The 55,471-nt window shown below is 60.5% G+C and carries 55 protein-coding genes and 1 tRNA gene (2 of these 56 running past the window's edge); 21 read left to right on the forward strand and 35 right to left on the reverse strand.

The window, feature by feature from the left end; genetic code table 11:
* The 3 genes in view from HCG46_RS22780 to mtnK are tightly spaced (each overlapping or abutting the next) and all read right to left on the reverse strand, a layout consistent with a single transcriptional unit that may run on beyond the window.
* Window positions 1–859, reverse strand: the 5' portion of a protein-coding gene (locus HCG46_RS22780) for a sugar-binding transcriptional regulator (RefSeq protein ID WP_062486654.1). Its footprint begins 161 nt before the window's first position; 859 of the gene's 1,020 nt are visible here — the first part of the coding sequence; it begins with the start codon at window positions 857–859; the stop codon falls past the left edge of the window.
* The gene (gene mtnA / locus HCG46_RS22785) at window positions 856–1,965 is read right to left on the reverse strand and encodes an S-methyl-5-thioribose-1-phosphate isomerase (RefSeq protein ID WP_152505334.1); all 1,110 of its coding nucleotides are present in this window, start codon (window positions 1,963–1,965) and stop codon (window positions 856–858) included. Before mtnA ends, HCG46_RS22780 begins: the two co-directional genes overlap by 4 nt.
* Complete coding sequence (gene mtnK, locus HCG46_RS22790; protein WP_168687448.1) at window positions 1,962–3,224, reverse strand: S-methyl-5-thioribose kinase; 1,263 nt, start codon at window positions 3,222–3,224, stop codon at window positions 1,962–1,964. Before mtnK ends, mtnA begins: the two co-directional genes overlap by 4 nt.
* Window positions 3,225–3,362: 138 nt before the next feature.
* Here mtnK and HCG46_RS22795 point away from each other — a divergent pair, with 138 nt between their 5' ends.
* From HCG46_RS22795 to HCG46_RS22805, 3 genes are read left to right on the forward strand one after another with little or no spacing between them, the layout of a single operon-like run.
* Window positions 3,363–4,901 carry a sugar ABC transporter ATP-binding protein gene (locus HCG46_RS22795; protein WP_031270191.1) on the forward strand — a complete coding sequence of 513 codons (1,539 nt, stop codon included), beginning with the start codon at window positions 3,363–3,365 and terminating at the stop codon, window positions 4,899–4,901.
* A complete protein-coding gene (locus HCG46_RS22800) occupies window positions 4,898–5,926 on the forward strand; it encodes an ABC transporter permease (RefSeq protein WP_023002859.1) in 1,029 nt (342 codons plus the stop codon). Before HCG46_RS22795 ends, HCG46_RS22800 begins: the two co-directional genes overlap by 4 nt.
* A 56-nt stretch (window positions 5,927–5,982) precedes the next feature.
* Complete coding sequence (locus tag HCG46_RS22805; protein WP_228872690.1) at window positions 5,983–7,005, forward strand: substrate-binding domain-containing protein; 1,023 nt, start codon at window positions 5,983–5,985, stop codon at window positions 7,003–7,005.
* Between the two features lie 101 nt (window positions 7,006–7,106).
* On the opposite strand, the gene HCG46_RS22810 is transcribed toward HCG46_RS22805, so the two are convergent.
* From HCG46_RS22810 to HCG46_RS22820, 3 genes are all read right to left on the reverse strand, one after another.
* Window positions 7,107–8,564, reverse strand: a complete 1,458-nt coding sequence (locus tag HCG46_RS22810; protein WP_168687566.1) for a PAS domain-containing methyl-accepting chemotaxis protein — start codon at window positions 8,562–8,564, stop codon at window positions 7,107–7,109.
* 206 nt (window positions 8,565–8,770) lie between these two features.
* The gene (locus HCG46_RS22815) at window positions 8,771–9,865 is read right to left on the reverse strand and encodes an HD domain-containing phosphohydrolase (protein ID WP_168687449.1); all 1,095 of its coding nucleotides are present in this window, start codon (window positions 9,863–9,865) and stop codon (window positions 8,771–8,773) included.
* A gap of 468 nt (window positions 9,866–10,333) precedes the next feature.
* Window positions 10,334–11,974: a Cache 3/Cache 2 fusion domain-containing protein gene (locus HCG46_RS22820; protein WP_023002863.1), complete on the reverse strand. Its 1,641-nt coding sequence runs from the start codon at window positions 11,972–11,974 to the stop codon at window positions 10,334–10,336.
* Window positions 11,975–12,316: 342 nt separating this feature from the next.
* Between HCG46_RS22820 and HCG46_RS22825 the strand changes: the two genes are divergently transcribed.
* The 7 genes from HCG46_RS22825 (at window position 12,317) to HCG46_RS22855 (ending at window position 16,735) form a co-directional block, all read left to right on the forward strand.
* Window positions 12,317–13,351, forward strand: coding sequence for an iron ABC transporter substrate-binding protein (locus tag HCG46_RS22825; protein WP_168687451.1), 1,035 nt, complete (start codon window positions 12,317–12,319; stop codon window positions 13,349–13,351).
* A 32-nt stretch (window positions 13,352–13,383) separates the two neighbouring features.
* A complete protein-coding gene (locus HCG46_RS22830) occupies window positions 13,384–14,370 on the forward strand; it encodes an iron ABC transporter permease (RefSeq protein ID WP_286185484.1) in 987 nt (328 codons plus the stop codon).
* Window positions 14,367–15,161 (forward strand): ABC transporter ATP-binding protein, encoded by a 795-nt coding sequence (locus HCG46_RS22835; RefSeq protein WP_168687567.1) that lies wholly within the window; start codon window positions 14,367–14,369, stop codon window positions 15,159–15,161. Before HCG46_RS22830 ends, HCG46_RS22835 begins: the two co-directional genes overlap by 4 nt.
* Before the next feature lie 60 nt (window positions 15,162–15,221).
* The gene (locus HCG46_RS22840) at window positions 15,222–15,554 is read left to right on the forward strand and encodes a metalloregulator ArsR/SmtB family transcription factor (RefSeq protein WP_023002867.1); all 333 of its coding nucleotides are present in this window, start codon (window positions 15,222–15,224) and stop codon (window positions 15,552–15,554) included.
* On the forward strand, window positions 15,551–15,979 hold the full coding sequence (locus tag HCG46_RS22845) for an SRPBCC domain-containing protein (protein WP_168687454.1): 429 nt from the start codon (window positions 15,551–15,553) through the stop codon (window positions 15,977–15,979). Before HCG46_RS22840 ends, HCG46_RS22845 begins: the two co-directional genes overlap by 4 nt.
* 20 nt (window positions 15,980–15,999) lie before the next feature.
* Window positions 16,000–16,413 carry a DUF1801 domain-containing protein gene (locus tag HCG46_RS22850; protein WP_168687456.1) on the forward strand — a complete coding sequence of 138 codons (414 nt, stop codon included), beginning with the start codon at window positions 16,000–16,002 and terminating at the stop codon, window positions 16,411–16,413.
* Window positions 16,414–16,522: 109 nt separating this feature from the next.
* Entirely contained in the window at window positions 16,523–16,735 is a 213-nt protein-coding gene (locus HCG46_RS22855) for a hypothetical protein (RefSeq protein WP_055659743.1), read from the forward strand.
* A 77-nt stretch (window positions 16,736–16,812) separates the two neighbouring features.
* Here HCG46_RS22855 and HCG46_RS22860 read toward each other — a convergent pair whose 3' ends face one another.
* The gene (locus HCG46_RS22860; RefSeq protein ID WP_168687458.1) at window positions 16,813–17,313 is read right to left on the reverse strand and encodes a c-type cytochrome; all 501 of its coding nucleotides are present in this window, start codon (window positions 17,311–17,313) and stop codon (window positions 16,813–16,815) included.
* Window positions 17,314–17,322: 9 nt separating this feature from the next.
* Entirely contained in the window at window positions 17,323–17,781 is a 459-nt protein-coding gene (locus HCG46_RS22865) for a cupin domain-containing protein (RefSeq protein WP_168687460.1), read from the reverse strand.
* A 111-nt stretch (window positions 17,782–17,892) separates the two neighbouring features.
* On the opposite strand from HCG46_RS22865, the gene HCG46_RS22870 reads away from it, so the two are divergent.
* On the forward strand, window positions 17,893–18,885 hold the full coding sequence (locus tag HCG46_RS22870; protein ID WP_168687461.1) for a LysR family transcriptional regulator: 993 nt from the start codon (window positions 17,893–17,895) through the stop codon (window positions 18,883–18,885).
* Between the two features lie 490 nt (window positions 18,886–19,375).
* On the opposite strand, the gene HCG46_RS22875 is transcribed toward HCG46_RS22870, so the two are convergent.
* The 8 genes from HCG46_RS22875 to HCG46_RS22910 form a co-directional block, all read right to left on the reverse strand.
* Window positions 19,376–20,269 carry a DMT family transporter gene (locus HCG46_RS22875; protein ID WP_023002874.1) on the reverse strand — a complete coding sequence of 298 codons (894 nt, stop codon included), beginning with the start codon at window positions 20,267–20,269 and terminating at the stop codon, window positions 19,376–19,378.
* 4 nt (window positions 20,270–20,273) lie between these two features.
* On the reverse strand, window positions 20,274–21,014 hold the full coding sequence (locus tag HCG46_RS22880; RefSeq protein WP_168687462.1) for a TenA family protein: 741 nt from the start codon (window positions 21,012–21,014) through the stop codon (window positions 20,274–20,276).
* 336 nt (window positions 21,015–21,350) lie between these two features.
* Window positions 21,351–22,385, reverse strand: coding sequence for an aspartate-semialdehyde dehydrogenase (locus HCG46_RS22885; RefSeq protein ID WP_023002877.1), 1,035 nt, complete (start codon window positions 22,383–22,385; stop codon window positions 21,351–21,353).
* A gap of 110 nt (window positions 22,386–22,495) precedes the next feature.
* Window positions 22,496–22,633 (reverse strand): hypothetical protein, encoded by a 138-nt coding sequence (locus HCG46_RS22890; protein WP_006937785.1) that lies wholly within the window; start codon window positions 22,631–22,633, stop codon window positions 22,496–22,498.
* Window positions 22,634–22,841: 208 nt separating this feature from the next.
* The gene (locus tag HCG46_RS22895; RefSeq protein ID WP_168687464.1) at window positions 22,842–23,585 is read right to left on the reverse strand and encodes an aspartate/glutamate racemase family protein; all 744 of its coding nucleotides are present in this window, start codon (window positions 23,583–23,585) and stop codon (window positions 22,842–22,844) included.
* 18 nt (window positions 23,586–23,603) lie between these two features.
* The gene (locus tag HCG46_RS22900) at window positions 23,604–24,746 is read right to left on the reverse strand and encodes a Xaa-Pro peptidase family protein (protein ID WP_168687466.1); all 1,143 of its coding nucleotides are present in this window, start codon (window positions 24,744–24,746) and stop codon (window positions 23,604–23,606) included.
* A complete protein-coding gene (locus HCG46_RS22905; protein ID WP_168687468.1) occupies window positions 24,739–25,821 on the reverse strand; it encodes a pyridoxal-phosphate dependent enzyme in 1,083 nt (360 codons plus the stop codon). Before HCG46_RS22905 ends, HCG46_RS22900 begins: the two co-directional genes overlap by 8 nt.
* A 186-nt stretch (window positions 25,822–26,007) precedes the next feature.
* Complete coding sequence (locus HCG46_RS22910) at window positions 26,008–27,207, reverse strand: multidrug effflux MFS transporter (RefSeq protein ID WP_055659725.1); 1,200 nt, start codon at window positions 27,205–27,207, stop codon at window positions 26,008–26,010.
* A 227-nt stretch (window positions 27,208–27,434) separates the two neighbouring features.
* Here HCG46_RS22910 and HCG46_RS22915 point away from each other — a divergent pair, with 227 nt between their 5' ends.
* Window positions 27,435–29,654: an esterase-like activity of phytase family protein gene (locus HCG46_RS22915; RefSeq protein WP_168687469.1), complete on the forward strand. Its 2,220-nt coding sequence runs from the start codon at window positions 27,435–27,437 to the stop codon at window positions 29,652–29,654.
* An 88-nt stretch (window positions 29,655–29,742) separates the two neighbouring features.
* Here the strand turns inward: HCG46_RS22915 and HCG46_RS22920 are convergent, their stop codons facing one another.
* Together HCG46_RS22920 and HCG46_RS22925 are read right to left on the reverse strand one after the other, a co-directional pair.
* Window positions 29,743–30,234 carry a cytochrome b/b6 domain-containing protein gene (locus tag HCG46_RS22920; protein ID WP_168687470.1) on the reverse strand — a complete coding sequence of 164 codons (492 nt, stop codon included), beginning with the start codon at window positions 30,232–30,234 and terminating at the stop codon, window positions 29,743–29,745.
* Window positions 30,234–30,632 (reverse strand): antibiotic biosynthesis monooxygenase family protein, encoded by a 399-nt coding sequence (locus tag HCG46_RS22925; protein WP_168687472.1) that lies wholly within the window; start codon window positions 30,630–30,632, stop codon window positions 30,234–30,236. Before HCG46_RS22925 ends, HCG46_RS22920 begins: the two co-directional genes overlap by 1 nt.
* A gap of 69 nt (window positions 30,633–30,701) precedes the next feature.
* Between HCG46_RS22925 and HCG46_RS22930 the strand changes: the two genes are divergently transcribed.
* A complete protein-coding gene (locus HCG46_RS22930; RefSeq protein WP_023002888.1) occupies window positions 30,702–31,151 on the forward strand; it encodes a MarR family transcriptional regulator in 450 nt (149 codons plus the stop codon).
* Window positions 31,148–31,579, forward strand: coding sequence for a YqaA family protein (locus HCG46_RS22935; RefSeq protein WP_055659715.1), 432 nt, complete (start codon window positions 31,148–31,150; stop codon window positions 31,577–31,579). Before HCG46_RS22930 ends, HCG46_RS22935 begins: the two co-directional genes overlap by 4 nt.
* A 48-nt stretch (window positions 31,580–31,627) precedes the next feature.
* Here the strand turns inward: HCG46_RS22935 and HCG46_RS22940 are convergent, their stop codons facing one another.
* From HCG46_RS22940 to tsaD, 13 genes are all read right to left on the reverse strand, one after another.
* Entirely contained in the window at window positions 31,628–32,023 is a 396-nt protein-coding gene (locus HCG46_RS22940) for a VOC family protein (protein WP_168687474.1), read from the reverse strand.
* 13 nt (window positions 32,024–32,036) lie between these two features.
* Window positions 32,037–32,456 (reverse strand): hypothetical protein, encoded by a 420-nt coding sequence (locus HCG46_RS22945; protein WP_023002891.1) that lies wholly within the window; start codon window positions 32,454–32,456, stop codon window positions 32,037–32,039.
* Between the two features lie 80 nt (window positions 32,457–32,536).
* Window positions 32,537–33,649: a 3-isopropylmalate dehydrogenase gene (gene leuB / locus HCG46_RS22950; RefSeq protein ID WP_168687476.1), complete on the reverse strand. Its 1,113-nt coding sequence runs from the start codon at window positions 33,647–33,649 to the stop codon at window positions 32,537–32,539.
* Between the two features lie 180 nt (window positions 33,650–33,829).
* A complete protein-coding gene (locus HCG46_RS22955) occupies window positions 33,830–34,600 on the reverse strand; it encodes a sulfite exporter TauE/SafE family protein (protein ID WP_168687477.1) in 771 nt (256 codons plus the stop codon).
* Between the two features lies 1 nt (window position 34,601).
* Window positions 34,602–35,396: an ATP-binding protein gene (locus HCG46_RS22960; protein ID WP_023002894.1), complete on the reverse strand. Its 795-nt coding sequence runs from the start codon at window positions 35,394–35,396 to the stop codon at window positions 34,602–34,604.
* A gap of 136 nt (window positions 35,397–35,532) precedes the next feature.
* Window positions 35,533–36,705: a M20 aminoacylase family protein gene (locus HCG46_RS22965; RefSeq protein WP_168687479.1), complete on the reverse strand. Its 1,173-nt coding sequence runs from the start codon at window positions 36,703–36,705 to the stop codon at window positions 35,533–35,535.
* Window positions 36,706–36,848: 143 nt separating this feature from the next.
* Window positions 36,849–37,520, reverse strand: a complete 672-nt coding sequence (locus tag HCG46_RS22970) for a methyltransferase (RefSeq protein WP_168687480.1) — start codon at window positions 37,518–37,520, stop codon at window positions 36,849–36,851.
* Window positions 37,521–37,547: 27 nt separating this feature from the next.
* Window positions 37,548–37,973, reverse strand: coding sequence for an EVE domain-containing protein (locus HCG46_RS22975; RefSeq protein ID WP_023002897.1), 426 nt, complete (start codon window positions 37,971–37,973; stop codon window positions 37,548–37,550).
* Window positions 37,974–38,264, reverse strand: a complete 291-nt coding sequence (locus tag HCG46_RS22980) for a YciI-like protein (protein WP_055659704.1) — start codon at window positions 38,262–38,264, stop codon at window positions 37,974–37,976. It abuts the gene before it with no gap.
* Window positions 38,265–38,735: 471 nt separating this feature from the next.
* A complete protein-coding gene (locus tag HCG46_RS22985; protein WP_023002899.1) occupies window positions 38,736–39,743 on the reverse strand; it encodes an NAD(P)H-dependent glycerol-3-phosphate dehydrogenase in 1,008 nt (335 codons plus the stop codon).
* Window positions 39,730–40,206, reverse strand: coding sequence for an NUDIX domain-containing protein (locus HCG46_RS22990; RefSeq protein ID WP_055659702.1), 477 nt, complete (start codon window positions 40,204–40,206; stop codon window positions 39,730–39,732). Before HCG46_RS22990 ends, HCG46_RS22985 begins: the two co-directional genes overlap by 14 nt.
* Window positions 40,207–40,232: 26 nt before the next feature.
* Complete coding sequence (locus tag HCG46_RS22995) at window positions 40,233–40,736, reverse strand: NUDIX domain-containing protein (RefSeq protein ID WP_168687481.1); 504 nt, start codon at window positions 40,734–40,736, stop codon at window positions 40,233–40,235.
* Between the two features lie 103 nt (window positions 40,737–40,839).
* Window positions 40,840–41,946 carry a tRNA (adenosine(37)-N6)-threonylcarbamoyltransferase complex transferase subunit TsaD gene (gene tsaD, locus HCG46_RS23000; protein WP_062486703.1) on the reverse strand — a complete coding sequence of 369 codons (1,107 nt, stop codon included), beginning with the start codon at window positions 41,944–41,946 and terminating at the stop codon, window positions 40,840–40,842.
* Between the two features lie 93 nt (window positions 41,947–42,039).
* Here tsaD and hemC point away from each other — a divergent pair, with 93 nt between their 5' ends.
* The 7 genes from hemC to HCG46_RS23035 all read left to right on the forward strand — a co-directional run bounded on the left by hemC (window position 42,040) and on the right by HCG46_RS23035 (window position 50,762).
* Window positions 42,040–42,966, forward strand: coding sequence for a hydroxymethylbilane synthase (hemC, locus tag HCG46_RS23005; protein ID WP_031270219.1), 927 nt, complete (start codon window positions 42,040–42,042; stop codon window positions 42,964–42,966).
* Window positions 42,967–42,973: 7 nt separating this feature from the next.
* Complete coding sequence (locus HCG46_RS23010) at window positions 42,974–43,690, forward strand: uroporphyrinogen-III synthase (protein ID WP_168687483.1); 717 nt, start codon at window positions 42,974–42,976, stop codon at window positions 43,688–43,690.
* A gap of 120 nt (window positions 43,691–43,810) precedes the next feature.
* Window positions 43,811–45,775, forward strand: coding sequence for a hypothetical protein (locus HCG46_RS23015; protein WP_209009588.1), 1,965 nt, complete (start codon window positions 43,811–43,813; stop codon window positions 45,773–45,775).
* A gap of 77 nt (window positions 45,776–45,852) precedes the next feature.
* Window positions 45,853–47,895, forward strand: coding sequence for a heme biosynthesis HemY N-terminal domain-containing protein (locus tag HCG46_RS23020; RefSeq protein WP_168687484.1), 2,043 nt, complete (start codon window positions 45,853–45,855; stop codon window positions 47,893–47,895).
* A 200-nt stretch (window positions 47,896–48,095) separates the two neighbouring features.
* Window positions 48,096–48,171 (forward strand) — tRNA-Thr (locus tag HCG46_RS23025).
* Window positions 48,172–48,914: 743 nt separating this feature from the next.
* Entirely contained in the window at window positions 48,915–49,736 is an 822-nt protein-coding gene (locus HCG46_RS23030) for a response regulator (RefSeq protein WP_208984613.1), read from the forward strand.
* A 288-nt stretch (window positions 49,737–50,024) separates the two neighbouring features.
* Window positions 50,025–50,762, forward strand: a complete 738-nt coding sequence (locus HCG46_RS23035) for a hypothetical protein (RefSeq protein WP_035907952.1) — start codon at window positions 50,025–50,027, stop codon at window positions 50,760–50,762.
* A gap of 231 nt (window positions 50,763–50,993) precedes the next feature.
* On the opposite strand, the gene HCG46_RS23040 is transcribed toward HCG46_RS23035, so the two are convergent.
* The 4 genes from HCG46_RS23040 to HCG46_RS23055 form a co-directional block, all read right to left on the reverse strand.
* Entirely contained in the window at window positions 50,994–51,782 is a 789-nt protein-coding gene (locus tag HCG46_RS23040) for a crotonase/enoyl-CoA hydratase family protein (protein WP_077291586.1), read from the reverse strand.
* Entirely contained in the window at window positions 51,779–52,639 is an 861-nt protein-coding gene (locus tag HCG46_RS23045) for a hydroxymethylglutaryl-CoA lyase (protein WP_168687485.1), read from the reverse strand. The genes HCG46_RS23040 and HCG46_RS23045 overlap by 4 nt, the downstream gene beginning before the upstream one ends.
* Window positions 52,640–52,755: 116 nt before the next feature.
* Window positions 52,756–54,387, reverse strand: coding sequence for an acyl-CoA synthetase (locus tag HCG46_RS23050; RefSeq protein ID WP_168687487.1), 1,632 nt, complete (start codon window positions 54,385–54,387; stop codon window positions 52,756–52,758).
* On the reverse strand, window positions 54,374–55,471 hold the 3' portion of the coding sequence (locus HCG46_RS23055) for an acetyl/propionyl/methylcrotonyl-CoA carboxylase subunit alpha (protein WP_168687488.1). The gene runs 897 nt beyond the window's last position; only the last 1,098 of its 1,995 coding nucleotides appear in the window; its start codon lies beyond the right edge, outside the window; it ends in the stop codon at window positions 54,374–54,376. Before HCG46_RS23055 ends, HCG46_RS23050 begins: the two co-directional genes overlap by 14 nt.

The following is a 55,471-nucleotide window of genomic DNA, read 5'->3' on the forward strand; positions in this document are numbered from 1 at the left end:
GCGTCACGGCAATCATCCGGTCCTCGATTTCCCGGTTGAGACCGTTGCCGTCGTGGTCGATCAGGCGGCCGCAGATCACGCCGATGGCACCGCGTTCCGCGCATGGGTCAACGTCGGCGGGGTCAAGCAGGCCGGTATGGACAACGTGGCTGTCTGCGGTGCAGGTGCCGCAGGCGAAGATGGTCTTGTTGCAGTCCGCCACCGCATCAAGCTGCATGCGGATCACCGGCTCCCGCTTCAGTTCTTCCACCAGCGCCCGGTTGGACAAGAGCAGCGGCACATGAAGGTTGACGCAGTGCGCGCCATAGCGGCGGGCGAGCGTTGCCGAGCAGGTTTCCGCGGCAAAGCCGAGAGCTGCCGGACGCGAGCCGACCAGCTGAACCACAGTAAGGTCCGGCACAGTTACCCGCGGCGCGGCCTCCGCCACCCGGTAGACCGTTTCGCCCCAGGCAACGCCAAGCCGGTCGCCCGGTTCCAGCAGGCCTGGCAGCCAGTCGGCGACCACCCGGGTGACCCGGTCAAGGGACTGATCGGCCCCGGCGGGCGATGTCGGAACGACGATGGCGTCCTGCAGACCGAACCGGTCGACGAGACGGCGCGCCAGATCGTGGTCGCGGAAGATGTCCGTGTCCAGCGTGATGCGGACATAGTCGCGCTTTCGCGCTTCGGACAGATAGTTGACGACCGTCGCCCGCGAAATGCCGAGGCGTTCGGCGATCTCGTTCTGGTTCATGCCTTCCTGGTAGTAGCACCAGGTGACCTCGATGATGGCATCGTCCTGGCTGCGCGCCCTGGTGGCCGCAGAGGGTGCCGCGGCCTTGGTGCCGGTTGGCCGGGAACTGGTCGGGCCAGGGCTCATGCGCTCTTGGCGATCCTGCTGAGATCCGGGAAGAGAGCGGCAAGGCCTTCGGCGCTGGCCTCGCAGATACCGCGTTCGGTAATCAGGCCGGTGACGAGGTGGTTCGGCGTGACATCGAAGGCAGGATTGCCGCCGGGCGTGCCGACCGGTGTCACCTGCACGACGCCGATCTTGCCGTCGTCCGTCAGGCCCTGGATGTGCGTGACTTCGCGTTCCTGGCGTTCCTCGATCGGTATTTCGGCAACGCCGTCATCTACCGTCCAGTCGATGGTCGGTGAAGGCAGGGCAACGTAGAACGGCACGTTGTTGGCCTTGGCGGCGAGTGCCTTCAGATAGGTGCCGATCTTGTTGCAGACGTCGCCGCGGCGTGTGGTGCGGTCGGTTCCGACGATGACCATGTCGACAAGGCCGTGCTGCATCAGGTGGCCGCCGGCATTGTCGGTGATGTAGGTGTGGGGAATGCCGTGGCTGCCCAGTTCCCAGGAGGTGAGGGCGCCCTGGTTGCGCGGGCGGGTTTCATCCACCCAGACATGGATCGGAATGCCGGCGTCATGGGCCTGGTACATCGGGCTCGTCGCCGTGCCCCAGTCCACGGTCGCAATCCAGCCGGCGTTGCAATGGGTCAGGATGCGGACAGGCTCTCCGTCCTTCTTGCCGGCTGCGATCTTGCGGATGATCTCAAGACCATTCTGGCCGATGCTGTGGTTGATGCCGACATCCTCGTCGGAAATCTCGTGCGCGAGCTTCAGCGCTGCGGCGGGACGGTCGGCTTCCGGCAGCGGGAGCAGGTGCGCACGGCAGCGGTTAAGCGCCCAACGCAGGTTGATGGCCGTCGGCCGGGTCTTGTCGAGAAACTCCCAGGCCGTGTCCAGATGCGCATTGGACGGGTCGATCTTTGCGGCCAGTGCCATGCCGTAGGCAGCGGTTGCACCAATGAGCGGCGCGCCGCGCACGCGCATCTCAACGATGGCGTCGGCGAAGTCCTGAAGTGTGTCGACCTGCTGGATGCGGAATTCGTGCGGCAGCCAGCGCTGATCGATGATCTGCAGGGCAGCCTTGTCGTCATCCCACCAGAGCGAGCGGTAATGAGTGCCGTTGACCTTCATGGGATGTCCTTCTTGTTGAATTGGCGCGCAAGCTTCACGAGCGCATCGGTCGAGCCGTAACTTTCTGGCGACAGGATGAGGTCGGCCCCCATCAGCAGGTTGCGCGTTTCCAGACGGCGCTTCAGCTGCTTGTCCTCGATTTCCTCGAAGTCGGCATTGTGGGCGAGCGACAGGGTGCGGCGGTGCATCTCGATACCGCAATAGCCCATGGCCTCGTTGCGGATTTCCTGCAGGAGGCCCGCACATGCGAAGTCCGATGCCTGCCCCTGATCCTCGAATAGGGAAGCCGGGTAAAGCATGCCGGTGCGCTCGGTGTTCCAGAGGCGGGTGAACTCGGCCTCGAAGGATGAGAAGGTTTCGGCGATGACCGACAGGACCCATTCCTGGAAATCGTCGAGTGTTTCCGCGCTGCGATGGGCCGGCTGGCTGAAATAGGCCATCAGGAAGTTGGCAGTCAGCATGCCGATGTCGAAGCCGAGCGGGCCGTATTGCACGAATTCGGGATCGATGACGCGGCTGTCGCTGTCCGTGGACATGATCGAGCCGCTGTGCAGGTCGCCGTGCACCATGGTTTCGGTGTTGGATGCAAATTTCATCAGGAACCGCTGCACCTTTGCCTTCAGTTCGGCATTGGCGCGCAGGTCTGCCACAACGGGGTCGAGACCTTCCGTGTGGTGGTTCATTTCAGCAGCAAAATAAGGATCGGTGAAAACCAGCGCTTCGGTGATTGCTGGGATTTCCACGTTGCCGGCGAACAGGCTGACATCGGCCTTCTTGTCCGCGCTCTTCATGGACAGTTCCGAGCCGCGAAACGCGGTGCGGGCGCAGAAGGTGCCAAGGAAAGCACCAAGTCCTGCAACCTTTTCACCATCGATCAGCTTGCGCCGCAGGATCTTGTGCGGCGAGAGGAATTCCATGACGATCAGCGCCTGGTCCTCATCGAAGTGGTAGACCTCCGGTACCGCGCCCGGATCACGGGCGGCCTGTCGCACAAGCGCATGGTTCTCGTAAAGCGCGCGATAAAGCGGCAGCGGCCAGCTGTCGCCCACCAGGCGCACATAGGGCAGTGCCTGCTTGACGATGATCGTTCCTTTGGGGCCCTCGACAATGAAGACGAGGTTCAGGTTGCCGTCGCCAACTTCGCGAACGGTCCAGTCAGACGGGTCTGCTCCGATCCTGTCCGCAACGGCGGAAATGCCGGAAAGTCTTTCGCCGAGCGTTTCCGGCGTGAGGGGCCGATAGAGGTCTGGCGTGTCCATCTTGGGTCTTGTTCCTCCCTATTTTGCCCCGATAATGGTCAAGATTATTCAAAAGTCAACACAGTTGACAAATGCCTATTTAGCGTGTTGTAACGATGAGAAGCGGGGGAGGAACTCGCAAAAATATCGGGAGGAAAGGTGCCAGACGTCACCTGTAAATTGAGCGGCTTGGAAAAGTCCTTCGGGCGCAACCACGTGCTTCGGGGGATCGATCTGGAGCTGCGCGCCGGCGAAGTCACGGCGCTGATGGGAGCCAACGGTGCCGGCAAGTCGACGCTGGTGAAGGTCCTGTGCGGCTATCATTTTGCCGATGCCGGCGAGATCGAGCTGGCCGGTGCCCCCTTCAAGCCGCTTGATGCGGCTGATGCCATCTCAAAGGGTGTCGTGACCGTTCACCAGTCCATTGATGACGGTGTCATTCCGGATCTCGATGTTGCCACCAACCTGACGCTGGACCTTCTGACCGAACCGGGCGCCGATTTCTTCGTCAACGACAGGAAACTTCGCCGGCAGGCCCGCAAGGTTGCCGAAAGCATGGGGCTGACGATGGACGTGCGCACCCGTGTTGCGGATCTGGAGGTAGCCGACCGCCAGATGATCGCGATCGCACGTGCCATGGCCCGCGCGCCGAAGTTGCTCATTCTGGACGAGCCGACCTCATCACTGTCCGCTTCCGAAGCCGACCGCCTGTTCGCGCTGATTGACCGGCTGCGTGCGGAAGGTGTCGCCATTCTCTATATTTCCCACCGTATGTCGGACATCCGCCGCGTGGCCGACCGGATCGTTTCCATGCGCGACGGGGCGATTTCCGGCCTGTTCGAGACAGAGCCTCTGGATTATGTCGGCGCGGTCAACGCCATGCTTGGCCACCAGATGACCGAGGTCGATATCGATCCGGTTGCCGGCGGCGATCCGATCCTGGAAGTCGATGGTGTGCGCCTACACGAAAATGGCCCGCAGATCGATCTGACTGCTCGCGAAGGCGAAGTGGTTGCCCTGACGGGTCTGCTCGGCAGCGGCACCACGGAACTGGCGGAAGTGCTGTTTGGCCTTGCGAAACCGGCCGGCGGCACCTTGCGCCTGGACGGCAAGGCCTACACTCCGAAGAGTGCGGAAGACGCCGTCGCCAAGGGTGTGTTCATGTCGCCCAAGGACCGCAGCGTGAACGCCGTGGTGCCGGACTTCGACATCGCCAACAACATGACACTGCCTTTCCTGGGGGCATTCAGCCGGTTCTCTTTCCTGAGCGAACGCGGTCAACGCCGGGCTGCTGACGACATGATCGGCAAGATCGGGATCGTCTGTCAGGGCAACGGCGACGGCATCAACACCCTGTCGGGTGGCAACCAGCAGAAGGTCATGATCGGCCGCTGGCTGTTGCAGGCAAGCCGCGTGCTGTTGCTGGACGAACCTTTCCAGGGTGTCGACATCGGCGCCCGGCGGGACATCGGCCACTACATCCGGCAGACCGCAAAAGGGCGCACGACGCTCGTCTTCGTGGCGGAAATCGACGAGGCCCTGGAAATCGCCGACCGCATCGTCGTCATGCACGAGGCCGCCATCGTCGGCGAATACATCAACAAGAACGTCGACCTGAACCGTCTGGTCGCGGATGTCTCCGGGCCCGCAGGCGGGCAGGGGCAGAGCGAGCCAGCAACGCAGGCAATGGCAGGATGAATACCGGAACAATGAACAAGAACCCGCTCGAACTTGCCATCCGCTACGGCTTCCTCGTCCTACTCGGCGGACTGGCCCTTTTCTTCAGCCTCTATGCCAGCGGCTTTGCCAGCCCGCGTTCGGCAGTCTTCATCCTGCAGTCGGTGGCCATTACCGGCATTCTCGCGCTCGGTGTCACCTGTACGCTTGTGGTGGGCGGGTTCGACCTGTCGATCGGCTCGGTCGCAACCTCGGCGCTGATGCTGTCCGCCTATTCCATGGTGGTGCTGGAGCAATCCGCCTTTGTCGCGGTTGCACTCTGCCTGGTGATGGGTGCGGTCGTCGGGCTGATCAACGGATTCCTGATCGTGAAGATGCGGGTGCCGGACCTTTTGGCGACGCTCGGCATGATGTTCCTTCTCATCGGTTTGCAGCGCATTCCGACCCAGGGCAATTCGATTGCGACCGGGATGAGCCTGGGCGAGGGCGTCGTTGCGGAGGGAACGTTCTCCGCGGCCTTCCTTTGGCTCGGCCGGCATCGGTTCGACCTGTTCCTGGACCGGTTGCTGCCGGTGCCGGTGGTGGTGTTCCTTTTGATCGCGCTGCTGATCTGGCTGTTCCTGGGGTACACCCGCCATGGCCGCCTGATGTATGCCATCGGCTCCAACGAACGGGCTGCCGAACTGGTCGGCACAAACGTGCAGCGCTACAAGATCGTGGCCTACATGATTTCCGGCATGCTGGCATCGGTTGGCGGCATTCTGCTGGCTGCCCGCCTTGGCCGCGGTGACATCGCCTCCGGCAACAACCTTCTGCTCGACAGCGTGGCCGCAGCCCTCATCGGCTTCGCGGTACTGGGCGCTGCCCGCCCGAACGCCTTCGGCACGGCGGCAGGGGCACTGTTTGTCGGCATTCTTCTTCAGGGGCTGACGATGATGAACGCTCCTTACTACATGCAGGATTTCGTCAAGGGCGCCGTGTTGGTCGCCGCCCTTGTCTTCACATTCTACCTGTCCTCGCGACGTGGGGGCCGGAGAACAGCGTGACGCCCTGAATGGCGCCGTTTCCATTGGGAGGAAAACAAATGCTGAGACGTGAATTCATGAAGCTGGCGGTTGCCGCCGGGATCGGGCTTTCCGGCGGAGCGGCTTTTGCAGCCGACATGCCGGCGCCGTTCGACAAACCGGAAGAGGTCAAGATCGCGCTGGTGCGTTATCTGTCCACCGGTGACTTCTTCCAGTCCTATCTTTCAGGTGTTGAAAAGCAGTCAGCTGCTCTTGGCGTTGATCTGCGTGTTCTCGACAGCCGTCAGGATGCCGCCCTTCAGGCCGACATGGTCGACCAGGCCATCGCGCTTGGTGTCGACGGCATCATCATCCAGCACGGCCTGACCGAATCCATGAAGGCCGCCGCACAGCGCGCCGTCGATGCGGGCATCAAGGTTGTCGCCTTCGACGTCAACGTTGAAAACGATGCGATCCCGCAGATCGAACAGTCCGACTACCTGCTCGGCAAGCTGGCCCTGGAACAGGCGATCAAGGACAATGGCGACAGCTTTACCGCCGGTTATGTCTATGTGCCGGGCATCGCGCCGCTGGACCGCCGCGACGTCGCCTGGAAGGAAGTCAAGGAAGCCAATCCGGGGATCACGGAAGCGGCCATGTTCGGCACGCTTGATAACCCGATTGCCAACTCCGTTGCCAACCAGGCCCGTTCGGTGCTGCAGGCCAACCCGAACATCAATGTCGTCTTTGCCCCTTACGATGAATTTGCCAAAGGCGTGAAGATCGCGGTCGATGAAGCCGGTCTCAACCAGGACATCGCCATTTATTCCGCGGACGTTTCCACGGCCGATATCTCCGCCATGCGCGAGCCGGATTCTGCGTGGGCGGCAACGGTCGCGACCAACCCGGCGGTTGTCGGTGAAGTCAGTGTGCGCACGCTGGCGCTGATGCTGGCAGGTGAAGACCCGGGCAAGCAGGTTGTCGTGCCGCCGACCCTGATCACCCAGGACTTCCTGAACGAGCAGGACGTCAAGAACATGGAAGAGCTGGGCCAGAAGATGCCGCAGTTCCAGCATGCCGATGTTTCTGTTGCCGAATGGATCCCGCTTCCGGCGCGCTAAGGCCAGGTTCAATAACCCGTCAAAAGAAAACCCGGTGCCTTGGCACCGGGTTTTTTTGTCTGGCAGGGACTGGGCGTGATGTCAGATCGCGCGTCCCGTGTTCACATCAGGGATTGCGAGGCCTGCTTAACGTTCTTGGTCGCGGCGTCTATCTGGGCAGTTGCCGAGGAGATCGACTGCATGTTGGAGGTGATCCGTTCCACGCCCTGGGCGGCCGAATGCATGTTGGAGGATATGTCATTCGTAACCGCCGACTGCTCCTCGACCGAGGATGCGATGCTGGCGGCGATGTCTCCGACATTCTTGATGACAGCAAGGATCGATTCGATTGCGGCGACTGCCTGACCGGTCGTCTCCTGCATGGAGCCGATCTGGTTGGAGATCTCTTCGGTTGCCTTGCTTGTCTGCGCGGCGAGGCTCTTCACTTCGGAGGCAACAACGGCAAAGCCCTTGCCGGCTTCCCCAGCTCTTGCGGCCTCGATGGTCGCGTTCAGGGCCAGGAGATTGGTCTGGTCGGCGATGCCGTCGATTAGTTCGATTACCGAACCGATCGTCTTTGCATCCTCAGACAGCCCGCTCATGATGTCACTTGACCGCTCGGCCTCGCTCGCAGCGCTTTGCGAAACTTCAAGCGCGGTCTGGACCTGGCGGCTGATTTCCTGAATCGAGGCAACAAGTTCTTCTGCCGCCGCCGCGACAGTCTGCACGCTGGAATAGGTCTGTTCGGACGCTGATGCGGAAGTTGTTGCCTGTTCCGTGGTGTTGGAAATGGCCGTGGCGATTTCGGAAAGATCCTGGTCGATGCCCTGTTGAACGGTCGCGCGGCGACGTCTTTCGACAACCTGTGGCGTGCGGTCAGTCGCGAACTTCACGACCTTGAAGGGACGACCGGCGGAATCGAATATCGGATTGTAGGTTGCCTGGATCCAGACTTCGCGCCCACCATTGCCGATGCGCTTGAACTCACCCGCCTGAAATTTGCCTTCGGCGAGATTCTTCCAGAACTGCCGGTACTCCGTGCTCGCTGCATGGTCCTTTTCGACGAACATGCTGTGTTTACGGCCCTTGATTTCATCAAGGGAGTAACCCATCGCGGACAGGAAATTTTCGTTTGCGTCGAGGATCGTGCCGTCGAGGTCGAAATGGATCACGGCCTGCGACCGGTTCATCGCTTCAACCTGACCTTCAAAATCGGCGCTCTTTTGCTTGCGCTCGGTGATGTCCGAGGCGATCTTGACTACCTTGACCACCTTGCCGGCGGTGTTGAGGATCGGGTTGTACGAAGCCTGGATCCAGACTTCTCGGCCACCTTTGCCGTAGCGCAGATATTCGGCGGTCTGAAATTCGCCTTGCGCCAGCTTTTTCCAGAAGGCCTTGTATTCTGCCGATGCCGCGTAGGCGGGGTCGACAAACATGCTGTGAGGTTTTCCCTGAACTTCATTGAGGGCGTAGCCCATCGCTTTCAGGAAGTTGGGATTGGCGGTCAGGATCGTACCTTCGGGTGTAAACTCGATGATGGCCTGCGAACGGTTGAGCGCGTCAAAGGCGGCTTTCCACATGTTCGACCCTGAAAACAGCACCTTGTTTACTCCCGGTTTTTGCCTCTGTAGGGGGAGATATTGTCGTAGGGGAAACTGAAGAAAGAGTTTCAATGACCCTTTCTAGTCGGACGATATAGCTATTTTTGACAACACAAATAGGTGATCGCGCAATCCTGGGGCGGTGTCGAATTTAGCGCTGCAGCCTTGGGGTGTTTTTCCAGGTTTCAGGCCCTGGCCTGCCGCCGGACACGGCCGAATTCCGAGCTCAGCACCTGGGTTCTAAATTTTCGCAACAGGTCCATGTCAAGCTTGCCCTTCATCTCGAACATGATCGCAAAGGCCTGGCGCGGACTGAGGCTGTCCTTGTAGGCTCGTTTTTCGGTGAGGGCGGAATAGATGTCGCTGATCGTCAGAAGCCTGACCCTTTGCGAGATCTGATTGCCCTTGAGGCCATCCGGATACCCGGTTCCGTCCAGAAACTCATGGTGACACAGCGCCATCTCGACAACCTGCTTTGGAACTTCCTGGCGCGTTGCCAGCATCTCCCGGCTAAAGAGCGGATGTTTGTTGACAAGCTCACGTTCTTCCAGGGTCAGCCTGCCAGGCTTGTCTAGGATGGAAAGCGGGATCTTGACCTTGCCCAGGTCGTGGACAAGTGCGCCCAGGCCGAGAATTGTCTGCTCCGCTTCGGAATGGCCGAGTGCACGCGAAAACGAAACCGTGTGTCCGGCTACCATCATCGTGTGGCAGAAGGTGTGGCTGTGGTGGCATTGAACCGCACTCAACCAACTGTCGAGGCCTTCCGTCATGATGGCCGAGGTTATGTCCTGGGCGTTGGTAGCCAGGAATTGCATGGGCAGGGGTGCGCCGGAGAGGGCTGCCGCCGACATCAGGTTCAAGCCCATGCTGGTGGTTTCAACCGATTTGACGATCTTCTCCGAATACCGGCTGGGCAGCGTCGGTTTGGAATAGTCGCCCACCACTTCGCGTATTTTTTCGAACAGTGTCGCGAATTTTTCCTCGCGATCTATCAGATTGTAGAAGCCAAGCTCGCGCGCCTGCAGCACGCTCTGTCTGCTTTTTGTGTCAACGATGCCGAGCGCCGGCACGGATTGGCCGCTTCTCGAAAAATCCCGAAGGATTTCGATGTGGTCAGTGCCAAGGTCCAGAAAGTCGACAAGAAGCAGCGAGCGGGGCTTGATGTCCCTCAGGTTGGCGCGGGAGAAGGCAATTCGTTTTGTCGGGTAGAGGGTCGCGATTCTGGCGAAACGCGATGGAAAATTTCCGAAATCAACTGCCGCAACTAAAATTTGAACCATGATCAATTGGCATCTGAAACAATTTTGGTTGAAATCAAGGATTGTAGAAAAAACCTAAAAAAGGTTTAGTAAATCTGCCAAGTAAAAATACGCAGGATGCTGAGTAATTTTTGCTTCGGACACTTCCCTTTAACCGCCTGTGTGAATTGGCCTGCCTGTAAACGTTAAAGGCACTTGGTGAATAATCGTGTGCAGTGCAGCAAATTTTTGGCTACGCGAAAAGTGCTGCGTAACGGTTGCAGGGCTGAAAGTCTCGCCTTTTCAGGTGCTCGACGTTTCCTGCGCTCACCAACGTGCGGGGCGAGCTGGCCTGTGCGGTCTCTGGATGAACGTGGTTGGAGGCTGATTGCCGCGACGCAGGGCTCTGATGTCGGGAGAGTTCTGAGCGAAAACAGGATGCCGAAAACGAAAAGGCGCGGACGATGTCCGCGCCTTCCTGACAAGATAAATTGTCGATGGTTGGTTGCCTCAGGCGGCTGCCACACCGTTCAGGAATGTTTCCACTTCCTGTTTCAGCTCTTCCGTGCGCGAAGACAGCATTTCCGATGCGTCCAGAACCGATTGGGAAGCCTGTGACGTCTGATTGACCGCACTGGAAAGGTCGGACATGCAGGACGACACGAAGGTGGTGCCTTCGGCAGCATTCTGGGCGTTCTGCGAAATCTCGCCGGTGGCCGAGCCCTGCTGGCTCACGGCTGCCGCGATGGTGCTGGTGTAGGAATTCACCTCTTCCATGATCTTGGTGATTTCCGCGATCGCACCGACCGAGTCCTTGGTCGCATCCTGAATGGCGGTGATCTGGGCGCTGATTTCCTCGGTCGCCTTGGAGGTCTGGGTGGCCAGTTCCTTCACTTCCGCTGCGACGACCGCGAAGCCCTTGCCGGCTTCCCCGGCGCGTGCCGCTTCGATGGTGGCATTGAGGGCCAGCAGGTTTGTCTGCTCGGCAATCGCCTGGATAAGGGTTACCACTTCGCCGATCTTGGAGGCGGAGGCTGCAAGGCCTTCCACCTTTTCGTTGGTCATGCGGGTGCCTTCGGTTGCCCGGCCAACAACTTCCGTCGTCTGGGCCACCTGGCGGGAAATTTCGCTGATGGACGCAGAGAGTTCTTCCGCGGCACTGGCCACGGTCTGAACACTCGACGTTGCTTCATCGGCAGAGTTCAGGGTTTCCGTCGCGCTTGAGGCGCTCTGGCCGGACAGGTCGGAGAGGTGTCCCGCGGTGCCTTCCAGGCCATGAACGGTTTCGTTGACCGAGTTGAGCACGTTGGAGACATTGGTCCGGAAGGTTTCGATCAGACCCTGAACACGGTTCTGGCGGTCGATCGCAGCGGCTTCGGACGTACGCTGGTGCTCGGTCAGTTCGATCCGCTCGACGGCCCTGTCACGCAGGGTGCTGACGGCCTGGGCAAGCGTGCCGATCTGGTCGGAGCGTTCCTTGAAGGGGACTTCGTCTGCGAGATTGTCCTGCGCAATCTGGTCCGTGATTTCCGCAAGGCGTGTAATCGGACGCAGCTGGCGGCGAATTGCGAGGATCAGGAGGACCACCGAAACGGCGACGACCGGCAGCACCAGCATCGCGTAGCGGCTGGTCAGTTCCCATGCGTTGGCTTCGACTGCAGCCTTTTCCACGCCGGCATAAAGGATGCCGAGAATATCGCCCTTGGATGAGAAGATCGGCTGGTAAACAGTGAAGTAGTCCTTGCCGAGAATGGTGGCCTGCCCGTGGAAGGTCTTGCCCTGGGTAACGACAGGATAAACCGCGCCGTTCTGGCCGAGCTGGGTTCCGACGGCACGCTTGCCGTCACCCTTGATGATGTTGGTGGTCTTGCGCCAGAAATCCTTCGTTTCCGGATCCCATGCAAAAACAGTCGCGGTTTCACCTGTCATGCGCCCAACGGCGTCGATCATGTCATGGTTTTCGAACACCGGCATTTCGGCCAGTTCGATCCGCTTGACGTTGTTGTTCGCGTCCCAGCTGACCTTTGCACCGTCGATGCGGTCCTGAAACAGCGTCGCTGCCACGCGAAGGTTGATATCCTGTTTGACGAGGGCACGGTCCTCAGCCTGGCCAAGGGCTACCTGATACAGGATAAAGCCCACAACAATCATCGATATTCCAAGCACGCTGGCAGAAATAATTGCGAGCGTTGAAGTCACGCTTAATCGGGACAAGAACTTCTTCATCATTTCCCCCAAGGTCATAATTGGGATCATCTTTGTCGATTTGCGTAAATTAAGAATGAAAGAAAATTCGCGTCAAAATAGCAGTGATAATCACAGTTTAGTGAGCGTTTCATAGTTCCGTGAAAGGGCTGCAGTTTATGTTGTTTTTGTGTATTTTCTCCGCATGATCCATCACTGTACTGATGGAGTTTCTGCCTTGTCGCTTTCCTGAAGCTGAACTGAAATAAGCAGAAACCCTCGGTCAGTTAAAAGAATGCTGGAGGAAACATGACGCGCCTGGCCGCTATTTGCCTTTTCCTGCTTTGCATTTCGGGGACGTCCGTCCTGGCGCGAAGCGTTACCGATTCCGCGGGTCGTACGGTCGAGATCCCGGATACGGTGACCCGGGTGTTTGCTGCCGGGCCTCCGGCGTCCATTCTCGTCTACGCGCTCAAACCGGAAGCGCTGCTCGGCTGGCCGAGAGCGCTGCGGGACTACGAGAAGCCATTTATCGCCGAAGCCTTTCGGGACCTGCCCGAGACCGGCCGCCTGACCGGGCGCGGCGGGGAGGCAAACCTGGAGCGGGTTCTTGCCCTGAAACCCGATCTGATCATCGATTTCGGGTCCGTCCGCGATACCTATATCGATCTTGCCGACCGTGTGCAGGAACAGACAGGGATTCCCTATCTCCTGGTCAACGGCCGGTTCGATGAAACCGCCGGCGCGTTGCGTCTTGTGGGCGAGGCGCTTGGCGTTCCGGAGCGTGGAGATCTTCTGGCCGCAGATGTCGAGGCAACCTTCACCGCGCTGACGTCGGCACTTGGTGCCGTGCCCGAGGGGGACAGGCCGCGTGTCTACCTCGCCCGTGGGGCGGATGGACTTGAAACAGGCCTGAAAGGCTCGATCAACACCGAAATCATCGAAAAGGCCGGTGGACGCAACGTTGCCGATGTGCCTGGGCAATACGGACTGGTGCAGGCAAGTCCCGAGCAGATTATCGTTGCCAACCCGGACACAATCGTGACGTGGGATCGTAGCTTCTATGAAGCTGTCTGGCAGGATCCCCTGTGGCAAGGCATTGCCGCGGTGCGTGAAGGCCGGGTTTTCCTGTCGCCAACGGCCCCTTTCGGCTGGATCGACAGGCCGCCGTCCGTCAATCGGATGATGGGTCTGAAATGGCTTGCAGGCCTATTCTATCCCGAACTCTGGGATGGGGAGCTGCGTCAGGAAACCGCCAACTTCTATAAGTTGTGGTATCATGTGGACCTGACTGAAGCAGAGCTCGACACTCTGCTGGAATGGGCAAAGGGGCGGGCTCCCTGACCGGCAAATCTACTTCTTTCGCGCGTTCCGGCTTGTTCGTATGGCTCGGCCTCGCGCTTGTTCTTGGCAGTTTCGCGGCTCTTCTGATCGGTCCGTTTCCGCTTACGCCGTCCGAGGCCGTCGGTGTGCTGGCGCGCGTCGTATCCGGCGCACAGCCTTCGGGAACGCAGGACACGGTGCTGCTGTCGATCCGTCTGCCAAGGGTGGTTGCCGCGCTGCTGGTCGGGGCTTCGCTTGCCGCCGCCGGTGCATGTTACCAGACCCTTTTCCGCAATCCGCTGGTGTCTCCGGATATTCTCGGTGTTTCTGCCGGCGCGGGGCTCGGGGCCGTGCTCGGCATCTTCCTGTCGCTTCCTGTCGCGGCAATCCAGCTGATGGGTTTTGCCGGCGGTCTTGCCGCTGTTGCTTTCGTCGGTTTTGTTGCCGCGACGGTGCGCGGTGGAGACAGCACGCTTGTCCTTGTGCTTGCAGGCGTCGTCGTCGGCGCTCTGGCGGGGGCGGCGACATCCTTGCTCAAAGTGCTGGCAGATCCTTATGACCAGCTTCCGGCGATCACTTTCTGGCTGCTGGGCAGTCTGGCAGGCGTTAAGGCCGGCGATATCCTGCCGGCGGTACCTGCAGTTCTGTTCGGCCTTGTCCCGCTGTTCCTGTTGCGTTGGCGGATCAACGTCCTGTCTCTGGGGGATGAAGAAGCGAAGGCGCTTGGTGTGGAGGCCGGTCGGCTGCGGCTTGTCGTCATTTTCTGCGCGACCTTGATCACCGCAAGCGTCGTCGCCATTGCCGGTGTCGTTGGCTGGGTGGGGCTGGTGATACCGCATATCGCCCGGATGATCGTTGGCCCTGGTTTCGGGCGCCTGTTGCCGGCAGCAGCCTTGCTTGGTGCGGGATACCTTCTTGCAGTCGACACGCTGGCACGCACGCTCTCGGGAACCGAAGTCCCGCTCGGTATTCTGACCGCCGTTGTCGGTGCGCCATTTTTCCTGTGGCTGCTTGCCAGGGGGAGGCGGGCATGGGCGTGAAGCTCAGGGCTGAAAACCTGTCCATCGGCTATCCGGGCCACGATGTCGGGAGCGAGTTGAACCTGACCGCTTCCTCTGGCGACGTCTATTGCCTGCTTGGGCCCAACGGGTCTGGCAAGACCACTCTTTTCAAGACGCTTCTAGGGCTGCTGCCGGCGCGTGGCGGCACGGTGCTGGTGGAAGGACGGCCGCTGAAGTCGCTGTCCCGTGCGGATATCGCGACGCGGATCGCCTACGTTCCACAGGCACACGCCGCGCCCTTTGCTTTTCCGGTTCTGGAAGTCGTGTTGATGGGCCGAACCGCAAAACTGCGTGCCTTTCAGCAGCCCGGCCCGCGTGACAGGGACGTCGCGTTGGCGGCGCTGGAAAGGCTCGGTATCGGGGAACTCGCCGGCGCAGACTATACGCGGCTTTCCGGTGGACAGAGGCAACTGGTGCTGATCGCCAGGGCACTTGCGCAGGAAGCACGTGTCCTCGTGATGGATGAGCCGACAGCCAGTCTCGATTTCGGGAATCAGGCGCTGGTGCTTTCCGAAGTTGCGGGTCTTGCGGCGGACGGCCTGACCGTTGTCCTGTCGACCCACGACCCTGATCACGCCTTTGCAATCGGAACCAGGGTGGCTTTGCTACACGATGGTCGCATCAAGACGGATGGCCCCCCAAGGGAAGTGCTGACAAGCGCCGCTCTTTGCAAAGTCTATGGTGTCGATGTGCGGATCGAACAGCTCGCCGATGGCCGCACCGTCTGCCTGCCGTCACTTGCGCGCAGGCGGGAAGCGGAGCAGGTCTGAATTGTGCCTTGACTCATTCATAACTCCAAGGTTATCAATTCGATCAATAACCGTGGAGTTATGAATTTGAGTGAGCCAACACCTGACCTTCTGTTTCGGACGCTGGCCGACCCGACCCGGCGGGCGTTGTTCGAGCGGCTTTGCCGCGAAGGCGAGCTGACAGTGCGGGTGTTGACCGATCAGGCCGGTGTCTCCCAGCCCGCAGTTTCCAAACATCTTGGCGTCCTGAAGGAGGCCGGGCTTGTCACGGACCGCCAGGAGGGCAGGCAGTCGCACTATAGCGCCAGGCCCGGAGCGCTCGCACCGCTGGTCGACTGGACTCAGCGCATGAACGTGTTCTGGGAACGCCGGTTCGATGATCTGGAAGACCTTTTGAGAAGAATGGACCAATGAGTTTCTCGGACGAAGATACCCTTGCTGTTGTCGTGGAACGGGAAATTCCCTTTCCCGCGGAAAAGATCTGGCGCGCGTTGACCCAGCCCCACCTGATCGAGGAATGGCTCATGAAAAATGCCTTCAAACCGGTTGTCGGCCACCGCTTCGACCTGAGTGCCGACTGGGGAATGGTCGATTGCGAAGTCCAGTCGATCGAGCCGCATAAAGCGCTGGCCTACAGCTGGAACACCAAGGATCTTCGAAGCACCGTGACCTGGACATTGACCCCGACGGAAAACGGCACCCTTCTGCGTATGGAGCAAATCGGCTTCACGCAGGAACAACTGCCCTACTATCGCGGTGCAAGCGCCGCCTGGCCCCGCTTCATGGAGGCGCTGGAAAGCGTTGTTGCACGGCTGGACGATGCCAGCAAAGACGCCTGATAACCGCAAGGAAGACGACCATGGACAATCAAGTGTCCCCCGCGCAGCAGATCGACGCCAGGATTGCAGAACTTGACGACTGGCGTGGACGCACACTGGCGCGGATGCGCGCCCTCATTCACGAAGCGGTTCCCGAAGTCGAGGAAGCCTGGAAATGGCGCGGTGTTCCCGTCTGGGAAAAGGACGGCATCATCTGTACCGGCGAGACTTACAAGAAAGCCGTGAAGCTGACGTTCGCAAAAGGCGCGTCACTTGATGATCCGGCTGGTCTCTTCAATTCCAGCCTGGACGGCAACACGCGCCGGGCAATCGACCTGTTCGAGGATGCAGACATCGATGAAGCGGCGCTGAAAGCCCTCGTTTGTGCAGCCGCCGAGCAGAATGCCGCTGCCTCGGCCGCCAGGAAAACGCGCAGGAAATCAGCCCAGGTCTGACAGTCCGCCGCGCGGCGACCTGAGCGCCCCACCCCAACTCTCAAGAACCCTTTGCTGACGGACCTTTCCGGCAGACGGGATCTTGCGTCGTGATCACCAGGAGCAAATCATGAATTGGAACAAGATCATCCGTCAGCTGCACCGCTGGCTGTCCATAGCCTTTACGCTGGCCGTGGTTGTCAATCTGGCTGCCATGGGGCAGTCCGAACCGGCACTCTGGGTCGGTTTACTTGCGTTGGTGCCATTGATCTTCTTGCTGGTATCGGGACTTTACCTTTTTGCCCTGCCTTATGCCGAAAGGTGGCGTCGGCAGGCACGATAACGGGCAGTCGATTGGAGGATAGCCCGAATTCGGCTTCCAGGCGCCGTTGGCCGTCAGGCCAACGGCATTGGTGTCCCCTATCCCGGAAACTTTATCGTGAAATAGGGGGCAGGGGCGTTTTCCCCCGGCGCAATCATCCCTGGAACGGGATTGTCATCCGGTGTCAGGGACTGCAGGTAGCTCGCAAGAGCTTCGGCGTCCTGTGTGGTCAGTCCGGCGTAGGCAGGCCAGGGCATAACGGGAATGAGCAACCGTCCGTCTGGTCGAACGCCGGTCGTCAGGGCCGTTACGATTTCTTCCGTACTCCAGGATCCCGCACCGCCATTGGCGGGCGTGAGGTTCGGGCCCCAGACAATACCTGCCTGCGGAATTTCAAAGCCGACATTGCCGCCGATGAGCCCGGCTTCGGGCATCGGCGCGCCGTTCGGTCCGCGCGGACTGTGACAATCGGCGCAAGCCATGATCCGGGCAAGATAGGCTCCACGTGCAGCCTTGTTCTCATCCGCGGACACGGATCCTGAAAAGGCCGCGAGCACGGCAAATGCCAGAATGGTTCTCTGGAAGACAAAGCAGATCATTGCCGCCTCCTAAGCCGCGGCCTGACCTGGAAGCATTTCCAGGCCGTAGTCGGGAGCAAGTTCCATGAAACGTTCTGCTCCTTGCGTGCCGGCTTCGGCAGCACGTGCGAACATCGTTTCGAACCCGCCGGGCGTAACGGTCACATCGAGCCAGCCCTCGACATCGCCGACATTGCGAAACGCATGCGGGACACCACGCGGCAGGACGACGACATCACCTGGATGGACGTCGAAGACTTCATCGGCGCACCAGATGCGGAAATGACCTTCGCGGACATTGAACATCTCGTCTTCCTTGTGATGGATGTGCAGGGGGACACCTTCTCCGGGCGGAACGATTTCCTCAAAAAATCCAAGCCGTCCGCCGGTATCGACACTCCGCACCCTTAAGCGGCGGAAGCCGAGTATTTCGTTTTCGCAAGCGTCCCGGTGCGCCGCGATTGCGGCTGCATTAAAATTTGCTGTCATAATGGGTCTCCTCAAGCCGCAAACTGCGGCGAGGGCAAAAAATACGACTTTCCCGAAATTGCGGAAGTGGCGATACTCCGGACAGTTTGTCCGGTTTCACAGGACGTTCGCATGGCACTCTTTGATGCAATCGAGATCTTCGCCAGGGTGGTTGAAGCCGGAAACATTACCCGGGCCGCCGAGCAGCTCGGCTTGTCCAAATCCCGTGTCAGCGAATGTGTCATTGCCCTGGAAAAACGACTGGGGGTACGCCTTCTCGACCGGACCACCCGTCACGTTTCTCCAACCGAAGCCGGTGTGATCTTCTACCAGCGCTGTACCCGTGCACTGGAAGAGGCACACGCAGGCGTAACTGAAGTGATGGCGTATCAGGAAACCCCAGTTGGCCATATGCGGATCGGTGCGCCTGAAGCTTTTGCTGACCGGTTTATCATTCCGGCACTCGGGTCTTTTCTTGCAGAGAATCCGCAAGTGACAGCAGAAATCGTCGAAGACATGCGCATGGTCAACCTCGTTGAGCAGCGTCTCGACCTGTCGATAAGGATCGTGCGTGAACCGGAGCCTGCGACGATTGTCCGTAAACTCGGCATGTCGGAGATCCTCGTCTGTGCCGCACCGGACTACATCGCAAGGCATGGGGTGCCGCAACATCCCGTCGACATTCCGGACCACAAGTGCATCGGGTTCGCTGCGCTCTACTGGGCACGGGAATGGCCGTTCTTGTCGCCTCAGAAACACACCGTTTCACTGTCTCCCGTGATGATTTGCAGCAGCACGGCATCGCTACGGGCAGCGGTCGTGTCGGGTATCGGCCTGGCGGCACTCCCCCGTTGGGCGGTTGCCACTGAGCTGAATGAGGGGGGCCTCGTCAGGGTGATGCCGGACTGGACGCTACCTGAAAGCGGCATCTATGCCGTCTATCCTTCAAACCGACTGGTGACGGCGAAGGTGCGCCGCTTTGTCGATCACCTGGCGCCGATCCTGCGCAAAAGTCTAAGCGACATGCCGGACATGGACGTAGCGCAAGATGGATATCCCGCAGATGGCGTAAATGTGATTTCGGATGGTTCGCGCCCCGACGAACAGGCCGCCAGTTTGCGTTGATCTGCGCTCATTACCGTTCGGTTTTGGCGGCCGAAAGGCGCTGCTTGGCCGTAAATCGATGCTGACAACCGTTCCTGTCATCGAGGTGTTTGTTGCAAAAATACACCCAGTAGTAGTAATTCAGGCGAGGTTGAGAAACGGGTTTAAGTAAATTTTTCGAAAAAAGTACCGATATATTCCCCAGATGGGGAATAGGAGATATGCCGTAGGGGCATAAGATCTTCCTGGCTGCGTCGGGGCGGTATGGCTGTTTAAGCTGGAACGTCTTGTTTGGTGTCAGCTGTGTTTTTGCCGGTTGCTTACTCGAGGGGCGGTCGGTCCTCGAAATTCGTTTCGGGTGTTTTTTAAACTATCGATACTGGCGTTAGGGAGCCGGGTGAGGTCGGAACTACCCGCTTGCAGCCCGCTGCAAAGTACCGGTTCGAATCCGGCTCCCATATTCCTCTCACACTTGTAGATCCATTGTTCCGATCTGCCAACTTCCTTTTGCCTAGCTGGCAAAGAGCAGCGCACTGCCTGCCACAACGCCTGCCGCGCCTACCCAGGCGCCGAGTGCCGGTGCTTCCCCGGTTCGCCACCACATCATCGGTAGCATGAGGACGGGTGTCGTTGCCGACAGGGTTGCGATGATACCGACTTCTCCGCCGGACAGCGCGAACAGGATCAGCGTCATCCCGAGACCCATGCCGAGCAAGCCGGAAATGGCGATCAGGCCGACGACCGGAAGCGTAAAATTTCCTGCCGGCTTGACCCAGCTGACCGGAAGGCGTGTCAGGAGCAGCAGGCCCACAGCAGCAACGCCGACGCGTATGCTGGAAGCTGCGACTGGGTCAGCGCCGGTTTCCATGATCGGACGGGCAATGAGGGAGCCGACTGACTGGGACAGTGCCGCGGCAAGGCCGAGAAGCACGCCAATCCACACCGGACCCTTGATGTTTTCCCATTTGTGAAGCTGGGACTTGCGCTTGCCGAAACGGATGGCCAGCAGGACCCCCAGAAAGGTAAGGCCGATACCGACCATCTGCGTGGGGCTGAGGTCTTCGTTCAAGAGCAGCCAGCCGAGGATCGCCGACATGGGGGCATTCAGAGAGAACAGCATTGCAGTCCGGCGTGGACCCATGCGGTTCAACGTCAGGAAAAGCGCGGTGTCGCCAAGAAAGATGCCGACGAAACCGGACAGGACTAGAGGCAGCATCTGGGCGTCGCCGATGGAGCTCCACCCCGTGGTCAGGAACACCCAGGCGCACAGCATCAATGCCACAAGCACCATGCGGGTACAGTTGAAGGCAATCGCGCCGAGATGCTGAGCGGGGCCGGTGGACAGCAGGCCTGTCAGCGCCCACAGGGCAGCCGCGCCGAGGGCTGCGGCTTCATAGAGAAACATCGGGTCAGGTCCGTAACAGATCGTCCTCCGGACCGGGCACTTTGCCGGTCCAGGCGGCTTCGAAGAAGGCGACTTCCAGTTTGCTCATCTGGCGGAAAAGGCCCGCAACGCGGGCCTGCTCGGGTTCCGGCAGAGTGGGGCCGATCCGGTCCATTTCCGCCCGGATCCAGGTCACGAAGGCCTCGAAGCCAGGCACGGCGTGCAGGTCAATCCACTCGGCGAGATAAAACGCGTCTGGGCGCGGTTTTCCCGCTTCGCGCTGGCCCCAGGTGAGATAACACCATTCCGCGCAGAGAAGGCATGCAAGGCCTTCGGCGTAACTGCCTTGTCCGGACGATTTCAGCAGGAGCTGCGAGAAAGCGCGGGTCACAGGGCCCTGTGCTGCGGTCTCGTAAACTTGCGGTTCCACACCGAGCGCCTCGAACGAGCGCAGGAAATAGTCGTTTTCCTCCGAGGTCAGCAGAGCCAGGAAACCGGAGAGCCGCGACTTGGCGGGCATTCCGGGGGCTTTGGCGACGAGATATCCCAGAGTGGAAGCGAGATCCGTGACGAAGGTGTAATCCTCGATCAGATAACGCGCATAGGCTTCCTCCGGCATGGTGCCATCGCCGATCGCAACGGTGAAGGGGTGGCTGCACGCATCGCTCCAGTAGGGCTCGGCGCAAGCTGCCAGCCAGTCGGTGAAGCGTCCGCCGGGAGCGCTTTCAAGGAAGTCGGTGAACGACCCGTCAAATTCAGAGGGCATGGGAGAAAACTCGTTGGCGACCTTTGCGAACGCCGGGAATAGGGGATGACAGAGGTGATGCTGTTTTCGCAGCCTGTCAACATCAAAACCTGTCGGTCGCCGGCAATGTTCGGGTTTGTGGCGCTGAGCTGGGTGTTGTCGCTTCATCCCTCGACATAGCGCGTCGAGCTTCCCTGCAAAGAGGAAATCCGGGGCCTGGATCGATGGCTCGGGGGGCTGCTTGGTACGTGTCGGGAACGCGGTTCCCGCTTCAGGACCTTCGCAGTGCCGTCGACCGGATAGCAGCCGGCAGGCCACAAGAAAACGGGCGCCAGAGGCGCCCGTTTGAACTGTCGATCAGGCTGCTGCCTTTTTCGGCGTGATCAGGCCGCGGTTGACGAGAACCTCGGCGATCTGGACGGCGTTGAGCGCCGCGCCCTTGCGCAGGTTGTCGGAAACGACCCAGATGTTGAGGCCGTTTTCAACGGTCGCGTCCTCGCGGATGCGGGAGATGTAGGTCGCATCTTCGCCGGCACTTTCGTATGGCGTGATGTAGCCGCCATCTTCCTGCTTGTCGATGACGAGGCATCCCGGAGCTTCGCGCAGGATGTTGCGGGCTTCTTCAGCGGTGATCTCGTTTTCGAACTCGATGTTGACGCTTTCCGAATGGCCGATGAACACCGGTACGCGAACGGCGGTGCAGGTCACCTTGATGGCCGGATCGAGCATCTTCTTGGTTTCCGCCAACACCTTCCATTCTTCCTTGGTGTAGCCGTCTTCCATGAAGCTGTCGATGTGCGGGATCACGTTGAAGGCGATGCGCTTGGTGAACTTGCTCGGCTCGATCGGATCGTTCACGAAAACCGCACGGGTCTGGTTGAACAGCTCTTCCATCGCTTCCTTGCCGCCGCCGGAAACCGACTGGTAGGTGGAAACGACGACGCGCTTGATCTTTGCGTGATCATGCAGCGGCTTCAGCGCCACGACCAACTGGGCGGTGGAGCAGTTCGGATTGGCAATGATGTTCTTTTTCGTGAAACCGGCAACGGCATCGGCATTCACTTCCGGCACGATCAGCGGCACATCGGCGTCGTAGCGCCATGCGGAAGAGTTATCGATGACAATGCAGCCCTTGGCAGCGATCTTCGGCGACCATTCCTTGGAAACGGTGCCACCGGCGGACATCAGGCAGATGTCGGTGTCGGAGAAATCGTAGTTCTCCATGGCCTGAACCTTCAGCGTCTTGTCGCCGAAGGAGACTTCGGTGCCCTGGGAACGGCGGGAAGCGAGGGCGACGACTTCGTCTGCCGGAAAGCCGCGCTCAGCGAGAATGTCCAGCATCTCGCGTCCGACATTGCCGGTAGCGCCTGCAATTGCGATCTTGAAACCCATCTTTGACTAGTCCTTGTCCGTCTCCCCGCTTCGCCAGCCGCCCGGTTCTGGATGGGCGTGGCCGGCTCCCGGCGCCTCCCATCCCCGGGGAGGCGGGATGAGCGGCACCGTCAAGCGGTGGTCTTGGTGGTCTTGGTAGTGCGTTTAAGAGCGGTTGCGGCAGCCGTCCGGGGCTCGCCGCGCATGAAGGTAGCGCTGGCAAGGGCCTGGGACATCATATCCAGAATGTCGGCTTTCAGCCGGGTCATCGGGGCTCGCAATCGTCAAAACTTGAGACGGCGGTGTTTTTGCCCGGAAATCCCCGCGAGTCAACAAGGAATAGACAGGTGTTGCCAGCTAAGTGAACGAATTGATGCCGTTCGGGAACAGTCGAATAGCTGAAGCCTCGGCAATTTCACCGAAAGAAGACCTTCGCCAGCCTTGTGTACTCGCGTGGATGTGTTCGTTTTTTGCAGGTCAGGTGGCAAAGAGCCGTCCCGGTCCACGGTCCGCCGTCGTCAGGTCCGCCAGATGCATCATGTGCCATGCGAGCGCCAGGTTGGAGCTGATGACGGGTTTGGAAAGACGTTTCTCGCAGGCTTCAATGACAGGCAGTGTGCGCAAGTTGGTGCAGGAGGCAAAGACGGCTTCTATCTCCGGATCCTTGCCAACCTCGCAGATTGCCTCTTCCACGGACCGCAGGCTGATCCTTGCGACCACGGCTTCTTCCGCTTGCCCGAAAGAACCGACACTCAAGGGCGTTATGCCGTTTTCTTCCAGGAGACGGCAGAGTGCGTCGGAGACTTCCTCCACATAGGGCGAGACGATGGCTATCCGTGAGACACCTAGGTGTGCAAGGGCTGCAACGACTGCGCGGGCGGGGTCGGTCACGCGTGCGCCAGGATGAGTTGCCTGGATCGCACCGGCGACCTGATCCGATCCGATCACCGTTGCGCCGGACGTACAGGCATAGGCAATGACGTCGAGTGGGCGCGTTCCAGGCAAGAGGGCCGCGGTGTCCGTCAGCCGGGCCTTCATCTGCATGAGTTTTTCGGAGGTGACTTCGGAAGCGCTCTCGATTCTGGCGTGAAGCAGCGAGACGCCTTCCTGATCAAAGAGGGGCCGAAACTCGCGCTCGATGGTTTCGTCAACCGACAGCAAGATCAGGCCGAAAGCCGCTTTGGTTGCCGATCCCCTGTCGCAGTCGAAGGAAAGTTTCATGCCGCGGTTCCAGGTGTTCTAGCGGGTGATAACAGGAATGTCCGGCCCTGCCGGCACGGTCAGGAATTCGGGCGATCCGTCTAAAATGACGATGTTTTCCTCGTGAACCATCATCCTGCCGGGGCCGAGAGCAAGGCTCGGCTCCAGTGTCAGCACCATGTTTTCTCGAAGTGGGGTCTCGTCGAAGCCGGTCAGGCTGGGCGCTTCGGTAAGCTGCATGCCAAGCCCGTGGCCGAGCCGGCCGACGTCACCTTCGCCCTGGTCCAGCACCTTGGCCATGGCCTGGAACAGATCGGCACAGGTGCGGCCCGGGCGGGCAATTTCGGCGGCTGCCTCAACGGCCCGGACAAGTGTTTCATGGGCGGATCTGACGGCATCGCTGGCCTGGCCGATCGCAAAGTTGCGGTCAAAGTCGCAGAAATAGCCGTTTTTGGTTGCGCCCGTATCCAGCATCAGGACGTCCCCTTCCTGTAGGGGGCGGGCGGAGGGGGGAGAAATGACATCGCCGTAGCCGTCCTGTCCGGCTCCGCCGACCAGATAAGGCACATCGTCCGCACCTTGCTTCAGAAGTTCGATCCGGAAGGACCGGAAAACCTCGTTGAGCGGTTGGCCGGAGTGGAAAAGCTCCGGTGCCCTGGCAAATGCTTCCGAACCGATACCGCAAATCTCGCGCAGGAGAGCAATTTCACGTTCAGATTTCACCATCCTGAGGCTCTGAATCAGACCGGTTCCGTCCAGATATTCAGCGTCGTTTGTGAGATCTCGAAGGCGCTGAAAGTCGCGAAGCGGCATGCGAAGCACGCTTTCCCGCCCCATCGGCATGGCGATTTTCGTGAAGCCCTTGAGGGTGTCCGCGAGCAGGGTGATGCCGTCATCGACGGGGTGCGGGGCGGAAAATACCCGGATATCGTCAATCCAGGTACTTGCCATCAGGTGCGCGCCGATCTGCGGAATGACCGCAATCGGCTTGCCGTTTGCCGGCACCACGAGGAACCAGGGCCGCGTGGGGCTCTGCCAGAACAGGGTCCGGAACCCGGTGAAATAGCGCATTTCGGCTTCGGTCGTGAAAAACAGCGCGTCGATGCCCTGGGAATGCATGGCTTTTTGGGCTGCTTGCGTGCGCGCGGCAAATTCGTCTTCAGGAAAATCCTGTTCAGACATCTTCCGGTCCTTCGGAAAGATAGCAGAGCACCCGGGCTTCCGGTCCGAGGCCGAGGGTTGATGCCCCGCGACCTGCATGTCGAACGGCTGTGATGCCGCCCGCACCGGATGGCGTCGTCGCAATGCCGTTGTTGCCCAGCCAGTCGACCGTTTCCGCCGCCTCGCTATCGGAAACGGTCACGAAGAAATCGGCTTCCCTGGCCAGGTACTTCAGCGCCAGATGCGAGGGTTCCTTGCAGTCTAACCGGCCCATGTTCGACACCGGGCCGGGCGCCGTGACGGGTTTTCCGGCTTCGATGCTGGCCATGAGGGCGGGTGCATATTCTGGCTCTACCACGACGATGGTTACATCACGGCCCCAGGTCAGGCGGGCGCCGACGGCACAGGCGGCGGCAAGTCCGCCGACACCCGCCTGCAGGAAGACATGCGTGGGCGGTGCCTTGATCTGTCGGGCAATTTCCGCGGCCATCACAAGATAGCCCTCCATGACGTCGTGTCCGGCGGCGGTCATGCCCGGCCAGGTGCTGTCCGGCAGCAAGGTCCAGCCTTCGGCGTCGGCGCGTCTCTGGGCTTCCGCCATGCTGTCTTCGTAAGTGGCTCCGGCCCGGACAACATCAGCGCCCCGGGCCTTGAGGCGGGCTTCAAAGGCAGCCGGCACGGTTTCGGCCACGAAGACGACGGCCCTGGCCCCAAATAGCGGAGCGCCTGCCGCAAGGGACATGCCGTGGTTCCCCGCACTCGCACAGACAAAGGTTCTGCCGGTCAGCGCGGAAGCGTGCGACTGGGCAAGTCCGCCCCGAACGCGGCTGTCCGCCAGTTTGGCAATCGCATAGGCCGCGCCAAGTGCCTTGAAGCTGCCAAGACCCATGCGTTGCCGTTCGTCCTTGAGGGCAAGGTTGCCGATAGCAAGACCGGCCGCGAGGTCATTCGCAATCAGCAGCGGGGTTTCATCCGCACGCGGGCATTTCCGAAAAAGGTTCTCTGCTCCGGCGACGTCCTGCGACACGGATCCATCCGCAAGCCCGCTTTGCTCGGGAAGGCCTTTGCCGAGGAAAGGATTTTTCAGTGTTTTCATTATCTGCCCCGCGCGGTTTCCCAGGCAGGTCAGCAGCTCTGAAGGCCGGTTGCAAGCGACTTTCGGAAAATGACGGATAGGAACCAAAGCAGGCCGTCTGGGCAGCGTTTCGTTCCGTCAGATGCGGCAGTCCGCCGAAGAGCTCGTGTAACGTTTCTCCGGCGGGCTGGTTTCAAGGTTGTCGCGTCAGGCGACTGCCTGGCCTTCGCGCGACGTGCGCAGGGTCAGCAGTGCGATGACCAGGGCGATGAGCGCACAGGCGGCAACCGCGCCAACCAATGGCAAAGCTGTCCGGTCGAAGAACGGGCTGCAGACGAGGATCATCACGCCACCGGCAACCATCTGGAAGGTGCCACCGAGGGAGGATGCCATGCCGGCATGTTCGCCATGTTCTTCCAGCGCCATGACCATCACCGGAGCAATGACCTGGCCGAGGCAGGTGTTGCCGATGAAGAAGAGCGCCATCAGAACCGGCAGGTCGTCGATGCCGCTCCACACAAGAATGACCAGCAGGACGTTGGCTGCCGCAAATCCGCTGACGGCCCTCAATGCCACTCTGCCCATGCCGAAGCGCTCACCAAGCGAGGCGGCAAACTGGGAAGACGCAAAGAAGCCGATCGCGTTCAGCGCGAAAACAAGGCTGAAGGCTGTCGGCGTCAACTGGTACTGGGTCATGTAGACCAGCGGTGCGGCAGCGATGAAGACGAAGAAACTCGCCAGCGAGAAGCCACCGATCAGCGTCAGACCCATGAACCTGCTGTCACGCATCAGGTAGATGGCGCTGCGCAGCATTGCTGTCGGGTCGATCTTGCCCCGGCGCTCGGCCGGTAGCGTTTCGGGCAGCAAGAAGGCCATTTGCAGCATGGCGAGAAGGGAAATCACGCCCAGGGCCACAAAGATCAGGCGCCAACTGCCGAACTGGATGATCAGGCTGCCGGCGAGCGGTGCAAGCATCGGCGAAACACTGAAGACCAGCATCACCAGAGCCATCAGCCTGGTCGCCTTTGGTCCGGTGTGGAGGTCGCGGACCACGGCCCGCACGATGACCATCGGCGCGCCGGCACCAAGCGCCTGCACGAAACGGCCGAATGTCAAGGCTGAAACGTCCACCGCGGTCGCGCACATGACCGATCCGATGAGGAAGACGATCAGGCCCAGGAAGGCGGGCAGCTTGCGTCCAAACCGGTCGGCCAGCGGACCGTAGATCAACTGCGCTAACCCGAAAGCGATGAAATAGACCGTGAAGGTCATATGAACCGCAGCGTCGTCCGTCTGCAATGCCTGCACGATTTCCGGCATGGCGGGCAGATAGAGGTCGATGGCAAATGGACCGACAGCAGCGAGAAGCCCCAGCACAATGGCGGAGCGGACAAAACCGATCTGCATTGGAAAATCCGATGAAAAATGCGCCGGAGGCACAAATGCGGGAAAGTCTGGAAGATGGAGGTGGCGGAGATCACCGCCCGGCCTTGATATGATGTAAGTGCTCGAAATGCAAATTCAAGGCTTGCTGGATGATGTCATGAAAGCTTCATGCAACTGTCACCGATATTGTAATCAGGGCCACTAGCTTGCGCGCACCATCAACCCGATATTTTGTGGGAGCGAGTGCAATGGCGGACCTTCGTGGGCGCTTTTTAAAAGGTGTCAGCCTTTCAGTCCTGTTCGGCCTTGGCGCCGTGTCGGCAGCACAGGCAGAGTATTTCGAGCGTATCAACACATTCCCGGTCTACAAGACCCTGCCGGAAGGCGTGGATCAGGCCACCGAAACCGTTGCCGAAATCATCTACGCCACGAAGGACGGCCGCACGCTCGTCTTCACCGACAGCCCGGGCGAAGCCATTGTTTTCGTCAATGCGGCCAACCCGCTGAACCTGCAGCCGATGGGCCGCACCGCGCTTGGTGGTGAGCCGACTTCGGTCGCCGTCGGCGAAACATTCGCCTATGCCGGCGTCAACACGTCCGAAGACTACGTCAATGCGTCCGGCCATCTGGCCGTGATCGCTCTCGACGGTCTTGGGATCACCGCGAAGTGCGACGCCAAGGGTCAGCCGGACAGCGTTGCCATCTCTCCGGACGGCAAGTTTGTTGCAATCGCCATCGAGAACGAGCGCGACGAAGATCTGAACGACGGCGTGATCCCGCAGATGCCGGCCGGCCATCTGGCGATCTTCGATCTGGACGAAACCGGCACGCCGACCAACTGCGACGCGGTTCGCATTGTCGACCTGACGGGTCTTGCCGAAATTGCGCCGACCGATCCGGAGCCGGAGTTCGTTTCGATCAACTCCCAGAACCAGGTTGTCGTCACGCTGCAGGAAAACAACCATATCGCCTTGGTCGATCTGGCCTCCGGTGAAGTTGTCAGCCATTTCTCCGCCGGTACGGCTTCGGCTGAAAACATTCCGGTGTCCAAGGCGCGCATGAGTGATGCGTCCGGTTCGACCGAAAACGTCAAGCGTGAGCCGGATGCGGTTGCCTGGATCGACGACGAGCGTTTCGTGACCGCCAACGAAGGTGACTACGAAGGCGGTTCGCGCGGCTTCACCATCTGGAACACCAAGGGCGAGGTCCTGTTCGACAGCGGCAACCAGATGGAACACCTTGGCATGGCCAACGGCCACTATCCGGCCAAGCGCGCGTCCAAGAAGGGCACCGAACCGGAAGGTGTGACGGTTGGTGAATTCGGCGGTGAAAAGCTGATCTTCGTCAATTCCGAACGCGGCAACTTCGTCGCTGTCTACAAGGACACCGGTGCCGAGCCGGAATTCGTCCAGTTCCTGCCGACCCATGTCGGTCCGGAAGGCTCACTTGCGATCCCGAGCCGTGACCTGTTTGTGGTTGCCAACGAGGTCGACAGTGCGGAAGACAACGTTCGCGCGCAGGTCTCCCTCTACAAGTTTGGTGCGGACGCTCCGTCCTACCCGATGGTCGTGTCCGAAACCGACCCGGAAAAAGGCGCGCCGATCGGCTGGGGCGCATTGTCCGCACTGGCTGCAGACCCGGAAGACGGCAACAAGCTCTACGCCGTCAGCGACAGCTTCTATGACGACGCCCGCATCTACACGCTGGACATCTCTTCCAAACCGGCAAAAATCGTTGCCTATGCAACCGTTCAGGGTGGCAAGCAGGCAAAACTGGACCTGGAAGGCATCTCTGTTTCCAAGGATGGCGGCTTCTGGCTGGCTTCCGAGGGCAATCCGGACAAGGAACTGCAGCACCTGCTGCTGAAGGTCGGCACCGACGGTCAGGTTCAGGAAGAAATCACGCTTCCGGAAGAGCTGAACGCCCAGTCCGCACGTTTCTCCTTTGAAGGCGTCGCCGAGTTCGAAATGGACGGCAAGACGCTGGTGGCCGTCGCCGTTCAGCGTGAATGGAAAGACGACCCGAAGGGCATGGTGAAGCTGGCCATCTACAACCCGGCCGACAAGTCCTGGGGCTTCGTTCACTATCCGCTCGACAAGCCGAAGAGCGCAGCCGGCGGCTGGGTCGGCCTGTCGGAAATCGTCTCCATGGGCGACGGCAAGTTCGCCATTCTGGAGCGCGACAACAAGGGTGGCGAAGACGCAGCCATCAAGCAGATCACCACGATCTCCCTGGAAGGTGTGACCCCGGCCGCCTACGGATCTGAGCTCCCGGTGGTCCAGAAGCGCTACGCCATGGATCTCCTGCCGGCTCTGGCTGAAGGCAAGGGCTGGGTTCTCGACAAGCCGGAAGGCCTGACGATCACCGCCGATGGCCGTCTGATCCTGGTCACCGACAATGACGGTGTCGACGATGCACCGGGTGAAACCCGGTTGATCGACCTCGGCCCGGCAAGCCGCCTGAACTAAGGCACTTCAGACAAAGGTCCTCCCAAGACCTGAGCGAAGGTCCGGCCGCTTTATGCAGCCGGGCCTTTCCTTTTCTGCATTGCCATTTTCAAGCCGTGAAACTTCGTCTTTGCCAGTGCCACAGGGCAGCAAGACTGTGCAGTCCGATGAGTGCTGCAAGCAAAAGCGCCGCGGCATGGTGCAGGCCTGCCGGTGGCAATCCGGCGAAAGCCGCAAGTCCCGGCAATGTGCCATTCGCAATCTTTTCCAGGCTACGGGATAGGACGATCATGCCGATACCGCTGACCAGGAGCAGCAGCGGTACGAGGCGCAAGGCAGCGTGGACGCCCTTGCCGATAGCTTGCTGCAACCCGGAATGAACGGCGAACACCGGCTGAGGGGCCCCCTTTGCCAGCCAAAAGATCGTGCGGACAAGAGCGAGCAGGCCCGCAGACAAGCCAAGTCCCAGATGGGTCCTCAGAAGGTTTGGCGAAAACGGTTCATTGTTCGTCAGGGCATAGCCGGTAGCCAGGGCGCTGATGGTAAGAGCGGCAATCGTCCAGTGCAGCAGCCTGTTTCCGGTTACGGGCAAGGCCGCCATCACTCATCCTCCCGAATGACGTTGTAGAGCGCAGCATGAAAGCTGATGCCCTTGAATTCCGCGACGATGCCGCTTTTGCCGAGTTTCTGGATGGCGGCCTGATAGGCATCGGGACTTTCCCAAAGCGCGATGTTGACCAGCTGGAACTTCGCCTGCGGAGACAGGGACTGGTGCAGGCGCGTGGTGATGTAGCCGGGCTGCTCTTTCAGGAAGTCGCGCGCCTGTTCCCAGCTGCGAACTGCATCGGCAAGACGGTCTTCGGGAACTTCGAAGGAATTGATCAGCGTTACCGGGGCGTTGGTGTTGATTTCACTCGCCATGGCGGAGACTCCCAGGTTGGCGGTCAGGAAGGAAAGTGCTGCCAGATGAATGGCACGGCGTGTCCAGAGTGATGTCATTTCGAACTCCTAATTATATAGCAAGCTATGTTTATTTATATAGGGTGCTATCTATCGTATATGCAAGGGATGACCTTCGAAAAAGATTCCTCCGCCGGGTATCTGGCAAACCACATGGCACGGCTGTTTGCCGCCGGTCTCCATCGCCGCATCCGGCCGCTAGGCCTTTCGCCGGGCCAATTTCCGGCACTGGTCGCTCTTTGGGCAAAGGAAGGACGCACGCAAAAGGAACTCGTGCAATTGCTTGATATCGAACAGGCAACGCTGGCAAACACCCTGGCCCGGATGGAACGGGACGGCTTGATCACCCGCCGGGCGAGTGAAGAAGACGGCCGGGTTCAGGAAATATTCCTGACCGACAAGGCCAAGGTTTTGGAAAAGGAAGCCATCGCGTCTGCGATTGCCCAGAACGGAGAGGCGCTGGAGGGGTTTTCGGAACAGGAAAAGGCGCAGTTCCTGGATTTCATGCACAGAGCCATTTCAGCCATGCAGAAAGCCCAGACCGGCAGTTCCCGATGAGTGCCAGCTTGATGGGCCTGTTCGGCGTCTCCTTTCTGGCTGCCACCCTGCTGCCCGCCCAGTCTGAACTTGGCCTTTCCGGCCTGATTGCACTTGGAACGGAACCCGTCGTTCTGCTGGTTGCGGCGGCAAGCCTTGGCAACACGCTCGGATCAATGGTCAACTGGGGTCTCGGCAGGTCAGCAACCGCCTGGTCGACCGCTTCCTGGTTTCCGGTCAAGCCTGACAAGCTCGCCAAGGCAACGGGCTGGTATCACCGCTACGGACGATGGAGCCTGCTGCTCAGCTGGGCGCCGATTATCGGCGATCCCCTGACATTGGCAGCAGGTGTGCTCAAGGAACCCTTCTGGAGCTTCACCCTGCTGGTCGCGATTGCAAAGACAGCTCGCTATGTCGCAGTCGCGTTGATCACGTTGCAGGTTATCTGAGACTGCGGGCCAGCCGGGGGAATGCGAAACCCTCGCTGCGCGGGACGCTTAACCTTCAAAACGCTCGATCAGATCCCACTTGTTGCCGAAGGGGTCCTGGAAGACGGCAACCTTGCCGTAGGCCTCGTGGCGTGGTGTCTCCAGAAAGGTGACGCCGGCCGTGAGCATCGCCTGATGATCGCGATCAAAGTTGTCGGTGTGCAGGAACAGGAACACACGGCCGCCGGTCTGGTTGCCGATGGCGGCGTGCTGATCGTCACCTTCGGCTTGCGCCAGCAGGAGACGTGTCTCGGAGCTGCCCTTGGGCGCAACCAGTACCCAGCGTTTGCCGCCGCCAAGGTGAGTGTCTTCGACCAGGTTGAAGCCAAGCTTGCCGACATAAAAGTCGATACCCTGGTCATACTCGGGCACGATGAGGGCAATCGCTCCAATCATCTGTTTCATGGCAGGCCGTTTCCTACTGCGCGCGCCGATAGACGGATACGTTCGTGTAGCTTGCAACGTCGACCAGGTGGACGGTTTGCGTCACGGTCAGCGTTCTGCCGTCGTCAGACAGTTCCCGGTCGGCTTTCATGATCGTCAGCCCTCCACGGCGGGCTTCCGAAATGAGGTTGCGATCTCCCTGGAACACGAGACGCATGGCGTCGACCAGTCCGCTTTTGCCAAGACGCACTTCCGGGCCGTCCGGCATTGCCTCGAAAGTGTCGTTGGTGACTTCGCCGTCGGAGGCCACCTGGTTCATCGTGAAGACGGCGACGCCGAAGTTCTCATCGATCTTGAGCGTGGCGCTACGTGGCGGTTCGCCTTGTTCGAAGTCGCTTTCCTCCGTGTCGAGGATCCAGGTGCCGAGAAAGGGGGCGAGTTTGTCTTCGATCATGGGACCAGCGGTATCTTGAAAAGGGAAAGCCGCCACCGGGATAACCGGTGACGGCTCTGCTTGCAATTGGCGATTGCCTGTCAGGCGCTCAAGGCGTCCAGTTCGGCAATGATGGCGTCGCCCATTTCCACGGTGGAAACGGTGGCCTGGCCAGGCCCTGCGATATCTTTCGTCCGCAGGCCCTTGTCGAGAGCGTTGGCGATGGCCTTGTCCAGTTTGTCGGCGGCTGCAACTTCCTCGAAGGAGTAACGCAGCGCCATGCCGAAGCTGGCAATCATGGCGATCGGGTTGGCCGCGCCCGTGCCGGCAATGTCCGGAGCGGAGCCGTGGACGGGCTCATAAAGCGCCTTGCGCTTGCCGGTAACGCCATCCGGTGCGCCGAGCGATGCGGACGGGAGCATGCCGAGCGAACCGGTCAGCATGGCGGCAACGTCGGACAGCATGTCGCCGAAGAGGTTATCCGTCACGATGACGTCGAACTGCTTGGGCCAGCGCACAAGCTGCATGCCGCCGGCGTCAGCCAGCATGTGCTCCAGCTGAACATCCTCGTAGCCGTTCTTGTGCGTCTGGGTAACGACTTCGTTCCACAGTACACCGGACTTCATCACGTTCCGCTTTTCCATGGACGTGACCTTGTTGCCGCGCGTGCGCGCAAGCTCAAAGGCGACGCCGGAAATGCGCTCGATCTCGTAGGTGTCGTAAACTTGCGTGTCGATACCGCGTTTCTGGCCGTTGCCGAGGTCGATGATTTCCTTCGGTTCGCCGAAGTAGACGCCGCCGGTCAGCTCGCGCACGATCAGGATGTCGAGACCTTCGATCACGTCCTTCTTCAGCGACGATGCATCGGCAAGCGCCGGGTAGCAGATGGCCGGGCGCAGGTTGGCGAACAGCTGCATGTCCTTGCGCAAACGCAAAAGGCCGGCTTCCGGGCGAACTTCGTAAGGAACGTCGTCCCACTTGGGCCCGCCGACGGCGCCGAAGATGACCGCGTCGGCAGCCATGGCCTTGGCCATGTCTTCTTCGGAGATCGACTGGCCATGCGCGTCATAGGCGGAACCACCCACCAGGCCTTCGTCGGTTTCAAAGGACATGCCGCCCTTTTCATTGAACCAGGCAATGACCTTTTTCACTTCCTGCATGATTTCCGGGCCAATGCCGTCACCCGGCAGAAGCAGAAGGTTTTGTGAAGCCATGGATGTTCCATCCCGCATTTTGAGAAATCTGATGGCGATGGGTTAGCGCGTCGGCCGTTGTCTTTCAAGATGAAGCCAGTTGCGAAGAACTCAAGCAAGCCGTGGGGAAAGGTCAAGAACGGCTGAAAGGCCCGGAGAGCAGCGGGATTGAAGCCGGTTTCAGGGCGGCTCCGGCAAGGATCAGCCGAGCCAGCCCCGCACTGCCTGGAACAGGAGGTTCAGCGCCAGCGCGGTCATCACCCATTTGAAGCCGGTCTTGAAGCTCTTCTCGTCCATTCGGCCGAGCAGGCGGCTGCCAGCGAGTGTGCCGAGAAAGCCGCTGGCGATCATCAGGACAATCAGTCCCAGCCAGGGCGCAAAGGCAAAGCCGAGCGCGCCGAACGCAATGATCTTGAAGATGTGCATGATCAGCGCGGTGATTGCCTGGTTGGCGACGAACCCGTGGCGCGGCAGGCCGAGGGTCGACAAAACGGCACCGCCGATGGGGCCGGCCGCACCGAAGAACATGGACAGGAACGTGGAGGCAAAACCCGCTGCTGCCATGACCCGTTTCGGCGCCTTGCCGAAATGCGGTGCCTTGCCCCAGACGACCCACAGCACAAACAGGCCGATGCCCGCCTTCAGAACCGCCGGCGGCAATTCCACCGCGATGGCGCCGCCCACGGCTGCGCCAATTGCCGCCCCGACTGCGAACCACAGCGCAATCAGCCAGTCGACATGTTTCAGTTGCACCAGCGCACGCCCGGCGTTCGATCCGAGCTGAACGACACCGTGGACCGGCACCAGGGCACTGGCCGGCATGACGGTTGCCATGATCGCGATCAGCGCGACCCCGCCGCCAAGGCCGACGGCCGCTGTCAGGGCCGAGGTGAAGAAACTCGTGACGATCAGTGTCAGCGATGCAGCAAGGTGCAGCTGATCGGGAAAGAAGAAGCCGGCGATGTCCGACATGTCACGACCATCTCTTGTTGGCGTAGTTGACCGCTTCGCGGACATCCAGTGCGCGGGTGGAATTGCCGCTGCGCAGATAGAAGACCGAGGCCTTGTTTTCTTCCAGATAGACGGCGCGGGGTGCCGGGCTGACGATGACCATCGCCACGTCCTTGCCGTCCACCCTGGAAAAGACCGTGTGGATGTAAGGACAGAGATCTCCGCCGAGTGTTTTGGAAACGATGTCGTTGACGGTGCGCTCGAACGAATCGAGGTCCGGGCTTTTCAGCGTTGCCAGGTCCTTGTCGAGACCAAGCGGTGTGCCGTTGTCGTCAACACCGATCAGAAGATGGCCGCCATCGGCATTGAAGAAGCCGGCAAGGGTCTTGGCGATGACCTTTTCCAGGGACCGGTTGGTCCGGTTTTCCTTCAGGTCCCAGCGCAGCGACGACTTGAACTCCACGCGCCGGTTTTCGCCCTGTTTCAGAAGATCGGGAATGAGCGCGGTCTGCTCTTCGCGCAGCGACCGGTAGGCTTCGGACGTTCGCATGTAGTTGCGGGTGAAGATACCGAAGGCGAGGCCGACAACTGCGCCGAGACCGGTATAGGCAACCGCAACATCCAGATGCCGGGGAAGCAGCACCAGCCACAGGCGCGCCGTCAGAAATTCAAGGAGGTTCGGAGCCGTTTCCGAAAAACGGGCCAGTTCCCACCAGACCACCACAAGGTTCAGCGGGTGGATCACCAGGACACCGACAATGGCCCCGACCACGACATAGGCTGCCAGAAAGGGAAGCTTGAAGGGGGAAAGAGCCATATTTGAAAATCCAAATGAAAACGCCGGTCGGAACCGGCGTCACTCTTAATCCAAAACCTTCCCGCCGTCATCCCGGCCCGTCATCCTGGGTCGGCATCGTGCGAACCGGGATGGCGATGAAGGATTTCACAGGCGGTCAGGCCGCTGCGGGCAGGGCCGTTTCGACCAGTTTCACCCAGTAGGAACAGCCGACAGGGATCAGGTCGTCGTTGAAGTCATAGGCCGGATGGTGCAGGCCCGCGCTGTCGCCGTTGCCGGCGAAGATGAACGCGCCCGGGCGTTCTTCCAGCATGTAGGAGAAATCCTCACCGCCCATCATCGGCTCGATCTCGCGATTGACCTTGCCGACCCCGGCAATGCCTTCGGCGACGGCTGCCGCGAAATCCGTCTGCTCGTCGTGGTTCGCCGTGACCGGATACCCGCGCGTGAACTGCAGAACTGCCTTTGCGCCGAACGCATCGCCAACAGAGGTGACGATGGATTCCATCCGTGCCTGGGCGAGATCCCGCATTTCCGGGCTCAGCGTGCGCACGGTGCCGCGCAGCAGCACTTCCTGCGGAATGACGTTGAAGGCGTTGCCACCCTGGAAAACGGTCACCGACACAACAACTGAATCGAGTGGATTGGCATTGCGGCTGGCGATGGTTTGCAGCGCGGACACCAGTTGCGAGCCGATCACGATCGGGTCGATGGTCTCATGCGGCTTGGCGGCATGGCCGCCCCGGCCGGTGATGGTGATGCGGAATTCGTCGGTCGCGGCCATGATCGGGCCCTTGCGGATGGCGAATTCGCCCACCGGCATGCCCGGGAAGTTGTGCATGCCGTAGACTTCCTCGATCGGCCAGCGGGTCAGAAGACCATCATCGATCATCGCCTTCGCGCCTGCGCCACCTTCTTCGGCCGGCTGGAAGATGACGACGACCGTGCCGTCGAAGTTGCGGGTCTCCGCGAGATATTTTGCAGCGCCCAGCAACATGGCGGTGTGGCCGTCATGGCCGCAGGCGTGCATCTTGCCCGGGATCTTGGAGGCATAGTCCTTGCCGGTGATTTCCTCGATCGGCAGCGCGTCCATGTCGGCACGCAGGCCGATGGTCTTGCCGGCACCACCGTTGCGGCCCTTGATCACGCCAACGACGCCCGTCTTGCCGACGCCCGTTGCGATTTCATCGACACCGAAGCTCTGCAGCAGCTCGGACACCTTCTCGGCAGTCCGCACCGTTTCGTAGAGAATTTCGGGATTTTCGTGAATGTCGCGGCGCCAGGCGGTGATCTCGTCGGCCAGATCCGCGAGGCGATTAACGATGGGCATGAAGGACTCCTAGAAACACATCGGAACAGGAAAGCGCTTTAAGCTTGAACGGCTAACCTATCGCAAGCTGCAAAAAGAGGAAGTGGGATTGCGGAAAAAGTTATGTGCAAGGCGATGGTCTGCAAGACTGATCCGCCACCAGGTCATTCTCCGGATGATTTTTCCTGCAAACGGAAAACGCGCGTGCGTTTGATCTCGTTGTCTTCCAGCGCACCGACCACCGGAACGCTGTAGGCCGCCAGTTCAATCATGCGTGACGAGGGCAGATAGGACCGGCCAGGATCACCGACATAGACCTCGATGTTGTTCACCAGCAACCTGTCGAGAAATGCCAGCACCTTGTCGGCCATGGGCTTGTCGTAGAAAACGTCACCACAGAAGACAAGGTCCGCTTGCGGCGGTTCTCCGGTGGTGATGTCCGCGGTCTCGGTGGTGATCTCCACCTCGTTGAGCGCAGCGTTGAGGCGTGTTGCGGTCAGGGCGTAGGGGTCGATGTCGACCGCGTGGCAGGACGCAGCGCCGGCCTTCATGGCGGCTATGCCGACCAGACCGGAGCCGCAGGCAAAGTCGACAACGCGTTTTCCCGCGACCAGTTCCGGCGTGTCGAGCACGTAGCGGGCAAGTCCCTGGCCGCCAGCCCAGGCAAAGGCCCAGAATGGCGGCGGCAGGCCTAGCTCGCCCAGTTCGTCTTCGGTCTTTTGCCACAGATCCATGGCCTCATCGGCCACATGCAGAAGGATTTCCTCCGCATGCGGCACAGGTTTGACCATGGTCTCCTTCCGGATGAAGGCTGCCGGATCCTTGATAAGGGCCATTCAGGGCGGATCTCTCAGGAGAGGAAGTTAGGCAGGCTCTTTCAGGCCACCCATTTCACAGACGATTTTCCATTCCTCTTCCGTGACCGGCTGAACCGACAGGCGCATGGAGGTGACCAGCGACATCTTGGCAAGGCGCGGTTCGGCCTTGACGTCGGCCAGGGTCACCGGCTTGGGCATGTCACGGACGGCCTTGAAGTCCACGCATTCCCAGCGGGGATCATCGATAGTGGTGTCCGGATGGATGTCACTGCAGACTTCAACGATGCCGACGACTTCCTTGCCGATGTTGGAATGGTAGAAGAACGCCTTGTCGCCGATTTCCATGGCCCGCATGTTGTTGCGTGCCTGGTAGTTCCGGATACCGTCCCACTGCTCACCCTTGTCGCCACGGGCCTTCTGCTGTTCCCAGGACCATTTGTCGGGTTCGGACTTGATCAGCCAGTACTGCACTCAGTTTGCCTCCGGGTTCTTGATTGCCCAGTTCCAGGGGCGGATCTCGACGCTTTCGAACAAACCGGCGCGGGCGTAGGGATCTTCCTGGGAGATCGCCAGGATCTCGTCGCGGTTGGAGGCTTCGATCACAACCAGCGAGCCGGTCATGTTGCCGTCGTCGTCAAGAAACGGGCCGGCTGCCTTGAGGCTGTCGCCGAGGCCTTTCAGGAAGTCGAGATGGGCGGCGCGGTTGTCGAGGCGCGTCTGCAGGGCACCGGGCTTGTCGGTGCAGATCAGGGCATAGAGCATGAAGAATTCCCCGGGTTGGTCGAATCTGCGTCGAACCTAGGGCCGGGGCGGGGGAAACTCAATGGGGGAAAGAAAGGAGAGGTGCATCACACCCTGTGCAAGCGGCCCATCCTTCGAGACGCCTGGCGTTGCCCGGCTCCTCAGGATGAGGGAGCTGTTCTCCCCTTCGTGGCAGGGCAACTGACTTTGGACTAAAGACAGGCAGCAAGCACAAGTGTCACCCCGGGCGAGCAACGCGAGACCCGGGGGCTACTCGTTTCCAGAGAGCCGGAATGGGTTGTGCCTCTTCAGGGCACCTTGTCTGCTTCGGCAAGCGGCGCGGCGAGTGGGCCCCGGATCTGCGCTTCGCTTGTCCGGGGTGACGCCGTGGGGATGAGGATATCGCTCATATGCCAATCCCCTATCACAAGCGGAAAGAGAGCCAGGCGCCGGCTTGTGCCTATGTCGAAGGCCGGTTTCGTCGAGACGGGGTCAAAGCCCTGCCGTTTCCGATTTCAGCGGGCGTGCCATCAGGGTGTTGAGGGCGTCGTCGATGGTCAGGTCCTCGTCGATCATCCTGGCGACGGTCTCGCAGATCGGTACTTCGACATCGTATTTGCGGGCCAGCTTGACTGCGACGCGGGCGGAATAGGCGCCTTCCGCGAGCTTGCCACCTGCCGAAATCAGCTCGGAAGCCATGAAGCCTTCGCCGAGCCGCAGCCCGAAGGAAAAGTTGCGCGACTGGCTGGACGAACAGGTGAGCACAAGGTCTCCCAGACCGGAAAGGCCTGTCAGGGTTTCACCCTGTGCGCCCATGGCGGTGCCGAGGCGAGACAGTTCGGCAAAGCCGCGTGCGGTCAGGGCCGCCTGGGCACTGGCGCCGAGCTTGCGGCCGACCACGGCCCCGCAGGCGATCGCGAGCACATTTTTGAGGGCGCCGCCGATCTGTGCACCGAGAATGTCGATCGAGGCATAGGGCCGGAAACAGGGCGATTGCATCGCTTCGCACAGGCTGAGCGCGGTCTTGGCCGAATTGGCGGCAACGGTGACGGCAGTCGGCAGGCCCTTGGCGACGTCGTCGGCAAAGCTCGGGCCGGACAGGACGCCCGGTTCGACGCCGGGCAGTTCCTCGCTCATGACCTTGGACAAGAGCTTGCCGGAGGATTGTTCGATGCCCTTGGCGCACAGCACGACGGGACCGCGTACCTTGCCGGTCTGTTTCAGGGCAGCCAGCATCGCACGTGTTGTCTGGGCGGGTGTCACCAGCAAGATGGCATCGGCGTCGGCAACCTCTTCCAGCGAAGATGTCGCTTCCAGTTCCTCGTCAAAGGTGATTCCCGGCAGATACCTCGGGTTCTGCCGACGGGACCTGATATCGGAGACCGTACCGGGATCACGCGCCCAAAGGCGCACTTCCCGTCCGGCACGGGCTGCGGTCAGGGCCAGGGCCGTGCCCCAGGCGCCACCGCCAACGACGCCGATAGACCTAATGGCGCCCATTGCTCTGCCTTTCCACGCGCGTCCGTAATGTTTCAAGTTGCGCTCCAAACCCTTCAAAAAAGCGGGCCTCGGTCGGCGCATCCATGGTGAACAGGTCAATCCAGAACAGACGGAACCTTATCGGGGGACCGCCTGCGTTCGGTGACATTTCGAAATGTTCCCATTCTGTCGCGGGCTTTTCACGAATTCGGCCGTGAAAATGCCGCCGGCGATGCAAGCCGTCGAGACAACGGGGAACATCTTTGAAGATATGGTCCTGGTCGGCGAACGATTCGAGCGCGATATCCAACGAAAGTCCGGTCTCCTCGGCAAATTCTCTCCTGGCAGCCTGCAGATAGCTTTCGCCGGGGTCGACCGTGCCTCCGGGAACCTGAAGGCCGGCGTTCGGGAAATCGGGTTCCACAAACACGAGAAGCTCTGTTCCACAGGTCAGGTAGACATAGGCCTTTTGGTAGATCAGCACGGGCAGGTCCTTGAAAGAACTGTTGTTTATGCCGCGTTGGCGAGGCGTGTCACACGTTTGCGCAGGGCATCGAGGGGCGCGCCGAAGGCTGCGAAGAAGTTTTCCTCGTCGCTTGCCCGTTCGCCAAACAGGTCAACCCAGAAGAAACGGTAGCGAATCGGATCGCCGCCGCTGCTGGGATGCATTTCGTAATGTTCCCACTCGCTCTTCGGCCGGGCACCAAGGCGGACATGGTAGTTGCGGCGGATGTGTCGGCCAAGCAGCGGACGGTTGGGTGCGGGCCGGTACTGTCCGACGGGAGGGATCGTTTCGAACGGGATATCCTGACTGGAAAATTGATCAAAGGCCACGTCCAGTTCGAGGCCGGTTTCCTCGGCAAATTCCCGCATGGCGCCATGCAGAAAGCTTTCGCCCGGATCGATGGTGCCACCCGGAACCTGCAGGCCCAGATGAGGCGTGTCCGGTTCGTCGAAGACCAGAAGGTCCGTGCCGCAGGTCAGGTAGACATAGGCCTTGTGGTAGACGCGCATTTCTCAGAACAGTCCTTGTTGGAAGGCTGAAGTTTCCTAACAGGGTCTTTGATCGCGCAAAAGGGTCGGTGGGAAATTGAGTGATGATTTACAGGTCCACACCCTAGACCTTGGCTCCCTTTTTACCCGCGCCGAGCACACCGGCATTGGCTGAATCCAGCGGCCAGCGAGGCCTGGGTGACAGGCTCATGTCGTCCACGGGGCCAAGTCGAAGCCGCTCGATACCGGCCCAGGCGATCATTGCTGCATTGTCGGTGCAAAGGCGCATGGGCGGCGCGATGAAACGGGCATCTGCCTCTTCTGCCGCAGCCAGAAGACTGTTGCGGATTTCCTGGTTCGCCGCGACACCGCCAGCCACAACGATTGCCGGTTTGACACCCGGGTGGCGTGTCCGGAAGAGATCGAGTGCGGAGCGGGTGCGGGCTGCCAAAACGTCGGACACAGATCGCTGAAACGCCGCGCAGAGGTCGGCAATCGTCTGTTCATCGACAGGTTCAAGCTTTTTCGCCTGGGTGCGAAGGGCCGTCTTCAGTCCGGCGAAGGACATGTCGAGGCCCGGGCGATCCAGAAGCGGACGCGGCAGGCGGAAGCGGGTGACGTCGCCCTTGGCAGCCATTTTTTCTACATGCGGGCCGCCGGGATAGGGCAGGCCCAGCAGTTTGGCTGTCTTGTCGAAAGCTTCGCCAATTGCATCGTCGATGGTCGTGCCGAGACGTTCATAGTCCCCGACGCCGCGCACCAGCAGGAACTGGCTGTGGCCGCCGGAGACGAGCAGCAAGAGGAACGGGAACTCGAGATCGTCGGTTAGGCGCGCGGTCAGGGCGTGGCCTTCCAGGTGATTTACGCCGACGATCGGCTTTCCCGCTGCCATGGCGATGGCCTTGGCGGTCATGAAGCCGACGATGACGCCACCGATGAGGCCGGGACCGGCAGTTGCGGCAATCGCGTCGATATCGTCCCAGCCGCAACCGGCCTCGTTCATGGCTTCGGCAACGATGCGGTCGAGGATCTCGATGTGGGCACGGGCGGCAATTTCCGGCACCACGCCACCGAATTCTGTATGCTCGTCGATCTGCGAACGGATCGTATTGGAGAGGATCTTCTTGTGCGCAGGGCCGCACACCACCGCTGCTGCGGTTTCGTCGCAGCTGGTTTCAATGCCCAGGACCGTCAGATTGGTCGCATTGTCATCTGTTTTGACTGAGGTCATTGGTCTAAGTGCGGTTGCCTGTGTTAGGACATCCGAAAAGACATAAATCGGTGCCCGTCATTTCTGCCGGGCGTAGCATCTGGACGGTAAACCTTGCAATCAAATCCTTTGCGTATCGGAACAAGGGGCAGCGCGCTGGCGCTGGCACAGGCCCACGAAACCCGCGACAGGCTGATGGCGGCCCATGATCTGGCCGAAGACGCGTTCGAGATCGTGGTCATCAAGACCTCCGGCGACAGGATCCAGGACAGGCCGCTGTCGGAAGTCGGTGGCAAGGGGCTGTTCACGAAGGAAATCGAGGAAGCGCTTCTGGACGGGCGGATCGATCTTGCCGTTCATTCGTCCAAGGACATGCCGACGGTCCTGCCGGATGGTCTGGCTTTGACGGCCTTCCTGCCGCGGGAAGATGTGCGCGATGCGTTCCTGTCGCCCAAGGCAAAGACCCTGACCGATCTGCCGCAGGGCGCCGTCGTCGGGTCCAGTTCGCTGCGGCGCCAGGCGATGATCAAGCGGCTGCGCCCGGATATCGAAGTGGTGATGTACCGCGGCAACCTGCAGACACGCCTGCGCAAGCTGGCAGAGGGCGAGGTGGACGCAACACTTCTGGCGGCTGCCGGTCTGCGCCGGTTGGGCCTGGAAGCGGAAATCACCAGCCTTCTGGAAACCGACCAGTTTCTGCCGGCTGTCGGCCAAGGTGCGATCTGCATCGAAAGCCGGGCGGACGACAAGGCTACCCTTGAAATGCTGGCGGCAATTCACGACGCGGCAACGCAGATCCGCCTTGATGCGGAGCGCGCCTTCCTAGCTGTTCTGGACGGGTCTTGCCGCACGCCCATCGGCGGTCTGGCAACACTCGAAGGCGATACGATGCACTTCCGAGGGATTGTGCTGAAGCCGGACGGATCGGCCGCGCATGAGGCATCGGGCAGTGGGCCTGCGGCAGAGGCCGCGCGGATCGGCCGGTCTGTCGGGGAAGATCTGAAAACCCGGATGGGACCGGACTTTCTGGCAGGAGCCTGACCCGGTCATGCGCTTTCTGGTGACACGCCCCCAGCCGGATTGCCGGCGGACCGCTGAAAAACTGCGGGCGTTGGGGCATGTTGCCGATGAAGCTCCCGTTCTGAAAACCGTTGAAGTGCGGTCGGCAAAAATCGGGCCGGAGGGCGTGTCGGCGCTGGCGTTTTCCAGCCGGCGGTCGGTCGCCGTCCTGTTAGCGCAGGGCCGGATCGATGCCTTGCGGAGCTTGCCGGTTTTCACGGTGGGCGACGCGACCGCACTCGCCTGCCGGGAAGCGGGCTTTTCAAACATACTTTCGGCCAGCGGGGATATCGCTGCGCTGGCTCAGCTGATTCTCGATAGTCGGAGCGGATTGTCTTCAGGGGCCGTCCTTTATCCTGCTGCCGAGGATCGGGCGGGGGATCTGGAGGGACTTCTCGCCGCAGGGGGCATTTCCTGTCGCACCGTCGTGCTTTACCGCATGGAGCCGGCGGAAAGCCTGCCTTCTGCCGTGGTTGACGGCCTTCGCCAGAATGCCTTTGATGGTGTCTTCATTTATTCCAAACGCACGGCTGAAGCTTTTCTGGCGCTGGTTCGCAGGCACGGTCTCGACCATATTTTTTCCAGGTTGCCTGTTTATGCCCTTTCGCGGCAGTCGGCCGAGCCCCTATTTGAGGTAAGCCAGGTGCGTATTGCAGCTGCGCCGAACGAAAGCGCCTTGATGGATCTGGCTTTAACACAGTGTTAACCAGATCCGGGGGAGTCGTTCTTTTGCAGCGCGCAAAAGTCTTTGCTGCGGCGGTACCGCTTCGCAAAGAGGTGTGTATAGTGAAGGTCTTGGGACCGGCAGGGTTCAGGAGGAGATGAGATGACGACGGACAAGAAATCCCCGGGCGGGACATCTTCATCGGGCGGCAGCGGCACCGGCGGCAAGGACAAGCCGGGCAGCAGCACTGCGTCTTCCTCCGGCAGCAGCAAGCGGCCGGTAACGATTGATCTGACCGCAGAGAAGGTCGGTGCCAAGCCGACAGACACGAAGCCAGCCTCTGGTACGAGCTCAACGACGAGCGCCACGACGGGGTCTGGCGGCACGACTGCGGGTGCAACCAAGACAGGCGGTATCGGCAGCACGACTGCGTCCGGCAACTCAAACTCAGCCGGAAATACATCGTCATCCGGCAGCACCGGCAGTTCGGGCAGCACATCGTCGCCCTCTTCGTCTGCATCGACCTCGTCCTCGACCGGATCAGGCTATTCTTCTTCGTCGTCTACCACTGCCGGGTCTTCCACAGCCGGAAAGCCCACAGGAGCCAGCGCAACCGGGTCGTCATCTGCGACCGGCAAACCGGCGTCTCCGGCAAGCTCATCGACGTCTGCCACCAGCCAGCCTGGAACTTCCTCGACAAGCAGCAGCTCCCGTCCAGGGGGATCAACCAGCTTTTCCAATCCGCCAGCCGCTGAAGACCGCGGCGGTGTCGGGGCATTCGGTGTTCTGATTGCGGCCGTTATCGGCGGTATCCTGGTGCTTGGCGGCGGCTTCGGCCTTTACCAGGCCGGGCTCGTCAAACTGTCGCCCGAGCCGAACCAGCAGCTCACCAGCGCGCTCAGTGCCGCCGAACGCAAGATCTCCGATCTGGAGAAAAAACTCGGCGACGTGACGTCTTCGGTCTCCAGCCAGGGTAGCTCCGGTGCTGTTTCTGCTCTGGAAAGCAAAGTCAGCGCGCTTGAAGCCAAACTGCAGGATGCATCGTCGTCCGATCTGAGCGCCGCGGTCGATGCCCTGAAGCAGGATGTCGAAGGACTGCGCAGCACCGTCGCTTCGGCAGGTGCCGGCACCGGCGAAGGAACCCCAGCCAATCTCCAGCCGCTTGAAAGCCGTCTGGCCGCGCTGGAAGAGGAAGTGAAGGGCGATAGCCAGGTGGATCTGGCGCCGCTTGAAAGCCGCCTGGCCAAGCTGGAAACCGACACCACATCGACCTCTTCCGAAGCCGACAAGCTTTCCGGTTCCGTAACCGGGCTCGAGGGCCAGCTTTCGGACCTGAAGACGACCCTTTCCGAGGTGGAAACCAGACTTTCCAATACCGAAGCGACCGCGAAAGCAGCACAAACAGCCGTATCGACGTCGGACGTTTCCCTGAAGACCCTTGCCGACAGCCAGGCACGGGCAACCGAGACCCTGTCTTCGCTGGCTGCCGACATCAAGTCTGTCGGCGCGGCCAACACGGCGGCGCTGGAAGGTTTGCGCTCTGAACTGGACGCGCTTTCAACGCGCCTTGCCGCGGTTGAGGCAACGATGGGCGATGCGACGGCGCGTGAAGTTGCTGCCAGGGCACTGTCCGTTTCCGCGCTGAAGTCGGCCGTCGATTCCGGCCGCCCTTATGAAACCGAGCTGGCCGCCGTCAAGGCGGGGCTGCCGGGCGGGCTCGACCTGTCTGCACTGGAGGCCAACGCCAAGACCGGTGTCGAACCGGTGCCCGTGCTGATCGCCCAGTTCCCGCCAGTTGCGCGCTCTGTCTACCAGACGTTTTCCGAACCGGACCGGTCCGGTGATGTACTCGACAGCCTGATGACCAGTGCACAGTCGCTGTTCACCGTTCGTCGTTCGGGCTCAGGTGAAGGCGACGGGCCGGCCGCTGCCCTGCAGCGCATGGAAAACGCCGTCCGGAAGGGAGATCTCAAGTCGGCACTTGCCGCCTACAAGGATCTGCCAGAACAGGGACAGGCTGCTGCTGCCGACTGGGCAACGCGCGCCGAAGCCCGCGTCGAGGTTGATGACCTGACGGACAAAGCCTCGCAGGAAGTGCTCAACGCGCTTGCTGCGAAGGATAGCTGAATGCAGGCCGGCCACTCGCCCGCCCGTCAATGGAACTATGTGCCGGCAGGAGCCGGCCGTCGCAGGGAGCGAACTGAATGATCCGCGTTCTGTTCTTTTTCGCGCTGTTGTTTGCCGTTGCCATGGGCTTTGCCTGGATGGCGGACCTGCCTGGAACGATCCAGATTTCCTGGCCGGTTTATGAAGGCGGCCAGCAGGTCGGGACGGACATCTGGGAGCAGTCGCCTGCGATTGTTGCCCTTGCCGCAGCCATTTTCCTGGCGATCTTCCTGGCGATTGTCTGGGTGATCCGCGTCGTCTTGAAATCACCGCAGATTGCCAGCCGCTTCTTTCGGCGCCGCCGGAAAGACAAGGGCTACAATGCGCTGTCACAGGGCTTGATCGCTCTGGGCACGGGCAACGCCAAACTGGCGCGCCGCTACGCGCTGGACGCCGACAAGCTGCTGGATGATGAACCCGCGGCAAAGCTGCTGCTTGCACAGACGGCCCAGCTTGCCGGCAAGGACGACGAAGCGCGTCAGCGTTTCGAGGCGATGCTGGAAGATCCGGCCACCAAGGCGCTTGGTCTGCACGGTCTCTTCATCGAGGCCGAGCGGCACAGGGAGCCGGTGGCAGCACGGCACTACGCGGAGGAAGCCGCCAAGACATCGCCGGGTCTGGAGTGGGCCGGCAAGGCCGTGCTCGGCTACCAGGCGGTTGCCCACCATTGGGACGAAGCGCTCAAGACCCTGGAGCGCAACTACGCCGCAAAGATGCTGGACAAGAAAACCTATCGGCGTCAGCGCGCCGTCATCCTGACGGCCCTTGCGACAAAGCTGGAGGACGGCGAGCCGGAACGGGCCTATTCGCTGGCCAAGGAAGCTCATGGGCTGGCACTCGACCTTGTACCGGCCGCCGTGCTGACGTCTCGTCTGGCAACGCGCCGGGGCGACATCCGCAAGGCCTCCAAAGTGTTGGAGGCGGCCTGGCGTTTGTTCCCGCATCCGGAGTTGGCTGAAACCTATGCCCATGTGCGTACCGGCGATTCGGCTGTCGATCGTTTGAAGCGGGTGAAATCGCTTTCCGCACAACGGGCAAACACTCCCGAAGGTGCGCTGGCCATCGCCCGCGCAGCCATGGAGGCGCGCGAGTTCGAAGAAGCGCGCAAGCAGCTGAAAAAGGTCCTGCAGTCCGAACCTACCCGTCAGGCGTTTCTGCTGATGGCGGAAGTGGAGGAAGCCGAACACGGTGACCGGGGCCGCACACGCGACTGGCTGGCCCGTGCTGTCAGTGCGCCGCTCGACAAGGTCTGGATGGCCGACGGCATCATTTCCGCCGAATGGCAGCCGGTGTCACCGGTCACCGGCAAGCTCGATGCGTTCCAGTGGGCAACGCCGGGCAGTCTGTCCGACGAGGACGGTCCGCTGCTTGAGGACAGCCTGTTCGAGGCGCCGGCCCTGCCGTCCGCCACTCCAGCCGAGCCGGTTCGGCCGGTTGCAGATGTGGATGACGACGCGGTGGTGCTGGAAGCCGAACCCGTCACCAGGCCTGCCACTGCCAAGCCTGCGGGACCCGAGACGGTTGACGCCACATCCGGCAGCGCCAAGTCAGCCGCCGCGGAACCTTCCGCTGCCTCTGTGCCACTGGAAAAGCAGGGCTACGAAGGGACGACGGACGATGTCAAATACAGCCCTGCGCTGAAGGACCTGCCCGACGCCGAAGCTACCAAGGCGCCTTCGGACAAGGCTGCGACCGTTGAGAAGACGGCAGCCAAGGAAAGCGCGGTAAAAGCCGAAGCCGGGGCAGACGACAAACCTGCCGTGGTGACAAGCAAAGACGCCGGGACAGCGAAAGCTGGTGTGACCGGCAAGACCGACACCCGGAACGGTTCCGAGACGCCTTCCAAGCCAGAGGCAACATCTGAGGCCAAGGTTGAGGAAACTCCGAAATCGGCGGATGCAAAGCCATCGGCTGCCAAAGCCGGGGAGGCCAAGACAGGCGAAACAAAGTCCGGAAGTTCCAAAGAGGATCTCAACCGGCCAATCGAATTTCCCCTGTCGCGGATGCCGGACGATCCGGGCCCGGATGAGGACGACGAGGACGAGAGCGCCAAGACGCCACGGCCGCGCTTTTTCAACTGAAGCGCTGCTGCGGCGATAGTCGGAATGTGCTGACGAGCATGTGTTTGCCTGGCTTCCGGAAAAGGGAAGATGTGATCTTCCTGAAAGAACCGGTTTTAGGCTCTTGCATCTGACGCCAAGCTCCGGTAATTAGCGGCGCACTCGGGCTTGACCTGAGTGTCCGCGCCAAATCGCGCGATGCCCGGCATCTGCCGGAGAACGCCGCTGTAGCTCAGATGGTAGAGCACGTCATTCGTAATGATGGGGTCGGGGGTTCGAGTCCCTTCAGCGGCACCACTTTCCAGGCCCAGGTTCCTTTCTTCAGGTGCGCCCGACAGGGCTATCCCTTCTCTGATGCTTTCCTCTGAATTGAGCAAGCTGTCACGAGACTTCAGAAACAGCTTTGCGATCGTTGGCCCTGCCACCAGATTCACGGGCTGCACAGGTCGCAGTGACAGCTTTGATGCTGGCGAACTTGTGTTGCCCTGCTGCTGATCCGGTTTCTGTTTGTCGGACGGGAAGTGCCACATTGATGGCTCGTCGGCAGTCCTTGCAAAAGGCGGGGTGATTGTCCAATTCTGACGCTACAAATTGACGTAGAGTTGGTTTGGCAGGTTGTGGGCGCCCTTGTCCTCACGAGACAATCGTATCGTCCAGCAGGTGCTTGTTTTGGCCTCGTTTGATTTTCAGAAACAGGCTGGTTGGATTCCGTGTTTTGAAAAAGCTGGCCACAGGTTGCTCCAATTCGACGGAAGTCACTGAACCATAATGTGACTGCGGGAATCCTGTGACGCCGCGTTGCGCCTGTTTCCTCATATTTTGTGGGATTTTCCCAGATGAGGTTTCGGTCTTTACATCCTATTTGTAAGAATTTTGGAATCGAGTGAATGAATATTCATGTAAATCTATTTATATCAAAGGTTGTAAAATGCCTGACGAGCTTCAGTAACAGAAAATATACAATTGTTTCCTTATTGTACTTGTTAATTTAGACATGGCCTCAAGTGACGATGCGAGAGCCGCACACAAGGTGATGAGAATTGCTGCATAAAATGATCCGCATTCTTGTCGCTGACGACAGCGGCATCGCTCGTGAAGTCATCAACAACGGCATCGCCGTTCATCGTTCCAAGCGGTACATCGAGGTTGATAACGTCGATAACGGTCGTTCCGCTGTCGAGGTTCTGAAGAAGAAACAGATCGACATCGCCTTCATCGACATCAACATGCCGGGGCTGAATGGTCCGGACGTAATCGCCGCGATGAGCGAGACGAAGTCTGCAGATTGTCTGACGGTCGCGATTTCAAGCGGTCTTGATGAGCGCAATGCCAACATGCTTCAGCAGCTGGGGGCCTATCATTTCCTGAAAAAGCCTTTCACCCAGGAGGATGTGTCGGAGATCGTCGCCACTTACATGACGATGACGACGACCTATCCGATCCTGATCGTCGACGACAGCGGTACGATGCGCAAACTGACGCGCAAGGTTCTGGAGGCCAGCCGGTTCGACTTCGAAATCTCGGAAGCCGACAGTGCGCAGGCGGCGCTTCGTACACTTGCATCGGGCAAGTTCCGGATGGTGCTGACGGATTTTCACATGCCGGATGTCGACGGTATCGAGCTTGCCGGTTCGATCCGGGACCTGTCGAGCAAGATCGGCATCTACATGATGTCCACCAACGACACGAGCTATCTGGAGCGGTCCGCGGCCTTCGTCGGGATATCCGGTTTCCTGAAAAAGCCGTTCACGCCTCAGGACATAGATACGCTCATGCATCAGTTCCTGGAGCTGGATACGCCAAAATTCGGCAAGGTGCGCAACATGTTCAGCTTCATGGAACGAGAACGCAAGGCATCGTGAGGCTCGCCGGACTGGCGAGTGCTGATCGTTCCTCTTGGGTCTCCTGGAAATTTCAAGGGAACCATTTGCCGAACGCTTACATTGTTTCTGGATTGTTTGTCAGCATTCTTGATTTAAAACGCTTCAGTTGATTCAATGAAAGAATCAGAAGTCTCCCCCTAGTTCGTATCGGTTCCACTGTCTGAATGCATGGAGAGCGGTGTGGGCAAAACAGCAAAACTTGAATTACTTCGCCGGATATTGCCTCTCGGCCTCTGCGTGCTGGGTATAGTCGGCGGATATTTTTTCATGTCGGTGCTCAGCAGCCTGCTCTGCATTATCGCGGCCGCCGGGATCTATGCCGCCTTGCCGCGGCCGAACGTACCGTCCGGTGCCGTAAAGCCGGTATGTCATCCGCCGGTTCTGGTACTCGACATGATCGGGTTTGTGATTGGTGCCGCTTTCTTTTCCATAGCTTTCATCGGGATGGCAGACTGGAGCGGAGGCGCAGCCCTGATGGCGCTGCTTTGCCTGGGTCCTGCCTCGATTGCACCGGTGCTGTTCACCGTGTCCGCACGACAGGAGACGTCCTGGGTCCGTTTCTTCAGCAACGGTTTCGAATTCACCCAGTTCGGCCGACGCGTCCGGGTGATGTATGAGGATCTGAAAAAGATCGACATCCGCCTGTGGCACGCTTCCGGCTGGGCTGCCTGGTTCCAGTCGACGATCGGCTCGCTGGGGCCGAGATCAGCGGTTCTGCTGAATGGGGCTGAAACCACCACGACTCTGGTCTTCAAGCGCCCGGACGGGGCAACCTTCACCATTTCCTCCGAACTTGTGCCGGACCTGCAGCGGGTGCTGATCAACATCGACAGGGCCGGTATGGAGCTTCCTGACGGGATCAGTGAATATCAGCGCAAGAAGATCCGCCAGCGGCGCGAGCGCATGTACGGCGGCCCGCCGCAGGAACCGCCGCAGTCGGAACAAAAGGAAGTGGCGCGTATCGCGGCCCTGATCGAACACGCCAGGCGCAGTGCCGGCCATTGAGGGCGGTTTTTCACCTCACATCACATTCGGCTGTCTGCTGACCACAACTTCGTCCTCATCCTGAGGAGCGCGCTTGCGCGCGTCTCGAAGGATGGGCGGCACACGCAGGAGCTCCTGGCCCATGCTTCGAGACGGACCTGACGGTCCTCCTCAGCATGAGGGCGTGTGGGGGCGCCGACGGAAGGAGGGGCGATCTGCCGAAGACCCGGTGCTGGCATCAGCCGCTTCAAACTACGAACCGACCCAGTTCGCCTTTCGCTTTTCGAAGAATGCGGAGATGCCTTCCTGGGCTTCGGGGGTTTCCCAGGTCTCGGCGAGACGGCGGATGGTGTCGTCGATGATTTCTTCGGTGATTTCCGGGCCAAGGCTGCGGGCCAGCGCCTTGGAGGCGGCTACCGCAGCAGGGGCAGCGGAGAGATACGGTTTGATTTCCTTTTCGATCGCCGCATCAAGGTCCGCCTCGCTCACGACCTTCGCCACAAGATCGAGATCCCGAGCCTCTTCCGCGCCGAACAGGCGGGCGGACATGAATACCCGGCGTGCCTTGCCTTCTCCCATGCGGGCCAGCACATAGGGGCTGATGGTTGCCGGGATGAGGCCGAGACGTACTTCCGTCAGGCCGAATTTGGCGCTGTCGACGGCAATCACGGTGTCGCAGACGCTCATCATGCCGATGCCGCCGCCAAAGGCCTGGCCTTGTACGCGGCCTATCAGTGGCTTCGGCAATTCGTTGAGGCTCTGCAGCATCATGGCAAGCTTGCGCGCTTCAGTCATGCGAGTTTCGCGGTCAGCTTCGAACTGCTCGCGCATCCATCCAAGGTCGCCGCCCGCGCAGAAGCTGGCGCCAGCACCCGTCAGGACAACGACACGGACAGTGTCGTCCTCCGCCAATTGTGCGGCAACTTCCGTCAGTTCGGCGATCATCGTGGCGGAAAGCGAATTGTGCTTGTCCGGGCGGTTGAGTGTCAGCGTTGCGACGCCCCGGTCGTCAACGGCAAGGGAGATTGTCTCGAAGCTCATGCGTCAACACTCCTGAGGGTGCGGGCAAAGTCGGCGATTTCAGCAAGCTTTGCCCGGTCGATGCCGGTCTCGAAGCCCTTGCTGGTCATCAGGTCTAGCACGGCTTCGGTTGCGACATTGCCTTTGGCACCCGGTGCATAGGGGCAACCGCCCAGACCGCCGACCGCACTGTCGAAGGTGCGCAAGCCCTTTTCGAGGCTGACCTCGATGTTCTCGATCGCCCGGCCCTTGGTGTCATGAAAATGGCCGGCAAGCTTGTCCGCAGGGATCGCGGTCAGCACGGCGTCCAGCATCCGACCGATGGTCTCCGGCGTTCCGGCGCCGATGGTGTCGCCGAGGGAAATCTCGTAGCAGCCGAGATCGAACAGCGTTTTGGCGACCTCCGCAACCTTCTCCGGTGGTGTTGCACCGTCGTAGGGGCAGTCGGTTACGCAAGAGACATAGCCGCGAACCGGGATGCCGTCCTCATGTGCCTTTTCCAGAAGCGGCTTGAAGCGTTCGATGCTTTCGGCAACCGAGCAATTGATGTTCTTTCTGGAAAAGCCTTCCGAGGCCGAACCGAAAATGGCGACTTCATCCGCCGACACTTTCTTGGCGGCCGTATAACCCTTCACATTGGGTGTCAGCACCGCATAGGTCACGGACGGATGCCGGTAGATGCCTTCCATCACCTCCTGGGCGTCGGCCATTTGCGGTACCCATTTCGGACTGACGAAACTGGTCACCTCGATCTTGCGGAAGCCGCAGGCAGAAAGCCGGTCCACGAGGTCGATCTTCTGGGCCGTCGGCACAAAGGTTTTCTCGTTCTGCAGACCGTCGCGCGGGCCCATTTCAAACAGGGTGACGAATTCAGACATGTTTTCTTCTCTAGCTTCTCGTGAGGCCTAAGTGAGGCCGGTTCTTCGCTGCGCTTCGTCCGGGGGACGGCACCAGGCAAATCGCGGAGGCATTCGTTAAACGGTGTTTGACACGATCACTCTTCCTGCTCGGCACGGGCGCGCAGTTCACGGCGGATGACCTTGCCGGTGGTGGTCAGGGGCAGGGCGTCGACAAAAGCGACTTCGCGCGGATACTCGTGGGCTGCAAGGCGCGTCTTGACGAAGTCGGCGATTTCCCCGGCAAGTTTGTCGGTCGGTTCAATGCCGCTTTTCAAGACGATGTACGCCTTGACGATCTCCGTGCGCTGGCTGTCGGGTTTGCCGACGACACCGGCCATGGCGACCGCCGGGTGCTTGATCAGGCAATCCTCGATCTCTCCCGGGCCAATGCGGTAGCCTGATGACGTGATGACGTCGTCATCCCGTCCGACAAAGCGGATCCACCCGGTGTCGTCCTTGATGCCCGTGTCGCCGGTCAAAAGCCAGTCGCCCGCAAATTTCTTCTCCGTCGCTTCCATGTTGTTCCAGTAGTTCAGGAACATCACAGGATCAGGACGTTTGACGGCAATGTTGCCGAGTGATCCGGCAGGCAGTTCCTCGCCCGTGTCGCTGACGACGCTGACATCATGACCCGGAACCGGGCAGCCCATGATGCCGGGGCGCGCTTCCATCAGTCTGGCGCAACTGGAAACGATCATGTTGCACTCGGTCTGGCCGTAGAATTCATTGATCGTCAGGCCGAATGTGCGGCGGCCCCAGTCGATCAGCTCCGCGCCAAGTGTCTCGCCACCGGAGGCAACGGACCGCAGGGTGAATTGCCAGCGGTTTTCCGGGGCTTCCACCTGACGCATCATCTTCAGCGCGGTTGGCGGCAGGAAGGTGTTGCGGATCTTCTGGTCCTGCAGCAGCTGGAAGGCTGCTTCAGCGGTGAACTTTCTGAACCGGCACGCTACCACGGGCACACCCAGGAAGAGCGCGGGCATCAGAACGTCGAGCAGGCCGCCGATCCAGGCCCAGTCCGCCGGGGTCCAGATCCTGTCACCCGGCTGGCCCAGAAGATCATGGCTCATCTCGACGCCCGGCAGATGGCCGAGCAGCACCCGGTGGCCGTGCAGGGCACCCTTGGGCTGTCCGGTGGTGCCGGAGGTGTAGATGATGATTGCCGGGTCATCGGGGCCTGTGTCGAAGGGGTGGAATGTGCCTTCGTGTCCGGCCATGTGATGATGGAGGCTCTCTGCCCCCGGGACGTCTTCATCCGCACAAAGGACGGTCGTCAGTTCCGGCAACCGGTCACGGATGGTCGCCAGTTTGGCAGCGCCGCTCGCATCCGTGATCACCGCCTTCGCGCCGGAATCCTTCAGCCGATACTCAAGTGCTTCTTCACCGAACAGGGTAAAAAGCGGAATGGTGATCGCGCCGAGTTTCAGGGCCGCAATATGGGCAAAGGCGGTTTCGGGCCTTTGCGGCATCAGAACGCCGATCCGATCTCCGGGCTGTACGCCTCGGGCAGTCAGCAGGTTGGCAAGCTGATTGGAAAGCCGCCTCAGGTCACTATAGGTGTAGCTGGTGGCGCTGCCGTCCTCGTCCGTATAGACCAGCGCCTCCCGGTTCGGCTCGCGTGCCGCCCAGTCGTCACATATGGCAACGCCGATGTTGAACCGGTCTGGGATCTCCCATCGGAACCTGCCGGACAGGTCGTCATAACTCGTGGCGTCATGCGGCAGCATCGGCTTCCTCCGCGAGCGCCAGAAGGACGGTGCCGTCGGTTACCTGCTCGCCTTCGGCAACAAGAACCTCGCCAATGACACCGTCCCGCGGGGCTTTCAGCGTGTGTTCCATCTTCATGGCTTCCAGGATCACCAGAGACTGGTCCTTCGTCACGGCTTCGCCTGCCTTGGCGTTCAGAACCTTCACGAGGCCGGGCATCGGTGCGATCAGCTGATCGCCCGCGCCGCCGGCTTCCTCGTCTGCGCTGAGCGTGTCCGGCAAGGCAACCGGGAAAGCATGGCCGCCGAGGAAGACCGTCAGTCCCTTGCGGTCCTCCACTACGACCGCCCGGGCACGGTGGCCGTCACAGTCGTAGGTGATCGCACCGCCTTCAACCTTCACCAGAGCATATTCGCGTGAGCCTTCCTCAAGCTGGACCGCGAACCGTTGATGGCCGAGGGCGTGGACCTCGACGTCCCGGCGCTCGCCTGCAATTTCAAGCAGTGCATACTGGCGCGATGCACTCCAGATCCGCCATCCGGCCAGCGTGTCGAACGGATCGTTGCCACTTGCCGGCCTGGTCAGGCCGAGCGCCGTGAGAGCGGCAAGGGCAATGGCGTCCACCGGGATGGAGGGTTCTTCTATGAGCTGGGTCAGATCCCGGTCGATGAGGCCGGTGTCGACATCGCCCGCGGCAAAACCTTCGTGGCGGCACAAGGCCGCCAGAAAGCCGGCATTGGTGACGCAGCCGGCAACTTCCGTTGCCTCAAGGCTTGCCAGCAGCTTGCCGAGAGCCGCCTGGCGGGTTGGGCCGTGGACGATCACCTTGGCGATCATCGGATCGTAATAGGGGGTGATTTCATCTCCGGAGCGCACGCCGCTGTCGACCCGGGCGCTGTCTTCCGGAAGGGCCAGATGCTCCAGCGTGCCGATGGCGGGCAGGAAGCCCTTCGGCGCATCTTCCGCATACAGCCGGGCTTCGAAGGCCCAGCCGTTGAAGGAAAGATCTTCCTGGCGCTTGGGCAGGGTTTCGCCGGAGGCCACGCGAAGCTGCCACTCGACCAGGTCTTCGCCGGTGATGAGCTCGGTAACCGGGTGCTCGAC

It is taken from the genome of Labrenzia sp. PO1 (genome assembly GCF_012273635.1).
Lineage (GTDB): Bacteria > Pseudomonadota > Alphaproteobacteria > Rhizobiales > Stappiaceae > Roseibium > Roseibium algicola.

Coding starts and splice junctions, on each gene's coding strand:
- mtnA (WP_152505334.1), bottom strand. CDS start 1,965: ATGAAGGTCAACGGCACTCATTACCGCTCGCTCTGGTGGGATGACGAC.
- mtnK (WP_168687448.1), bottom strand. CDS start 3,224: ATGGACACGCCAGACCTCTATCGGCCCCTCACGCCGGAAACGCTCGGC.
- HCG46_RS22800 (WP_023002859.1), top strand. CDS start 4,898: ATGAATACCGGAACAATGAACAAGAACCCGCTCGAACTTGCCATCCGC.
- HCG46_RS22805 (WP_228872690.1), top strand. CDS start 5,983: ATGAAGCTGGCGGTTGCCGCCGGGATCGGGCTTTCCGGCGGAGCGGCT.
- HCG46_RS22810 (WP_168687566.1), bottom strand. CDS start 8,564: ATGTGGAAAGCCGCCTTTGACGCGCTCAACCGTTCGCAGGCCATCATC.
- HCG46_RS22815 (WP_168687449.1), bottom strand. CDS start 9,865: ATGGTTCAAATTTTAGTTGCGGCAGTTGATTTCGGAAATTTTCCATCG.
- HCG46_RS22820 (WP_023002863.1), bottom strand. CDS start 11,974: ATGATTGTTGTGGGCTTTATCCTGTATCAGGTAGCCCTTGGCCAGGCT.
- HCG46_RS22825 (WP_168687451.1), top strand. CDS start 12,317: ATGACGCGCCTGGCCGCTATTTGCCTTTTCCTGCTTTGCATTTCGGGG.
- HCG46_RS22840 (WP_023002867.1), top strand. CDS start 15,222: ATGAATTTGAGTGAGCCAACACCTGACCTTCTGTTTCGGACGCTGGCC.
- HCG46_RS22845 (WP_168687454.1), top strand. CDS start 15,551: ATGAGTTTCTCGGACGAAGATACCCTTGCTGTTGTCGTGGAACGGGAA.
- HCG46_RS22850 (WP_168687456.1), top strand. CDS start 16,000: ATGGACAATCAAGTGTCCCCCGCGCAGCAGATCGACGCCAGGATTGCA.
- HCG46_RS22855 (WP_055659743.1), top strand. CDS start 16,523: ATGAATTGGAACAAGATCATCCGTCAGCTGCACCGCTGGCTGTCCATA.
- HCG46_RS22860 (WP_168687458.1), bottom strand. CDS start 17,313: ATGATCTGCTTTGTCTTCCAGAGAACCATTCTGGCATTTGCCGTGCTC.
- HCG46_RS22865 (WP_168687460.1), bottom strand. CDS start 17,781: ATGACAGCAAATTTTAATGCAGCCGCAATCGCGGCGCACCGGGACGCT.
- HCG46_RS22870 (WP_168687461.1), top strand. CDS start 17,893: ATGGCACTCTTTGATGCAATCGAGATCTTCGCCAGGGTGGTTGAAGCC.
- HCG46_RS22875 (WP_023002874.1), bottom strand. CDS start 20,269: ATGTTTCTCTATGAAGCCGCAGCCCTCGGCGCGGCTGCCCTGTGGGCG.
- HCG46_RS22880 (WP_168687462.1), bottom strand. CDS start 21,014: ATGCCCTCTGAATTTGACGGGTCGTTCACCGACTTCCTTGAAAGCGCT.
- HCG46_RS22885 (WP_023002877.1), bottom strand. CDS start 22,385: ATGGGTTTCAAGATCGCAATTGCAGGCGCTACCGGCAATGTCGGACGC.
- HCG46_RS22890 (WP_006937785.1), bottom strand. CDS start 22,633: ATGACCCGGCTGAAAGCCGACATTCTGGATATGATGTCCCAGGCCCTT.
- HCG46_RS22895 (WP_168687464.1), bottom strand. CDS start 23,585: ATGAAACTTTCCTTCGACTGCGACAGGGGATCGGCAACCAAAGCGGCT.
- HCG46_RS22900 (WP_168687466.1), bottom strand. CDS start 24,746: ATGTCTGAACAGGATTTTCCTGAAGACGAATTTGCCGCGCGCACGCAA.
- HCG46_RS22905 (WP_168687468.1), bottom strand. CDS start 25,821: ATGAAAACACTGAAAAATCCTTTCCTCGGCAAAGGCCTTCCCGAGCAA.
- HCG46_RS22910 (WP_055659725.1), bottom strand. CDS start 27,207: ATGCAGATCGGTTTTGTCCGCTCCGCCATTGTGCTGGGGCTTCTCGCT.
- HCG46_RS22915 (WP_168687469.1), top strand. CDS start 27,435: ATGGCGGACCTTCGTGGGCGCTTTTTAAAAGGTGTCAGCCTTTCAGTC.
- HCG46_RS22920 (WP_168687470.1), bottom strand. CDS start 30,234: ATGGCGGCCTTGCCCGTAACCGGAAACAGGCTGCTGCACTGGACGATT.
- HCG46_RS22925 (WP_168687472.1), bottom strand. CDS start 30,632: ATGACATCACTCTGGACACGCCGTGCCATTCATCTGGCAGCACTTTCC.
- HCG46_RS22930 (WP_023002888.1), top strand. CDS start 30,702: ATGACCTTCGAAAAAGATTCCTCCGCCGGGTATCTGGCAAACCACATG.
- HCG46_RS22935 (WP_055659715.1), top strand. CDS start 31,148: ATGAGTGCCAGCTTGATGGGCCTGTTCGGCGTCTCCTTTCTGGCTGCC.
- HCG46_RS22940 (WP_168687474.1), bottom strand. CDS start 32,023: ATGAAACAGATGATTGGAGCGATTGCCCTCATCGTGCCCGAGTATGAC.
- HCG46_RS22945 (WP_023002891.1), bottom strand. CDS start 32,456: ATGATCGAAGACAAACTCGCCCCCTTTCTCGGCACCTGGATCCTCGAC.
- leuB (WP_168687476.1), bottom strand. CDS start 33,649: ATGGCTTCACAAAACCTTCTGCTTCTGCCGGGTGACGGCATTGGCCCG.
- HCG46_RS22955 (WP_168687477.1), bottom strand. CDS start 34,600: ATGTCGGACATCGCCGGCTTCTTCTTTCCCGATCAGCTGCACCTTGCT.
- HCG46_RS22960 (WP_023002894.1), bottom strand. CDS start 35,396: ATGGCTCTTTCCCCCTTCAAGCTTCCCTTTCTGGCAGCCTATGTCGTG.
- HCG46_RS22965 (WP_168687479.1), bottom strand. CDS start 36,705: ATGCCCATCGTTAATCGCCTCGCGGATCTGGCCGACGAGATCACCGCC.
- HCG46_RS22970 (WP_168687480.1), bottom strand. CDS start 37,520: ATGGCCCTTATCAAGGATCCGGCAGCCTTCATCCGGAAGGAGACCATG.
- HCG46_RS22980 (WP_055659704.1), bottom strand. CDS start 38,264: ATGCTCTATGCCCTGATCTGCACCGACAAGCCCGGTGCCCTGCAGACG.
- HCG46_RS22985 (WP_023002899.1), bottom strand. CDS start 39,743: ATGGGCGCCATTAGGTCTATCGGCGTCGTTGGCGGTGGCGCCTGGGGC.
- HCG46_RS22995 (WP_168687481.1), bottom strand. CDS start 40,736: ATGCGCGTCTACCACAAGGCCTATGTCTACCTGACCTGCGGCACGGAC.
- tsaD (WP_062486703.1), bottom strand. CDS start 41,946: ATGACCTCAGTCAAAACAGATGACAATGCGACCAATCTGACGGTCCTG.
- HCG46_RS23010 (WP_168687483.1), top strand. CDS start 42,974: ATGCGCTTTCTGGTGACACGCCCCCAGCCGGATTGCCGGCGGACCGCT.
- HCG46_RS23015 (WP_209009588.1), top strand. CDS start 43,811: ATGACGACGGACAAGAAATCCCCGGGCGGGACATCTTCATCGGGCGGC.
- HCG46_RS23020 (WP_168687484.1), top strand. CDS start 45,853: ATGATCCGCGTTCTGTTCTTTTTCGCGCTGTTGTTTGCCGTTGCCATG.
- HCG46_RS23035 (WP_035907952.1), top strand. CDS start 50,025: ATGTCGGTGCTCAGCAGCCTGCTCTGCATTATCGCGGCCGCCGGGATC.
- HCG46_RS23040 (WP_077291586.1), bottom strand. CDS start 51,782: ATGAGCTTCGAGACAATCTCCCTTGCCGTTGACGACCGGGGCGTCGCA.
- HCG46_RS23045 (WP_168687485.1), bottom strand. CDS start 52,639: ATGTCTGAATTCGTCACCCTGTTTGAAATGGGCCCGCGCGACGGTCTG.
- HCG46_RS23050 (WP_168687487.1), bottom strand. CDS start 54,387: ATGCTGCCGCATGACGCCACGAGTTATGACGACCTGTCCGGCAGGTTC.